This is a genomic window from Amycolatopsis tolypomycina (genome assembly GCF_900105945.1).
GTDB lineage: Bacteria > Actinomycetota > Actinomycetes > Mycobacteriales > Pseudonocardiaceae > Amycolatopsis > Amycolatopsis tolypomycina.
In genome coordinates, this window is record NZ_FNSO01000004.1 from 1,476,983 (window position 1) to 1,532,827 (window position 55,845).

Below are 55,845 nucleotides of genomic sequence, written 5' to 3' on the forward strand. Positions count from 1 at the left end.
GCGAGCGGGATCCTGTCGGTCGACCGGGTGCCGTCGGCCGCCGTCGCTTCGGCGTACGCCGACCTGCCCGCCGGCCGGTTCGTCGTCGGCCTCGGCGGAGCGCACGGCGCGCGCCCGCTGGCCGCGCTCGGCGACTACCTCGACGAGATCGAGGACGTCGTGCCGCCGTCCGCGCGGATCCTGTCGGCGCTCGGCCCGCGGATGCTCGAGCTGGCGCGCGATCGCGCGTCGGGCGCGTACCCGTACCTGGTGACCACGGACTACGTCGCGTCGGCGCGGGAGATCCTGGGTGCGGACCGGCAGCTGGCGGTGCTGCTCAACGTGGTGGCGGACACCGATCAGGCGAAGGTGCGGGAGACCGTCCGGGGTGGTGGCTCGCTGAAGTTCCTGGCCGGGATGCCGGGCTACGCGGCCAACTTCCGCCGGATGGGCTTCACGGACGCGGACATCGCGGACCTGTCCGACCGGCTCGTCGACGGCCTCACCGTGTGGGGTGACTTCGACGCCGTCGTCGCGCGGCTGCGTGAGTACCGGGCCGCGGGCGCCGACCAGGTGGTCGTCCCGCTCGACGGCTTGCCGCGGGAGTGGTGGCCGGAACTGGTGAAGGCTCTCTAGCCGCGGATCGCCCGCTGGTAGGCGGCGAGCGCCTCGGTGATCGCCTCGCCGCCGCGGAGGATGCCGCCGAGCGGGTTGTTCAGCTGGGCCAGGGGATCGGTCGTCCAGACCCGGCGGAATGCGTCGAGATCGCGCTGGTTGAAGGCATAGTAGAAGGATTCGAGCGCGGCCAGCGCGCCTTCCCGGCCGGGCTCGGCGGCTTCGTCGAGCCGGTTGTGCGCGTCCGGGCCGAACGTGACGTCGAGGTGTCGCGGCACGGGGGCTCCTAGAGTGTTCGATGGAGGTCGACCGGATGAGTGTACGAGAATCGTCGAACACCGCGCGGGCGCGCGGGCTGACGCACGCGGCCCCGGCGGCCGTTTCGCTGCAGGACGCCCTGGCCGCGGTCGCCGACCCGGTGCGCCGCGGCATCCTGCGCGAGCTCGCCGCCGTGCCCGAGTGGTCGAAGGCGTGCGGCACCTTCGACCTGCCGGTGGCGAAGGCGACGCTCAGCCACCACTTCGGGGTGCTGCGCGCGGCTGGCCTGATCGAACAACGCGACGAAGGCCCGCGACGGCTGAACCGCCTGCGGCGTCCCGAATTCGACTCCGTTTTCCCGGGACTTCTCGACCTGGTGCTCAGTCACCCCGGCCCGTGAACGCGAGCCCGGTGCCCAGGCCGATCATCACGAGACCGCCGGTGCCGCCGACGAGTTCCAGGCGCTTCGGCGAGCGGGCGAACCACGCGCGGGCCGTGCCGGCGACCAGCGCCCACGCGCTGTCGGTGGCCAGCGCGATCGCGGGCAGGCACAGCCCGAGGACCAGCATCTGGGCGGGCACCGAGCCCGCGGCGGGGTCGACGAACTGGGGCAGCAGGGCGGCCAGGAACACGATCGACTTCGGGTTCGCGAAGCCGACGACGAACCCGACGCGCAGCACGGACAGCACCCGGCCCGGCGTGGCGCGCACCTGCGCGGCCATCGCGTCGGTCAGCTTCCGGCGGTGGCGCACGGCCTGGATGCCCAGGTACACCAGGTAGAGCGCGCCGGCGACCTTGATCGCGGTGAACACCGCGGCGGACGTCGTGACCAGCGTGCCGAGGCCGAACGCGACCGCGACGACCTGCGCGTACACGCCCACGGAGTTGCCGACGACGGTGAGCAGCGCGTCGCGCCGCCCGACGGTGAGCGCGCGGCTGATCGTGAACAGCACGCTCGGCCCGGGGACCACGACCATGAGGAACGTCAGCGCGGCGAAGGCCGCGAAGTGTGCACCGGAGACCATTTCCCGAGACTATCGCCTGGTCACCCGGCACGACGAGGCGTTTTTGTCGGTGCCGGGTGGTAGGAAAAACGGGTGCCTCCGAAGATCAGTACCGAGCAGCGCCGGGCCCGCCTCGCGGTCCGGCACCACCTGGCCGCGCCCGCGGCCACGGTGACCGAAGCCGTCGCGGGGGTCGTCGCCCTGCACGCGACCGACCCGGCGACCGTCCACCTGTCCGCGTCCGCCCGGCTGGCCGGCCCGGCGGTCGCCGCGGTCGAGCAGGCCCTCTACGCCGAGCGGTCGCTTTTGCGCCTGCTGGGCATGCGGCGCACGGTGTTCGTGACGGACCTGGACACGGCGGCGCTGGTGCAGGCGGGCTGTTCGGCGGACATCGAGGTCAAGCAGCGCAAGCTCCTGGAGCAGCACCTGGGGCAGCAGGGCCACCCGGAGAACGTGCCGGAGCCGGCGGCGTGGCTGAAGGACGTCGAAGCGTCGGTCGAGGCGGCGCTGCGGGCCCGCGGCTCCGCGACGGCGCAGCAGCTGAGCGAAGACGAGCCTCGCCTGCGCCAGCAGCTCCTGATGGCGGCGGGCAAGCCGTACGAGGCCATCGGCAACGTGACCAGCCGCGTGCTGTTCCTGCTGGCGGCGGGCGGGCGGATCGCGCGCGGCCGTCCCCGCGGCAGCTGGCTGAGCAGCCAGTACGTGTGGCACCCCCTGGACGAGTGGGTGCCGGGCGGCCTGCCGGCGTGGGACGCGGAGGAGGCCCGGGTCGGACTGGCCCGGCGGTGGCTGCGTGCGTACGGCCCGGCACCGGTGAGCGACCTGCGGTGGTGGACGGGCTGGACGGCGGGTCAGACGAAGAAAGCCCTGGCGGCGTTGTCCCCGGTCGAGGTCGACCTCGACGGCGTGCCGGGGGTGGTGCCGGCGGACGACCTCGAACCGGTGCCGTCGCCACCACCGTGGGTGGCGTTCCTGCCGTCGCTGGATCCGACGCCGATGGGCTGGCAGGACCGCAACTGGTTCCTGGGGCCGCACCGGGCGGCCCTGTTCGACCGCAGCGGCAACATCGGCCCGACGGTGTGGGCGTCGGGGCGGGTGGTCGGCGGCTGGGCACAGCGGGCGTCGGGCGAGGTCGTGTTCAGGGTGCTGGAGGACGTCGGCGCGGAAGTGCGGGCGGCGATCGAAGCGGAGGCGGAGAAGTGCGCGAAGTGGTTCGGCGAGGTCCGGGCAGTGCCGCGGTTCCGCACGCCGCTGGAACGCGAGCTGACGGGATGACGGCGGTGCCGGGGTCGCTGGATCGGTCGAGTCATCGACCTCACGTGCCGCTCCGCGGACAGCTGCCACACCCCGCGGGAGACGGCTTCCGGGTGAATCGTTCAAGTGGCGATTTGCCGGTTCCGGCCGCTCGGGCCAGGGAGCGGCGCGCACCTCGCGCGATCAGCCGGAACCGGTCCCGGCGCCCGGAGTCGCGGCCCGCACCGGTCCGCCGTGGTCCACCCCCGGAACACCCCGCGTAGCGCACCGGCTTCTTAATCGATTCTTGACCCGTTCGCCAAGTGGTGGAAGTCTCGTCAGGGCAGTCAGGGACGCGCATGCCCGCACGCTAGGGTGGCCGCGAGCCCGCAAGTCACGGCCGGTGTTCCCGGCCGATCCTCAGAGGAGTGGCAGCAGTGACCGTTCGCGTAGGTGTCAACGGCTTCGGCCGCATCGGCCGCAACTTCTTCCGCGCCGTGCAGGCCAGCGGCCAGGACATCGAGGTCGTCGCCTTCAACGACCTCGGCGACGTCGCCACCATGGCCCACCTGCTGAAGTACGACTCCATCCTGGGCCGGTTCCCGGGTGAGGTCAGCGTCAGCGACGAGGGCATCGTCGTCGACGGCAAGACCATCAAGGCCCTCGCCGAGCGCGACCCGGCCAACCTGCCGTGGGGCGAGCTGAACGTCGACGTGGTCCTCGAGTCCACCGGCTTCTTCACCAACGCCGACGCCGCCAAGGCGCACATCGCCGGCGGTGCCAAGAAGGTCATCATCTCCGCGCCCGCCAAGGGCGAGGACCTGACCATCGTCCTCGGCGTCAACGACGACAAGTACGACGGCTCGCAGGTCATCATCTCGAACGCGTCCTGCACCACCAACTGCCTCGGCCCGCTGGCCAAGGTCCTCAACGACGCCTTCGGCATCGAGCAGGGCCTGATGACCACGGTCCACGCCTACACCCAGGACCAGAACCTGCAGGACGCCCCGCACAAGGACCTGCGCCGCGCCCGCGCCGCCGCCCTGAGCGTCGTCCCGACCTCGACCGGTGCCGCCAAGGCCATCGGCCTCGTGCTGCCGGAGCTGCAGGGCAAGCTGGACGGCTACGCGCTGCGCGTCCCGGTCCCGACCGGCTCGGCCACCGACCTCACCGTCACGCTGTCCAAGGCCGCCACGGTCGAGGAGATCAACGCCGCCTACAAGGCCGCCGCCGAGGGTCCGCTGGCCGGCATCCTGCGCTACTCCGACGACCCGATCGTCTCGGCCGACATCGTCACCGACCCGGCGTCCTGCATCTACGACGCGCCGCTGACCAAGGTCATCGGCAACCAGGTCAAGGTCGTCGGCTGGTACGACAACGAGTGGGGCTACTCCAACCGCCTCGCCGACCTGGTCAAGCTCGTCGGTTCGAAGCTGTCCTGAACCCCATGAGCGTCAAGAACCTCGACGACCTGCTGGGCGAGGGCGTTCAGGGCCGGTACGTACTCGTGCGTTCCGACCTGAACGTCCCGCTCGACGGGGATCGCATCACCGACGACGGCCGGGTCCGCGCGGCGCTGCCGACGATCAAGAAGCTCGCCGACGCGGGCGCGAAGGTCGTCGTCACCGCGCACCTCGGCCGCCCGAAGGGCGAGCCGGACCCGAAGTACACGCTCGCGCCGGTCGCGAAGCGGCTTTCGGAGCTGCTCGGCGCCGAGGTCGCGCTGGCCGGTGACCTGGTCGGCGAGTCCGCGAAGGCGCTGACGGCCGGCCTGGCCGACGGCGGCGTCGTCCTGCTGGAGAACGTGCGCTTCGACGCGCGCGAGACCAGCAAGGACGCCGCGGACCGCTCCGAGCTGGCCGCCGAGCTGGGCGCGCTCGTCCCGGGCGGCGCGTTCGTCTCCGACGGCTTCGGCGTCGTCCACCGCAAGCAAGCCTCGGTCTACGAGGTCGCGTCGGTGCTGCCGGCGTACGCGGGCGGCCTGGTGCTGGCCGAGCTCGACGTGCTGAAGAAGCTGACCGACGACGTCCAGCGGCCGTACGTGGTCGTCCTCGGTGGCGCGAAGGTGTCCGACAAGCTCGGCGTCATCGCGAACCTGCTGACCAAGGTCGACCGGCTGCTCATCGGCGGCGGCATGGCGTACACCTTCCTCAAGGCCCAGGGCCACGAGGTCGGCCAGTCGCTGCTGCAGGCCGACCAGCTCGACCAGGTGAAGGGCTTCCTCGCCGAGGCCGAGAAGCGCGGCGTCGAACTGGTGCTGCCGGTGGACGTGCTGGCCGCCACGGAGTTCTCGGCCGACGCCGAGCACGAGGCCGTCGACGCCACCGCGATCCCGGCCGACCGCCAGGGCCTCGACATCGGCCCGCGCAGCCGCGAGCTGTTCGCGAGCAAGCTGGCCGACGCCAAGACGGTGTTCTGGAACGGCCCGATGGGCGTGTTCGAGTTCGAGGCGTTCTCGGGCGGCACGCGTGCCGTCGCGGAGGCGCTCGTGAAGAGCGACGCGTTCACCGTGGTCGGCGGCGGCGACTCGGCCGCCGCGGTGCGGCAGCTGGGCCTGCCCGAAGACGGCTTCTCGCACATCTCCACCGGCGGCGGTGCCTCGCTGGAGTACCTCGAGGGCAAGGAACTGCCGGGCGTGACGGCCCTGGAGGAGAAGAACTAGTGGCACGCAAGCCGTTCATCGCCGGCAACTGGAAGATGAACCAGAACCACCTCGAGGCCATCGCGCTGGTGCAGAAGATCGCCTTCGCGCTGCCGGAGAAGTACTACGCGAAGGTCGACGTGGCGGTGCTGCCGCCGTTCACCGACATCCGCAGCGTGCAGACCCTGGTCGACGGCGACAAGCTGTCGCTCACCTACGGCGCGCAGGACGTCGCGCCGCAGGATTCGGGCGCGTACACCGGCGACATCTCGGGGCCGATGCTGGCCAAGCTGGGCTGCAAGTTCGTCACGGTCGGGCACTCGGAGCGGCGCGAATACCACGCCGAGTCCGACGAACTGGTCAACAAGAAGGTCAAGGCCGCGCTCAAGCACGGCATCACGCCGATCCTCTGCATCGGGGAGAAGCTCGAGGTCCGCGAGGCCGGCGAGCACATCCACCACACCACGACGCAGCTGATCGAGGGCCTGAAGGGCCTCAAGGCCGAGCAGGTCTCCGGCGTGGTGATCGCGTACGAGCCGGTCTGGGCGATCGGCACCGGCAAGGTCGCGTCGTCCGCGGACGCCGAAGAGGTCTGCAAGGCCATCCGCGCCACCCTCCAGGAGAAGTACGGCGACGAGGTCGCTTCGTCCGTCCGGGTGCTCTACGGGGGATCGGTCAAATCGGGCAACATCAGTGAACTGGTGGGCTGCGAGAACATCGACGGTGCCCTGGTCGGCGGAGCGAGCCTCGACGGTGAGGAGTTCACGAAACTCTGCGCACTCGCCGCGGGCGGGCCGCTGCCCTGATCGAGGCCACGACCGGGTAGCCTGTGTATTCGGTCCGTCACACAGCAGTGGACGAGTCCAGGGGTACGGTGGTGGTCGGAAACGACCATGCCGTACCCCTGCATTCTCCTAGAGCCCAGAGGATGACATGAAGCTGTTCCTGCAAATCCTGTTGATCGTCTCCAGCGTCCTGCTGGTGGTCGCCGTGCTGCTGCACCGCGGCCGGGGCGGTGGCCTGTCGTCGCTGTTCGGCGGCGGGATGCAGTCGAGCCTGGCCGGGTCGAGCGTGGCCGAGAAGAACCTCGACCGGATCACCCTGCTGCTGGGCGCGGTCTGGCTGATCAGCATCGTGGGCCTGGGTCTGCTGCTCAAGGTGTGAGGCGTCCGGCGTTCCGTCGTCGGCCGCGACCGGGTCGAGACGGCGGGGCGCAGCGATTCGGCGTGCCTATTGGGGGGCGCGCCGCCGATTCCTAGGTGTGAGGATTCATGGTTGGCGGTAACGCGATTCGGGGCACCCGGGTGGGTGCCGGTCCTACGGGCGAATCGGAACGGGGAGAGTCGGCGCCGCGCCGCCGCATCTCCTACTGGTGTGCCAACGGGCACGAGGCTCGGCCCTCGTTCGCGCTCGACGCGGAAATCCCCGACGAGTGGGACTGCCCCCGCTGCGGGCTCCCGGGCGGGCAGGACGAGAAGAACCCGCCGGCCGCCCCACGGACCGAGCCGTACAAGACCCACCTCGCGTACGTGAAGGAGCGGCGCAGCGACGCCGACGGCGAGGCCATCCTGGCGGAGGCGCTCGACCGCCTGCGCAAGCGCCGGGAAATCCTCTAAGAGGACCAGCCGAACGCCACCCCGAGCCCCCTCGGGGTGGCTTTTCGTGCGCTCACCCCGTGACGGAACAGCCGACACGCGTGATCAGGCAGCCGACACGACGCCCGAGCCGTGTCGACCCTTCAATCACGCGTGTCGACCGCTCAATCACGCGTGTCGACCCTTGGAGCACGGACGGACCGGAACTGTCGGTGCCCGCCGGTAAGCTGGATACCGGGGGCCGGAGGTCAGCGGTCCAGCGGATACCGCGCCCGCACCCGGAAGCCGCCGTCCTCCGTGCCCGACGTCTCGAAGCTTCCGCCCAGCAGCCGGGCCCGCTCGGCCAGGCCGGTCAGGCCGTGGCCGCCCGACGGCAACCCCTCCGTCGGACGGCTCGCCCGCTCGTTGCGCACCTCGATCTTGAGCGCACCGTGCTCACCCTGGATGCGGATCGTCGCCGTCGCGCCCGGGGCGTGTTTGTGGACGTTCGTCAGGCACTCCTGCACCGTCCGGTAGGCCGCCGCCGAGACCTGGTTGGGCAGGGCCTCCGGCAGGTGCTCCACCGTCAAGTGCACCGGGACGTCCGAGGTCCTGATCAGCCGGTCGAGCTCGTTGATGCCCGGCCGCGGGCCGTCGTCGTCCGAGCCGGCCCGCAGCACGCTGACCAGGGACCGCAGCTCCTCCAGGGTCCGCTTGGACAACATGCGGATGACCTGCGCGGTCTCCTGCGCCCGGTCGTCGGTGGTCTGGGCCTGCAGCGCGCCGGCCTGCATGGCGATCAGGGTGATCTGGTGCGAGACGACGTCGTGCATCTCGCGGGCCAGCCGGGCGCGTTCCTCGGCGCGGACGGCGTCGGCGTGGAAGCGGCGCTCGCGGTCGCGGCTCGTGGCCAGCTCGGCGAGCTTGTTCGAAACCTCGGTGCGCGCGCCGATGAGCAGGCCGATCGCGATCGGCATGCCGGCGACGAGGACGCCGTAGATGCCGTCGAGGATGTGCTCGCGCCAGCTGAGCTCGGCGAAGTCCTCCAGCGGCCACTGCACGAACCGGCACGTCCACACCAGCGCGGCGCCGACCCAGACCTGCCAGTGCAGCTGACGGCGGGTGGCGAGCATGCCGAGCGTGATCATCGACGCGAGCTGGGCCCAGCCGGCCAGGAAGCCGGGGACCGCGACGAGCACGGCGAGGAACGGGAACTTCCGGCGGAACACCACCGCGAGACAGGCCGCGCCGGAGAGCCAGATGGAGTACGGCTGGGCCTTCTCGGGAATGACCAGCCAGACGTCGAGCACGGCCAGGATGACGGCGGCCGCCTCGATGGCGAACGTGACCACAGCGGGCCGCGGCAATGAGCCGAACAGGCTCAACCCGCGCTTGCGGACCCGCTCGGCGGCCGACGGCCCCGAGCCGGCGATCGAGATGCCTGGAATCGAGAGTCCCTCTGTACTCATCGCTGGCGACCCCATTCGTCTTGTGGACTTGATGGTGAGAGGCGCTCGAGGCCCGATCGGGACGCGCGGAGCCAGACAAATGTGCGGATGCTAACGAGGTGACGTACGGAGACGGTTAGTTTCACCCGTGCGCGGCGCTTCGGCGTCCGGATTCCGCAACCGGCTGCGCCGTTCGGAGTAGGATCGGCGAGGAATGCTACCGACGGTGGAATTGTCGTGCCCCAGTGTGTGTCCAGGTGACCACATCGTGGGAATCATGTTACCCACGTGCGGTCGCCCGGCGGTAGGTCCGGAAACGAATGAAGGCCCCCTGCCGAAGCAGGGGGCCTCCACCGAACACACTCAAGCCGTCGGCGGCTGGTACACCTTCGTCAGCTTCCCCGCCGCAGCTCGGTCCAGCAGCCACAGCGTCCGGCGATGTCCGCGCGCCCCGGCCACCGGCAGCTGGACTTCCCCGGCTCCCGCCAAGGCCAGCGCCACCGCGTCCGCCTTTGCCGAGCCGGCCGTCATCAGCCACACGTCCCGGGCCCGGCGAATGGCCGGCAGTGTCAGCGACACCCGCGTCGGTGGTGGCTTCGGGCAGTTGCGCACCGCCACCACCGATCGCTCCGTCTCGTACACCGCCGGGGACTCCGGGAACACCGATGCCGTGTGGCCCTCGCCGCCGAGGCCCAGCAGCATGATGTCGAACGACGGTACGTCGCCGTGGTCCTCCGGGCCCGCCTGCGACGCCAGCTCCGAAGCGTAAGCCGCGGCCGCCGCGTCGACGTCGTCCCCGAACTCGCCGTCGGAGGGCGCCATCGCGTGGACGCGCTTCGGGTCCAGCGGGACGTGGTCCAGCAGCGCCTCGCGGGCCTGCTTCTCGTTCCGCTCGTCCGAATCCGCCGGGACGAACCGCTCGTCGCCCCAGTAGATGTCCAGGCGGGACCAGTCGATCGCGTCGCGGGCCGAGGACGCCCGCAGCTCCGACAGCACCGCGATGCCCGTGCCGCCGCCCGTCAGGACCAGTGACGCCGAGCCCTTGGCCGCCTGGACGTCCACCAGCCGCGTGACCAGCCTGGCGGCCGCCGCGGCCGCCAGGATGTCCTGGTTCGCGTAGACGACGACTTCCGTCTTGCTCATTTGCGCGCCTTCGACGAAACCGCCGCGGCGGCCGGCGACGTGACGTCCGCCTTGGGCGGCGCGCCCGTCTTGCCGTTCGTGCCCGACGTGATCTTGCCCAGGCCGTGCAGGGCCGCTTCGTAGACCTCGTCCGGGTCCAACCGGCGGAGCTCCTCGATCAGGCAGTCCTGCGTGCTGCGCCGCTGCAGGGCGATCCGGCGGGTCGGCTGACCGGGCTGGGTCAGCGTGCCGACGCGGCCGTCCGGGCGGTGCAGCTCCACCGGGCCGGACTTGCGGTCGAGCGTCACCGAGATGATCCCGGCCGCCCCGGAGCTCTTGACCCGCTTGACCGGCACCTTCAGGTACTCGGCCAGCCAGGCGGCCAGCAGCTCGGTCGACGGTGAGTCGGCCTCGCCGGTCACCGTCGCGGCGGTGATCTTCTCGTACGGCGGCAGGTCCAGCGCCGAGACCAGCTGGGCGCGCCAGTGCGTCAGGCGCGTCCAGGCCAGGTCGGTGTCGCCTGCCGTGTACGCCTTCGCGCGCGTGGTCAGCGCCTTGACCGGGGTCTTCTCCGCGGCCGAGTCGGTGATCCGGCGCTGGGCCAGCTCGCCGAGCGGGTCCTTGTCCGGGTCCTTCGGGCCCGCGCTCGGCCACCAGCAGACGATCGGCGCGTCCGGCAGCAGCAGCGGCACCACCGCGCTCTGCCCCTGCGCGGCCAGCGGGCCGTACAGGCGCAGCACGATGACCTCGCTCGCGCCGGCGTCGCCGCCGACCCGGATCTGGCCGTCGATGCGCGGGGCCGCCGTGCGGGCGCCCTTGGCCACCACGATCACCCGCGACGGGTGCTCGCGGCTGGCGCCGTTGGCCGCCTCGATGGCCTCTTCGAGCTTGGCGTCGTCGTCGGCCACGATCACCAGCGTCAGGACGCGCCCGAGCGCGACCTGACCGCCCTGTTCGCGGATCTCGACCAGCTTCTTGTTGAGTGCCGAAGTCGTGGTCGACGGCAGGTCGATGATCACGGGCGCCTCCATTTCCGGCCGGTGCGCTCCAGCATTTCGTCGGCGGACGGCGGGCCCCACGTGCCCGGCGCGTACTGCTCCGGCGCGCCTTCCTTCGCCCAGTGGTCGAGGATCGGGTCGAGGATCTTCCAGGAGAGCTCGACCTCTTCGTTGACCGGGAACAGCGACGGCTCGCCCAGCAGGACGTCCAGGATCAGCCGCTCGTAGGCCTCGGGGGAGGACTCGGTGAACGCGTGCCCGTACCCGAAGTCCATCGTGACGTCGCGGACCTCCATTGTGGTCCCCGGCACCTTCGAGCCGAACCGCAGCGTGATGCCCTCGTCCGGCTGGACCCGGATGACCAGGGCGTTCTGCCCCAGCTCCTCGGTCGACGTCGAGTCGAACGGCAGGTGCGGCGCCCGCTTGAACACGACGGCGATCTCGGTGACGCGGCGGCCGAGCCGCTTGCCGGTGCGCAGGTAGAACGGCACGCCCGCCCAGCGGCGGTTCTGCACCTCGAGGGTCACCGCGGCGTAGGTCTCGGTCTTCGAGTCCTTCGCGAAGCCCTCTTCCTGCAGCAGGCCGGGCACCTTCGTGCCGCCCTGCCAGCCGCCGGCGTACTGCCCGCGGGCCGTCGTCTCGCTCAGCGGGCCGACCGGCGTGACGCCGGACAGCACCTTGATCTTCTCCGCGCGCAGGGCTCGCGGCTCGAACGACAGCGGCTCCTCCATCGCGGTGAAGGCGAGCAACTGCAGCAGGTGGTTCTGGATGACGTCCCGGGCGGCGCCGATGCCGTCGTAGTACCCCGCGCGGCCGCCGAGGCCGATGTCCTCGGCCATGGTGATCTGCACGTGGTCGACGAAGTTGGCGTTCCAGATCGGCTCGAACAGCTGGTTGGCGAAGCGCAGCGCCAGGATGTTCTGCACCGTCTCCTTGCCGAGGTAGTGGTCGATGCGGAACACCGACTCCTCGGGGAAGACGTCGTTGACGATCGCGTTGAGCTCTTCGGCGCTCTTGAGGTCGTGCCCGAAGGGCTTCTCGATGACCACGCGCCGCCAGGTCTTCTCGTCGGCGTTCGCCAGCCCGGAGCGGGCCAGCTGCTTGGTCACCACCGGGAACGCGCCGGGCGGGATCGACAGGTAGAACGCGGTGTTGCCGCCGGTGCCGCGCTCCTCGTCGAGGTCGCGGACGGTCTTCGCGAGCCGGTCGAACGCGTCGTCGTCGTCGAAGGTGCCCTGCACGAACCGGATGCCTTCGGCGAGCCGGTTCCACACCGACTCCTTGAACGGCGTCCGCGCGTGCTCCTTCACCGAGTCGTGCACGAGCTCGCCGAAGTCCTGGTGCTCCCAGTCGCGCCGGGCGAACCCGACGAGCGAGAAGCCCGCGGGCAGCAGCCCGCGGTTGGCCAGGTCGTAGATGGCGGGCATCAGCTTCTTGCGGGCCAGGTCGCCGGTGACGCCGAAGATCACCAGGCTGGACGGCCCGGCGATCCGCGGGAGCCGCTTGTCCCGCGGGTCGCGCAGCGGGTTGACCCACGTCATGCGCCCACCTCCTGGACCGCGCGGACGACGGCCGCGAGGCCCGCGGCCCGGTCGGTCAGGTGCAGGCGCAGCACCGGGCGGCCGTGCTCGGCGAGCACCTGCCCGTCGCCGAGGGCTTGCGCGTGCTGCAGCTGCCCCAGCGTGTACGGCCGGTCCGGCACGTCGAGGTCCTGCTCGACGGCGCCGGTCAGCTGCAGGAAGACGCCGTTCTGGTGCCCGCCCTTGTGGTACTGGCCGGTGGAGTGCAGGAACCGCGGGCCCCAGCCGAACGTCGTCTGCTTCCCGGTGCGCTTGGCGATCTCGCCGCGCAGCACCGCCGTCGAGGCGTCGTCGAGCCGGTCGAGGTAGGCCTGCACCGCGATGTAGCCCGCGTCCGGCGCCGAAGCGAAGAACGCGCGCAGCACGTCGGTCAGGCTGCCGTCCGTGGAAACCCCGGCAGAGCCGAAGATCTCGACCGGGCCGTCCACATTGGACGCCGTCTCGCCGCCCTTCAGCTTCTCCGGGTCGTCCAGCAGGGCGCGGGCCGCCTTCTTCGCCGCCTCGACGTCCGGCTGGTCGAACGGGTTGATCCCGATCAGCCGACCGGCCAGCGCGGTGGCGAACTCCCAGAGCAGGAACTGCGCGCCGAGCGAGCCGGTGACGGCGATCTTCGCCGCGCCCTGCGGGCTGCCGACCGCGGTGGCCGTGGCGTCGTCCCCGGCGTCCACGAAACCGGCCGCCTCCGGACCCTCGACCGCGACCGGCAGCAGGCCGGTGCCCTGCTTGCCGGTGGACTCCGCGATCAGCTGCTCGGCCCAGTCCGGGAAGCCCTTGATGCCGGAGCCGGTGTCCGCGAGGACGACCTTCTCCGCGCCGGCTTCGTGCGCGGCGGCCCAGGCGGCGGCCAGCTTGACCGCCGGGTTGTCCGCCGAGTCCGCCGCGAGCTCTTCGGCCACCGAAGCGGCCTGGTCGAGCAGCCGGGCGACGTCCGCCCCGGCCAGCCCGGCCGGGACGAGCCCGAACGCGGTCAGCGCCGAGTAGCGGCCGCCGACGTGCGGGTCGGCGAGGAAGACCTTGCGGTATCCCTCCTTTTCGGACAGTTCCTGGAACGGCGAGCCCGGGTCGGTGACGACCACGATCCGCCGGGCCGCGTCGATCCCCGCGTCGGCGAACGCTTTCGCGAAGATCCGCCGGTGGCTGTCGGTCTCGACGGTGCCGCCCGACTTCGACGACACCACGATCACCGTGCGCTCGAGGTCACCGGCCAGCGCGTCGGCGACCTGGCCCGGGTCGGTGGTGTCGAGCACCGTCAAGGCGACGCCGTCGGTCGCGGTGATCACCTCGGGCGCGAGCGACGAGCCGCCCATGCCGGCCAGCACGACGCGGTCGACGCCCTCGGACCGCAGTTCGGTGCGCAGTGCCTCGATCTCGCCGATCAGCGGCCGCGACGACTTGTGCAGCGTCGTCCACGACAGCCGGATCGACGCCTCGGATTCGGCGTCCGGCCCCCAGAGCGTCGCGTCCTGCGCCGCCAGCTTCGAAGCAGCCTGGTCGGCGACCAGCTGTTCGGCCAGCGGCGCGGCACGCTCCGCCAGTGCGGCGTCCACGATCTCGACGCCGGTCTTTTCGCCTGTCGTCATGTCGTGCTTCAGCCCTTCGCCTGCTCGAGCTGCCCGTTCACGGTGTCCAGAAGCTCGGTCCACGACTTCTCGAACTTCTCGACGCCCTCGTTCTCCAGGACGAGGAACACGTCGGTGATGTCGATGCCCACCGCGGAGAGCTTGTCGAAGACTTCCTGCGCCTCGGCGCCGCGGCCGGTGACCTGGTCACCCTTGAGCTCGGAGCTCTCCGCGACCGCGTCGAGGGTCTTCTCCGGCATCGTGTTGACCGTGTCCTTCACGACCAGGTCGTCGACGTAGAGCGTGGGGGAGTAGTCCGGGTTCTTCACGCCGGTCGACGCCCACAGCGGGCGCTGCGCGTTGGCGCCGTCGGCCGCGAGGGCCTTCCAGCGGTCCGACGCGAACAGCTCCTCGAAGGCGGCGTAGGCGAGCCGCGCGTTGGCGACGGCGGCCTTGCCGCGCAGGGCCAGCGCCTCGTCGGTGCCGATGGCCTCCAGGCGCTTGTCGATCTCGGTGTCCACACGGGACACGAAGAACGACGCCACCGAGTGGATGCCGCGCAGGTCGTGGCCGTTGGCCTTCGCCTGCTCCAGGCCGGCGAAGAACGCCTTGATGACGTTCTCGTAGCGCTCGACGGAGAAGATCAGCGTGACGTTGACGCTGATGCCCTCGGCCAGGGTCTTCGTGATCGCCGGCAGGCCCTCTTCGGTGGCCGGGATCTTGATCAGCACGTTCGGCCGGTCGACGGTCTTCCACAGGTCCTTCGCCTCGGCCACCGTCCTGTCGGTGTCCTTGGCCAGGCGCGGGTCGACCTCGATGGAGACGCGGCCGTCGACGCCGTTCGTGGCGGTGTAGACGTCCCGGAACAGGTCCGCGGCGTTGCGCACGTCGGTCGTCGTCAGGTCGCGGATGGTGGCCTCGACGTCGGCGCCCTGGGCGGCGAGTTCGCGGGTGCGCTCGTCGTAGGCGTCACCCTTCGACATCGCGTTGGCGAAAATCGTCGGGTTGGTCGTCACGCCGACGACGTGCTTGTCGCGGATCAGGTCGGCCAGGTTGCCGGTGTTCAGGCGTTCACGCGAGAGGTCGTCCAGCCAGATCGATACGCCGGCCTCGGACAGTGCCGCGAGCTTGTCGTTGCTCATTACTGTCATCCCCTTCAGGAATTCTTGGTGTTGGCGATCGAGCGACGGGCGGCCTCGACGACTGCCTCCGCCGTGAACCCGAACTCACGGAACAGCGTGGCAGCGTCGGCCGACGCACCGAAGTGCTCGATCGAAACGTTCACCCCGGCGTCACCGGTGAAGCGGTGCCACGACTGGGCGATGCCCGCCTCGACGGACACGCGGGCCTTCACACCGGCCGGGATGACGGATTCGCGGTAGGCCGCGTCCTGCGCGTCGAACCACTCGACACACGGCATGGACACGACACGCGCCTTGACGCCGTCGGCGTCCAGGGTCTTCTTGGCCTCGACGGCGAGCTGGACCTCGGAACCGGTGGCGATCAGCACGACGTCCGGCGTCCCGTCGGAGTCGGCGAGGATGTACCCGCCCTTCTTGACGCCCTCGGCGCTGGTGCCCTCGAGCACCGGCACGTTCTGGCGGGTCAGCGCCAGGCCGGACGGGTGCTCGGTGTCCTCCAGGACGGCTTTCCAGGCGTACGCGGTCTCGTTGGCGTCCGCCGGGCGGACGACGTTGAGGCCCGGGATCGCGCGCAGCGCGGAGAGCTGCTCGATCGGCTGGTGCGTCGGGCCGTCCTCGCCGAGGCCGATCGAGTCGTGCGTCCACACGTAGGTGACCGGCGCCTTCATCAGCGCGGCCAGCCGGACCGGCGGGCGCATGTAGTCGGAGAAGATGAGGAACGTCGCGCCGTACGGGCGGGTGCCGCCGTGCAGCGCGATCCCGTTGAGGATCGAGCCCATGGCGTGCTCGCGGACGCCGAAGTGCAGCGTCCGGCCGTACGGGTTGGCCTGCCACATGTCCGTGGCGGCCTTCTCGGGACCGAACGAGTCGGCGCCCTTCATCGTCGTGTTGTTGCTCTCGGCCAGGTCGGCCGAGCCGCCCCACAGCTCCGGCAGCGGCTCGGCGAGGGCGTTGAGCACCTCACCGGAGGCCTTGCGGGTGGCGATGCCCTTGGCGTCCGGCTCCCACTTCGGCAGGTTGTCGGCGAAGCCCTCGGGCAGCGTGCGGGTGGAGAGCCGGTCCGCGAGCTTCTTGCGCTCGGGGTTGGCCTGGGCCCACGCCTCGAACTTCTCGGCCCACTCGGCGTGCGCGGCCCGGCCGCGCTCGGCCGCCTGGCGGGTGTGCTTGAGCACGTCGTCCTCGACCTGGAACGACTGCTCCGGGTCGAAGCCGAGGATCTCCTTGACCGCGGCGACCTCTTCGCCGCCCAGCGCGGCGCCGTGCGCCTTGCCGGTGCCCATCTTCTTCGGCGCCGGGTAGCCGATCACGGTCCGCAGCGCGATGAACGACGGCCGCTGCGTCTCGGCCTTGGCGGCCTTGATGGCCTCCTCGATCGCGACGACGTCCTCGCCGCCCCCGACCACCTGGGTGTGCCACCCGTAGGCCTCGTAGCGCGCGACGGTGTCCTCGGACAGCGCGATGTTGGTGTCGTCCTCGATCGAGATCTTGTTGTCGTCGTAGAAGACGATCAGGTTGCCCAGCTCCTGGCGGCCCGCGATGGACGAGGCCTCGGAGGTGACGCCCTCTTCGATGTCGCCGTCGGAGGCGATCACGTAGACGTAGTGGTCGAAGATGCTCTCGCCGGGCGCGGCGTCCGGGTCGAGCAGGCCGCGCTCGCGGCGGGCCGCCATCGCCATGCCCACGGCGTTCGCGAGGCCCTGGCCCAGCGGGCCGGTGGTGGTCTCGACGCCGTCGGTGTGGCGGTACTCGGGGTGACCCGGGGTCTTCGAGCCCCACTTGCGCAGCTGCTTGAGGTCCTCGAGCTCGAGGCCGTAGCCGGCGAGGAACAGCTGGATGTAGAGGGTGAGGCTCGAGTGACCGGCCGACAGGACGAACCGGTCACGGGCCGGCCAGTGCTGGTCGTTCGGGTCGTGGCGCATGGCGCGCTGGAACAGCGTGTAGGCCAGCGGCGCCAGGCTCATCGCGGTGCCGGGGTGGCCACTGCCACAGTGCTCCACCGCGTCGGCGGCCAGCACCCGGACGGTGTCCACGGCGCGGGTGTCGGTGTCGGTCCAGTCGGCGGGCGTGTTGCGCCGGAGGAGTGGGTTGTTCTCGCTGGTAGTGGCGGTTTCGGACACTGAACTCCAACTCCCGGTCATGATGGTTGCGGCTGGTCTTCCTCGTTCCGGTTACCCGTGCGCGCGGCTACTTATCTCAATCGATCCCGAAGGGACGATATTCCTGCTCGCGGCCATGCGCAGGGGCAATCGCGGCCCGTCGCGGCCAGCCTAGTGCTTGGGCCGGTCGAGGACCCGCGATCACCCACGGGATTCACCACGTCTAACATCGGTCGAGGGTTCAGTAGGGCCGGTTCCCGGCTACCCGGACTGGTCCCGCCCCGAACCTGACGCAGGGAGTGAAATGTCGTTGGTGAACGCTGCGCACGGACGCAGTGACGACACCAGCGCGGTGCACCCGACCGGTGAGCGACCGCACGGTGAGCGGCGGAGCGTTCGCCGGGTCGTCGGCGCCTACGCCGCGCTGGCCAAGCCCCGGGTGATCGAGCTCCTCCTGGTGACCACCATCCCGGCGATGTTCCTCGCCGGCCGTCAGATCCCCTCGCCGTGGCTGGTACTGGCCACGCTGGTCGGCGGGACGATGGCCGCGGGCAGCGCGAACGCGCTCAACTGCGTGATCGACGCGGACATCGACAAGGTGATGAACCGCACGAAGCGCCGCCCGCTGGTGAAGGACTCCGTGCCCCGCCGCGGCGCGCTGATCTTCGGCTTGGTGATGGGTGTCGCGTCGGCCGCGGTGCTCTACCTCACGGTCAACCTGCTGTCGGCGATCCTGGCGGTCGCGACGATCCTCTTCTACATCTTCGTCTACACGCTGGGCCTCAAGCGGCGCACGTCACAGAACGTGGTCTGGGGCGGCGCGGCGGGCTGCATGCCGGTGGTCATCGGCTGGGCGGCCGTCACGGGCACGGTCCAGTGGCCGGCGTTCGTGATGTTCGGCGTGATCTTCTTCTGGACCCCGCCCCACACCTGGGCGCTGGGCATGAAGTACCGCGACGACTACGAGCGCGCGGGCGTCCCGATGCTGCCGGTGGTCGCCACCGCCCAGCACGTCGCCCGCCAGATCGTCATCTACTCGTGGGTGATGGTGGCGTGGACGCTGCTGCTGCTCCCGGTGACGTCGTGGCTGTACGGCACGTTCGCCATCCTCGCGGGCGGCTGGTTCCTCTTCTACGCGCACAGCCTCCAGGCGGCCGTGCGGCGCGGCGAGGAGACCAAGCCGATGGCGCTGTTCCACCGGTCGAACACGTACCTGATGATCGTGTTCGTGGCACTGGCCGTCGACTCGGCCATCGGGCTGCCGACCCTCGGCCTGCCGTTCTGAGTCCGGCGGCGTTCTTCGCGGACGTCGTCGAGTGCGGCAGCGTGCTCGGCGCAGACCACACGTGGTCACCCGAGCAGGTGGCGGAGCTGTTCGGCGACGGCTACGCCGAGAACCGCGGGAAGAACAGCATGTGGCGTGACCACGGGCTGGTCGAGTTCTTCTGGCAACGGCGCAGCGGCCGGGAGCCGTGGGTGGGAACGCACTTCTCCGTGCAGGCGCACCGGCTCCGGCTCCGCGACCCCGAGACGGTCAACCGCGCGATCCGCGACCGCTACGGCGTCTTTCCCGGCCCAGTGACCTTCGACGAGGTCGGCGCGCTGCTCACCGCGCGGGCCGTCTCCCTGGTGGAGGTGCCGTTCACGGCGGACCCGGACGAGATGCGCACGTATTGGCAGCCGGCGGCGCGGACCATGGTCTACGTGGTTGCCGGGGCGTACTACGGGCAAGCCGGCGACCTCTACCGCGTCGCGAGCTCGAGCACCGGAATTCCCTGATGTCGCCGATGATCAGGAAGGCCGGGACCGCGGTCACCGCGGTCGTCGCCTTCGGCCTGCTGGCCTTCCTCGGCCACGGCCGGTTCGACCTCGACCAGAACCGGCTGCTCGGCACCGGCTGCGCCATCCCGGCCAAGATCACCGCCCGGCCCGGCCCGGCGCCCGACGGCGGCGCCGTCCGCGTCGCCGAGCAGGGCCCGGGGGCCGCGGTGCTGGAGAACACCAGCACCCTCGCCGCCTACCGGATCCCGGTGACGTCCGGCGCCCGGACCGTCGAAGTGCCGGTGCTCGTCCCCGGCCAGCGGATCGGGGTCCTCCTCGACCGCCCCGCGGTCGGCCCGGTGATCTGGATCGCACCGGAAGCCCTGGGCGGCTTCACGCCGGTGACCGCCACCGTCGTCCCTGGTGGCGTGCGGTACCGCAGCGAGAACTGCCGCGCGCTGACCAGCCGCGGTGCCGCCGTGCTCTTCCGCGACGCGGGCGGCCGCCTCACCGGCGGCGAGCAGCTGCCGCCGGCGGGCGTCTCGTGCGCGCCCGGCGAGCGGCTGCTGCCGGGCGGCGCTCCGGGTGCCGAGGTCTTTCCCTACTGCGACCTGCGGACGGAATGATCGCGCCGCGGGCGCCGTTAGACTTCGTTGGCTCTTTTCCTTGAGGCGAAAGCAGGATCTTTGTCTTCGGACGACTTCTCCGCCGAGCTCGCCCGCGAGCAGGCGTACGTCACCACCCTCTACACGAAGCTCGACGCCGAGCGCCTCGAAGCCCAGCGCCGCCTCGACGAGACGCTGCGGCAGACCGGCGGCACCCCGCAGGCCCGCACCGAGCGCGACGTCGCCACGACCCTCTACACCGACCGGCTCGCCCAGCTCGGCTCCGTCGAGCAGGGGCTGGCCTTCGGGCGGCTCGACTTCGTCCCCGAGAGCGCCGAGGAGACCACGTACATCGGCCGGCTCGGGCTCTTCGACGAGGACGACGACTACAAGCCGCTGCTGGTCGACTGGCGGGCGCCGGTCGCGCGGCCGTTCTACCTCGCCACCGCCGCGTCACCCGAAGGGGTGCGGCGACGACGGCACCTGCGGTCGCTGAGCCGCAAGGTCACCGGCTTCGACGACGAGATCCTCGACCTCACCGCCGCCGACCAGGGCCAGGACCTCGGGCTGGCCGGCGAAGCCGCGCTGCTGGCCGCGCTGGAGCAGCGCCGCACCGGCGAGATGAGCGACATCGTCGCGACCATCCAGGCCGAGCAGGACCGCATCATCCGCGCCCCGCTCGGCGGCGTCATGGTCGTGCAGGGCGGCCCGGGCACCGGCAAGACCGCCGTCGCGCTGCACCGCGCGGCCTACCTGCTCTACACGCACCGCCAGCAGCTCACCACCCGCGGCGTGCTCGTCGTCGGCCCGAACAGCACGTTCCTGCGCTACATCGGCCAGGTGCTGCCGTCCCTGGGCGAGACCGGCGTGCTGCTCGCCACCATCGGGCAGCTCTACCCCGGCCTGGACGCCGACGGCGTCGAACCGCGCGAAGCCGCCGAGGTCAAGGGACGCCTCGTCATGGCCGAGGTGCTCGCCAACGCCGTCCGCGACCGCCAGCGCGTGCCGGAGCCGGTCATGGAGATCGAGTACGAGCACGACGTGCTGCGGCTGGACCGCAAGACCTGCACCGACGCCCGGACGCGGGCCCGCCGCTCGCGCCGTCCGCACAACCCGGCGCGGCGCCTGTTCGTCTCCGACGTCCTCGACGCGCTGACCCGGCAGGCCGCCCGCAAGCTGGGGGACGACCTCCTGGACGGTCAGGATCTGCAGGACATCCGCGCCGAGCTGGCCGCGGACGAGCAGGTCACGGCCGCCCTCGACGCGCTGTGGCCGGTGCTGACGCCCGAAGGCGTGCTCGACGACCTGTTCGCCGACCGCGAACGCCTCGCCGCGGCCGCCGGGAAGCTGCTGTCCCCCGAGGATCGCCTGCTGCTGGAGAGCGGCCGGGACGCCCGCTGGACACCCGCGGACGTGCCGCTGCTCGACGAGCTGGCCGAGCTGATCGGCGTCGACGACACCGAGGCCCGCGTCGAGCGCAAACGCCGTGAGCGCGAGGACCGTGCGTACGCCGAGGGTGTGCTCGACATCCTCGAGCAGGACGAAGAGATCATCGACGAGGAGCTGCTGCGCGTCTCCGACGTCCTCGACGCCGAGCTGTTCGCCGAGCGCCAGCAGGCGCGCAGCGAGCTGACGGCGGCCCAGCGCGCCGCCCAGGACCGGACCTGGACGTTCGGGCACGTGATCGTCGACGAGGCCCAGGAGCTGTCGGCGATGGACTGGCGGCTGCTCATGCGGCGCACGCCGAACCGGTCGATGACGCTGGTCGGCGACGTCGCCCAGACCGGCGCGGCGGGCGGCGCGCGCTCGTGGGGCGAGGTGCTTTCGCCGTACGTCGAGGACCGCTGGCGGCTGGAGCAGCTGACGGTGAACTACCGCACGCCCGCCGAGATCATGGCGGTCGCGGCGCGGGTGCTCGCCGAGGTCTCGCCTGCGCTTTCGGCGCCCTCGTCGGTGCGGGAGACCGGGGTGCCGCCGTGGTCGGTGCGCCCGGCGTCCCTGGCCGCGGAGCTGCCCGGGCTGGTGACGCGCGAGCTGTCCGAAGTGGACGGCGGCACGGTGGCGGTCCTGGTGCCCGCCGGCCGGTTCGACGAGGTGTCCTCGTGGTTTTCGGAGCACGACGAGCGGCTGAGCGTGCTGACGGTCGAGCGGTCGAAGGGCCTGGAGTTCGACTCGGTGGTGCTGGTCGCGCCCGACGAGGTCGTCGCGGGCTCGCCGCGCGGGCTCAACGACCTGTACGTGGCGTTGACGCGGGCGACCCGGCGGCTCGGCGTGGTCACCACCGGTGACGACGTGCCGGCACTCTCCGTGCTTGGCTAGGGTGCCCGGCATGCAGAAAATCGGGAAGATCGTGGTCGTCGCCGCGGCGGCGCTGTCCCTGGCCGCGTGCGGCCAGGACGCCAAGACCCAGACGGCCGCCCCGGCGGGGCCCTCCGTCCCGTCGACCGGTGCCGCCCAGGCGACCCAGAGCAAGGGCCGCGAGTGCACCGCCGACGACGTCAAGACGACGGGGAAGTTCGGCGAGGCGCCGACGATCACCATCCCGGACGACTGCGACCCGCCGAAGAAGCTGATCACCGCGGACCTGTCCGAGGGCACCGGCAACGGCGCGAAGGCCGGCCAGAACCTGAAGATGAACTATTCGCTGGTGACCTGGTCGGACAAGAAGAAGCTGGACAGCTCCTTCGACCGCGGCGAGCCGTTCGACCTGCAGCTGGGCGCGGGCATGGTCATCCCGGGCTGGGACCAGGGCCTGGTCGGCATCAAGCAGGGCGGCCGCCGCCTGCTGATCATCCCGCCGGACCTCGGCTACGGCCAGGGCGGCCAGGGCATCAAGCCGAACGAGACGCTGGTCTTCGTCACCGACGCCGTCTCGGTCCCGAACGACAAGGGCTGAGTTCCGCTCGCGAAGGGCCGCTTCCGCCGAAGCGGCCCTTCGGCGTGTCAGGGGATGAGCAGGAGCTTGCCGGTGGTGCGGCGGCCCTGCAGGTCCTCGTGGGCCTGGCGGGCCTCGGCCAGCGGGTACTTGCCGCCGATGCGGATGTTCAGCTGGCCGGCCGTGATGGCGTCGAAGAGCTCCTTCGCGCGCCAGTCCAGCTCCTCGCGGGTGCGGACGTAGTGGCCGGACGTCGGGCGGGTCAGGTAGAGCGAGCCGCCGGCGTTGAGGCGTTGCGGGTCGAGCGGGGGCACCGGGCCGCTGGAGGCGCCGAAGAGCGCGAGCAGGCCGCGGACCTTGAGACTGGCCAGGCTGCCGTCGACGGTGTCCTTGCCGACGCCGTCGTACACGACGTCGACGCCTTCGCCGTTCGTCAGCTCCCGGGTGATCTTCGCGAAGTCGTCGCGGTCGTAGCGGATCACGTGGTCGGCGCCGGCTTCGCGGGCGAGCTTCTCCTTCTCTTCGGTCGACACGGTGCCGATGACGCGCGCGCCGCGCGCCTTCGCCAGCTGCACCAGCAGCAGCCCGACGCCGCCCGCGGCCGCGTGCACGAGCACGTCGTGGCCGGGCTTGACCTCGAACGTCGAGGCGACCAGGTAGTGCGCGGTGATGCCCTGCAGCATCGTGGCGGCGGCGGTCTCGAGCGAGACGCCTTCGGGAACCTTCACCGCGACCGAGGCCGGGACGAGCTTGCGGGCCGCGTAGCTGCCGATCGACCCCTGCCAGGCCACGCGGTCGCCGGGTTCGAACCCGGGCGCGGCTTCGATGACTGTGCCGGCACCTTCGAGGCCGGGCACGAACGGCAGCTCCATCGGGTAGATGCCCTGGCGCTGGTAGGTGTCGATGTAGTTGACCCCGGCCGCGGTGACGTCGACCAGGAGCTCGCCGGCCTGTGGGGCGGCGACGTCCACTTCGGCCGGTTCGAGCACTTCCGGGCCGCCGGTCTTCGTCACCTGTACTGCCGTGGGCATGGGTCCTCCTCGGGTCGGGTTCTCCCGGTGCAACTATGGCCGAGGCCACGCTGTTCCGCGTTCCGGCTCTCCTTTGGCTATGGTTCGGACGTGACTGCAGAAGAGACTGTCGTTCCCCCGACCGGCGCGCAGCTGGGCGCGGCCCGCAAGTTCGTGAAGGCCCACGGCAAGCCGTCCCGCGCAGTGGTGGAGAACATCGGCCGGGCGGGCGCGCGAGTGGTGCTGGTGGGCGCGGACGGCGCCCTCGGCGACGTGGTGGTGCCTTCGGTGGCCACGGGCGAGGCCCTGGTCGAGGCGGTCGAGGACCTGTCGCCGGCGACCTGGGACGCGGAGACGGTGCAGGCCACGAAGATCGGCCCGGAGCACCGCCGCAAGATGGCGGGCAAGTGAGCCCCACCGCGGTCCTGGTCAGCTGCACGGAACTCCCCACGGGCGACGGCGACGACGACGCCGTCGTGCCCGCGTTGACGTCGCTGGGCTTTTCGGTCTCGTGGGCACCCTGGGACTCCACGTTCGATTTTTCCTCGGCGGACGCCGTGATCCTGCGCGCGACCTGGGACTACGCTGAGCGCCGCGCGGAGTTCCTCGCGTGGTGCGAGTCGGTGCCGTCGCTGTTCAATTCCGCGGACGTGGTCCGGTGGAACACGGACAAGTCGTACCTGGTGGAGCTGCTGGACGCGGGCTTGGCGGTGGTGCCGACGTCCTTGGTCACGCCGGGTTCCTCTTCTTCGTTCCCGTCGTCGGACTTCGTGGTGAAGCCGTCGGTGGGGGCGGGCTCCCGCGGCGCGGCCCGGTTCGCCGAGGGTGCTTCTGCAGCCACGGCGCACGTGGCCGCGCTGCACGCGGAGGGGCACACGGCGCTGATCCAGCCGTACCAGTCCAGTGTGGATAGTTCGGGCGAGCTGGCCCTGGTGTACCTGGGCGGGATCTATTCCCACGCGTTCACGAAGGGCGCGATGCTGGGGTCCACAATGGATTCCTCGGGGCTGTACCTGTCGGAGGAGCTGGCGCCGGCTGTACCGCCCGAGGACGCGGTGGCCCTGGCGGAGGACGTGCTGGACGCGGCGTCGGCGTTGCTGGGAATCCTGCGCGCGGAGCTGTTGTACGCGCGGGTGGACCTGGTCCGCGGGGCGGACGGGAAGCCGTTGCTGCTGGAACTGGAGCTGACGGAGCCATCGCTGGGCTTCCGCCAGACGGACGCCGGCGCGGTGACGCGGTTCGCCTCGGCGGTGCGGCAGCAGCTGGCGTAGTCACCTGGCCACCTCGACCGCCACCAGGACCAGCGCGACGACCGCGCCGATCAGGGTCACGGCCAGGGAGCCGGTCACCAGGTAGAGCCCGCCGATCCCGGCCAGGCCGGCTTTGACCACTTCCCGAGTGCCGTGGCCGGGGGTGGGTTTTCTTGTCCTGCCCTTGGTCACTGTGCTACCCCTTTATTGCTGTACTAGTGCACCTCGGGTAATGGTGACCGGTGGCAGGCCCGACCGGAACTGATCTTTTCTTCTTGGGTCGGTTTTTTCGTTGTCGGGCAAATGTCGCCGCAGGTCCCGCCGTTGTCCGGGCTTGCCGGGAATTGTCGATCTTCTTCGGGTAGCGGAGGCGTCTTGACCATCCGGATGGACAGGGAATCGGTTGACGAGCCGGCTTCGCCCGCGGAAGTCGAAGACGCGCTGCGCTGGCTGGCGACTCGCAAGGACGGCGAGCCGCTTCGGTTCTTCCGGGAGGCGATCAAGGAACCGGCGAGTGAGCCGGCCACCGTGCTCCGCGCCCTGGTGGCGCCGACGGGATCGTTGATCGCCGAGCCGGCCGAGTCGCGCGTGTTCGCCCTGTGGGGGCTGATCGTCGACGAGATCGGCGCAGTCGGGAACTCCCGCCGCCGCTACACCCTGATGGCGGCGTTCCGGGTGCCGCCGGCACCAGGCGGAACCGTCTGGAAGGCAACGCTGGGCGACCGCTTCCGGCAGCTGGTGCTGGTGCCGGGTGTCTTCGGCGAGCCGCCTCCCACCACCGCGACTCCGATGCACCAAGCCTGGCGGCGGGCACTCGAAACGTTGGCCGCTCGCCTCGCGGAGAAACTGGTTTTGCTGGAGGGGCCGGATTGGCGGCCGTACATCGACCTCGGCCGGGCGGCGGGGGACGTCACGGACGAGCACGTCGCCTGGCGGGCTCGGCCGGCCTCGAAAGGGGCACAGCCGATGTTCGTGGAGCGCCTGCTCATCACGGCGGTCATGCGCCGCCGAACGGTGTGGCGCCGGCTCACCGAACGCCACGTCGTCGCCTGCGAGGATGGCGTCGACGGCTACGTCGTCCAGGCTCGGAACGGCTGGCACCACAACCCGGAAGGCCTCCTGGTCACGGCCCTTTGGGCGTGCCGCGTGGTCACTTCACCCGGGGTGCGTCCGGGTGTCCGGGGAGTGGTGCGTCTGCGCTTTCGCCAGCCCCATCGGAAGGGGCAGCCCTACGCTTTCGTCTCCGAGGCGCTCGACGAACGGCTCGAGGAGAAACACGAGTGGGTCAATGTCGACGTCGACCACCACGGCATCGCGCCTGGCGGCCTGACCATCCAGCTGACCTTCGACCAAAATTGCCTTCCCGAGGCATGTTGGTGGTACGCGGAACAGCTCGAATTCGAGCGGAGATGCCGGCCGCCGGACGGGGACCCGCACCTGCTCCCCGTTGAGGACGGGTTCGTCCGGCACACCTTTCTCGACGGGTGCCATCCGCGGGAGAGCTATGGCATTGCCTTCAAGTGGCCATCGTGACCGACGCGAAGTCACGCCGGTCACGGGACGTTCGCCTAGTCGACGGTCACCGAGTTGCCGGTGCTTCCACCGCCACCACCCGCGACGGTGTCGTCGGCCGGCTTGGGGACGATCGATGTCAGCGCGATCGCTGCGGCCGCTACGAGGATCAGAGCACTCGCCACGGCGATCCGCCGCCCGTTCTTGCCGCGCTTGCCGTTGCTGCTGTGCTTGCCCATGAGTCTCCTTCGGTGGTCGGAAGCTGGCTCACCGTAAGAGGAAGCAGTCGACACGATCGAGGCTGTCAGTTCTCTTTCGTGTCATCGCAGGCACCTTAAGCTGACGTGCTCGCCCGCTTCGCGGCCAGCCGCTCCATCCGCGGCCACCGAACGTCCTTGGCCCACCCCAGCTTCTCGAACGCCCAGATCACCCGAGCCGACACATCCACCTGCCCCCGCAGCACCCCGTGCCGCGCACAAGTCGGGTCAGCGTGGTGCGAGTTGTGCCACGACTCGCCCATCGACAGCAACGCCAGCGGCCAGAAGTTCGCCGCCTTGTCCCTGCTGGCAAAGGGCCGTTCCCCGATCAGGTGGCACACCGAGTTCACCGACCACGTCACATGGTGGAGGAACGCGATCCGCACCAGGCCCGCCCAGAAGAACGCCGTCACCACGCCCCACCACGACCATGACAGCAGCCCTCCCAGCACGGCCGGCAGGGCCAGGCTCAGCGTGATCCACAGCCAGAAGTAGCGGTTCACCCAGCGCACGTCCGCGTCCGCCACCAGGTCCGGGGCGAACCTGTCCGCGTTGGTCACCTCGCGGCCGAACATCCAGCCCATGTGCGCGTGCCAGAAGCCCCTCAGCAACGCCGACGGCGACGTGCCGAACAGCCACGGCGAGTGGGGGTCGCCCTCGCGGTCGGCGAATGCGTGGTGGCGGCGGTGGCTCGCCACCCAGAAGATCACCGAACCCTGGACCGCCATGCTGCCCGCGATGGCCAGCACCACCCGCAGGGGCCGCGACGCCTTGAACGCGCCGTGGGTGAAGTAGCGGTGGAAGCCGACCGTCACCCCCAGGGTCGCGAACACGTAGAACGCCGCCGCGAGGATCAGGTCGATCCAGGTCATGCCCCAGCCCCACACCAGGGGGACCGCGACGAGCAGCGCCACGAACGGCACCAGCAGGAAGGTCTTGAGCACGAGCATCTCCCCGGTGCCACGGCGATGGGAGATCAGCGGCTTGGGCGCGGTGCGCGACGTCATGGCGCGAACGATAACCCACGAGCCGGACGCCCACGCCAACCCGGAGTTACGGTCAAGCGGCGGTGAGCTCTCGCGGCGCCGCTTCCAGCGAGGTCACCGGGCCGCGGTCGCGGCTGCCCGTCCACAGCGCCGCCGTGGCGATGATGACCGCCATCGCGCCCAGGACGTGGAACGACACCATCGCCTCCGGCACGCCCAGCGCGTACTGCAGCGAACCGAGTGCCCCCTGCGCGACGGCGACCACCCAGACCGCCGTGTAGCGCTGCCAGAGGCTCTTCGGGGCGCCGACGCGCAGCAGCTGGAGGCCGAACACCGCGAGCAGCAGCAGGTACAGCACCAGCAGCCCGCCGTGGACCTGGGCGAGAGCCTCGACCGGGGCGTCGAGGCGGTGGGTGTTGATGTCGCCGCTGTGCGGGCCGGCGCCGGTCACCGTGGTGCCCGCCGCCAGCACCAGCCACAGCACGGTGGCGAGCAGGATCAGGATCGTGCGCCCGGCCGGCGGCACCAGCAGGCGCGGCGCCTCGTCGCCTTCGCGGAACGCGCGCAGCAGCAGGACGGCGAGCCACACCAGCGGCGTCGTCGCGAGGAAGTGGATCGCGACGGTCCACCACTCCAGCTTCGCCAGCACGGTGATGCCGCCGACGACGGCCTGCAGCAGGACGCCGCCGGGCATCGTCCAGGCCAGCTTGACCAGGCGCTTGCGGTCCGGGTGGTCGATCTGCACGCGCCACGCGGTGACGACCGCGACGGCGGCGACGAGGATGACGACGCCGGTGAGCAGCCGGTTGCCGAACTCGATCCACTGGTTGAGCGCGTCGATCCCGGAGTCGTGCTTCGGCACCAGGCTGCCGGCCACGCACTGGGGCCAGGTCGGGCAGCCGAGCCCGGACCCGGTGACGCGCACGATGGACCCGGTGACGCCGATCAGCGCCTGCGCGAGGACCGCGGCGATCCCGACGGCCCGCTGCACGGCGGCGGACGGATACGGCAGACGGGCGACGAGGCTGGTGAACGGCACGGCATCGATGGTAGAGCGCGCGGAAAACGCGCTTTCGGCAGGCCCGGACGCCCAGAACAACGGCGTGGCCGCAAGGGACCAAGGTCACGCACGTCCCGGCCCGAACGCACCCAATGTGGCGTTCGGTGCGTCCAACGCACCGAACGCCACATTGGGTGCGCTGGACGCAACCAACGCCACATTGGGGCGCTGGGGACCCCTGCTCAGGTGAGCTTTGTCGTCCGCGAAGCCACCGCGCCCGCGACTACCGCCCACACCGCGAGCACCACCATCGGCCCCGGCGCGAACGAACCGTCCACCAACGCCGCGCGCATCCCCTCCGCCAGCGCGCCCGACGGCAGCAGCTCCACCACGTGCGCCAGCCCGGACGGCAGCGACGACGGCGCCAGCAGGATGCCGCCCGCCAGCAGCAGCACGAACCACACGATGTTCGCCAGTGCCAGCACCGCCTCGGCCCGCAGCGCGCCACCCAGCAGCACGCCGAGCGCACCGAACGCCAAGGTCCCCACAATCAGCAGCAGCACCGCGGAAAACAGACCGGAAGCCGACGGCGACCAGCCGAGGAAAGCCGCCACCACGCCGATGATCACCGACTGCAGGGCCACCACCACCAGAGCCGCCGCGAGGCGGCCCGCCACCAGCAGCCAGCGGGGCAACGCCGTGGCCGAAAGGCGCTTCAGCACCCCGTAGCGCCGGTCGAAGCCCAGGGCGATCGCCTGGCCGGTGAACGCCGACGACATCACCGCCAGTGCCAGGATCCGCGGCGTGATCCAGTCCACTCGCGACACCGGGCCCAGCGACGACGCCGGCAGGATGTCCAGCAGGGACAGGCCGATCAGCAGCGCCAGCGGGATCAACAGCGTCAGCAGCACCTGCTCGCCGTGGCGCAACGTCAGGCTGACCTCGATGCGCGCGTGCGTGCGCAGCATCCGGACCAGCGATCCCCGTCCGGGCGCGGGGGTGAACATCCCAGGAGCAAAAGTCACGCCCGCAGCTCCCGTCCGGTCAGCTCGAGGAAGACCTCTTCCAGCGTCCGCTTGCCCACCTGCAGTTCCTCCGGCAGCACACCCTGCTGCGCACACCACGCCGTGACCGTCGACACCACCTGCGGGTCGACCGAACCGACCACCGTGTACGTCCCCGGCGCCGACTCGCGCACCGCGTAGCCCTCCGGCAGCGCCGCCGTCAGCAACGCCGTGTCGAGGCGGGTGCGGGCCTTGAACCGCAGCCCGGCGTTGCCCGTCTCGTCCATCGTCAGCGACTGTGGTGCCCCGGAGACGACGACCTTGCCGTGGTCCACGATCACCACCGTGTCGGCCAGCGCTTCGGCCTCCTCCATCAGGTGCGTGGTCAGCAGCACCGAGACGCCGTCGGCGCGCAGGGCGCCCAGCAGGTCCCACACCAGGCGCCGGGCCTGCGGGTCCATGCCCGCGGTCGGCTCGTCGAGGAACACCAGTTCCGGCCGCCCGACCAGGGCGCACGCCAGGGACAGCCGCTGCTGCTGACCGCCGGAGAGGCGCTTGAACGGCGTCCGCCGCACGCTCGAAAGGCCCAGCACGTCCAGCAGCCACGCCGGGTCGAGCGGGGTCGCCGCGCAGGACGCCACCAGCCGCAGCATCTCGTCGGCGCGGACGCCCGGGTACGCGCCGCCGCCCTGGGGCATGATGCCGATGCGGGGGCGCAGGGCCGCCGACTCGCGGACCGGGTCGAGGCCGAGCACGCGGACCGAGCCCGCGTCAGGCTTCGAGAACCCTTCGCAGATCTCGACGGTGGTGGTCTTGCCGGCCCCGTTCGGGCCGAGCAGGGCGAGCAGGCTGCCGCGCTCCATCCGCAGGTCGAGGCCGTCGACCGCGCGGATGGAGCCGAAGTTTTTGACCAGCCCGCTGATCTCGACGGCCACGACACTCACATCGGGTCACGATACGGCGTCGGCGTGCGCGCGCCCCCGCGGGGACGGCCTGGACAGCAGGACCGGGGCGAGCCGCCGCACGATCAGCATCCCGGTCCCGCAGACGACGATCGCCGTGACGTAGGCGAACGGCAGCACGTACGGGCGGCCGTCGAAGGTGCTGCCGGTGGGCGGCAGCAGGAACGGCATGGCCGCGCTGATCACCGTGGCGGCGACGCGGAACCTCGACGTCCCCGCCGCGGCGGCCAGCGGGATGACCGCCCACAGCAGGTACCACGGCTGCAGGTTGATCTGCAGGATCATCGCCGCGCCGAGGGAGACGCCGAGCCCGATGATCGGCCGGTAGCGCCACTTGAAGCTGTCCCACAGGAACTTGAACGTGATCGCCACGGCGACCAGGTAGCCGAGCGCGCCGAGGATCGGCACCAGCGCGTTCGTGTGGTTGCCCAGCCCGAGCGCGATGCCGAGGACGCCGGAGAGGTTGGCCAGCTCGGCGGTGGGGGAGATCCAGGACCGGACCAGGCCGGGTGTGTTGAACGTCGCCCCGACCCAGCCGAAGCCGAGCCCGGTGCCGAAGCAGACGACGACCAGGACCACGCCGAACCACAGCGCCATCGGCGCGCCCGCGGCGAAGAGGTCCTTGAGCCTGCCGTGCCAGCGCCGCGCCACCATCACCGCGAAGAACGGCAACGCGAACACCGCGGGCAGCTTCACCGCCACGCCGAGGGTGATGATCGCGACCCCGAGCCCGATGTAGAGCAGTTCGCCGCGCGCGAGGGGTGGTGGGGTGTCGCCCTTCACCCGGATCGGCAGCCGCCGGATGCCGACCTCCAGCCCGGCGAGCATCAGGCCGATGCCCAGCGCGTCGTTGTGGGCGCCGGCGACGAAGTGGAAGATCAGCAGCGGGTTCAGCGCCCCGAGCCACAACGCGGTCGCCGGCTGCACGCCGAAGCGGCGCGCCAGCCGGGGCAGCGCCCAGACGATGAGGATCACGCCGACCAGGGCGATCGCCCGCTGCAGGAGCACGCCCATGGCGATGCTGTTGCCGGAGATCGGCGCCAGCCAGCCGCCGAGGCGCAGCACCACCGGCCCGTACGGCGCCGGCGTCTCGCGCCACATGTTCGACACGCCCGCGGTGAACGGGTCGGCGACGCCGAGTGCCTGCGCCGGGCCGAGGACGTACGGGTCCATCCCGCGGTGCACGATCTCGCTCTGTGCGAGGTAGCTGTAGACGTCGCGGGAGAACAGCGGCGGGATGACCAGCAGCGGCAGCACCCACAGCGCGATGGTGCGCGCGAGCTGGCCCCGCGACGCGAGCCGGGCGCGGTCGGGCAGGGCGAACTTGCCGAGCATCAGCCAGCTCAGCACCAGGATGCCCATGCCGGAGATGGCGATGGCCAGCGACACCGTCGGGATCCGGGTGAACAGCCGCAGCACCGGGATCTCCTGCACCGGGTTGATCACCGGGGCGGCGCCGGCGCCGAGGGAGCCGAGCGCGAGGAAGAGCGACCCGACCGTGCCGAAGCGGCGGACGACGTTCAGCCCGCGCAGCTCCCCGTCCTCCAGGGGGAGGGGTTCGCGGGGGTGGACGGGGGAGAGCGTCACGGGGTGGGCACTCCCGGTTTCGAGCCGTGCCACTTGCTGCTCCTGTTCACCCACTGCCACGCGTGCAGGGTATCGGTCGCCCGGTGAGTGAGTCGGGTCACTGCCGGACACCCCGCCTTTGCGGGTCATCCGGAAATAAGACACACTTGTGTTGTGAAAAAGACGGAGGCGGGTGACCAGGCGGGCGGCGACATGCCGCGTGCCCCGCATCCGCACGTTCCGTCGCAGGTCAGCGCCGAGGGCAAGACCCGGCACGAGGTCGCGAGGCTGCTGCTCGAACAGGGTCCCATGACCGCCGTCGTGGTCGCCGAGCAGCTCGGGATCAGCCCCACCGCCGTCCGCCGGCACCTCGACGCGCTTCTCGCGGATGGCGAAGCCGAGACCCGGGACGCGCCGCGCCGCGGCCCCCGCGGCCGAGGCCGTCCGGCCAAGCTCTTCCTGCTGACCGAGCCGGGCCGCGCCCGCTTCGGGCACGCCTACGACGACCTGGCCGTCTCCGCCATCCGCTTCCTCGCCGAGCACGCCGGGGAGGACGCCGTTCGCGCCTTCGCCGAGCAGCGCATCGAGAAGCTCGTCGGCCCGCACCGCGCCGCGATCACCGAACCGGGTGAGCCGGCGGCGCGCGCGGAGGCCCTCGCGACCGCGCTGAGCAGGGAAGGCTACGCTGCGTCGACCCGCCAGGTCGGCGCCCCGGCTCCTGGTCAGAACGTGGGCGCGCAGCTTTGCCAGCACCACTGTCCGGTCGCCCACGTCGCCGCGGAGTTCCCGCAGCTGTGCGAGGCCGAGACGGAGGCGTTCGCGCAGCTGCTGGGCACCCACGTCCAGCGGCTGGCGACCATCGCACGCGGGGACTCCGCGTGCACCACCCACGTTCCCGTCACGACGGGGAACAACCCGGCCCATCCCGAGCCGGGAAGAACGGCGTCCCCCGAGGGGCGCACAGCACGGATCCCGAATGGAGGGAAACCCGCATGACTGCCGCTGCCGAGCAGCGCACTCCCACCACCGCGCCACTGAGCCAGGAAGAGACCATCGAGTCCCTTGGCAAGTACGCGTTCGGCTGGGCGGACTCCGACGAGGCGGGCGCCAGCGCCCGTCGCGGGCTGAACGAAGATGTCGTCACCGACATCTCCGGGAAGAAGTCCGAGCCGGAGTGGATGCGCGAAGCGCGACTGAAGGCGCTCAAGCTCTTCGAGAAGAAGCCCATGCCCAACTGGGGGGCCGACCTCTCCGGGATCGACTTCGACAACATCAAGTACTTCGTGCGGTCCACGGAGAAGCAGGCCACCTCCTGGGAGGAACTGCCCGAGGACATCAAGAACACGTACGACAAGCTCGGCATCCCCGAGGCGGAGAAGCAGCGCCTCGTCGCCGGTGTCGCCGCGCAGTACGAGTCCGAGGTCGTCTACCACCAGATCCGCGAGGACCTGGAGGAGCAGGGCGTGATCTTCCTGGACACCGACTCGGGCCTGCGCGAGCACCCCGAGCTGTTCCAGGAGTACTTCGGCTCGGTCATCCCGGCCGGTGACAACAAGTTCTCCGCGCTGAACACGGCGGTGTGGTCCGGCGGCTCGTTCATCTACGTGCCGAAGGGCGTGCACGTCGAGATCCCGCTGCAGGCCTACTTCCGGATCAACACCGAGAACATGGGCCAGTTCGAGCGCACCCTGATCATCGTCGACGAAGGTGCGTACGTGCACTACGTCGAGGGCTGCACGGCGCCGATCTACCAGTCCGACTCGCTGCACTCGGCGGTCGTGGAGATCATCGTCAAGAAGGGCGCCCGCTGCCGCTACACGACCATCCAGAACTGGTCGAACAACGTCTACAACCTGGTCACCAAGCGCGCCAAGTGCGAAGAGGGCGCGACCATGGAATGGATCGACGGCAACATCGGTTCCAAGGTGACGATGAAGTACCCGTCGGTGTTCCTCATGGGCGAGCACGCCAAGGGCGAGGTCCTGTCGGTCGCGTTCGCGGGCGAGGGCCAGCACCAGGACGCGGGCGCCAAGATGGAGCACCTCGCGCCGTACACGTCCTCGACCATCGTGTCGAAGTCGGTGGCGCGCGGCGGCGGCCGGACGTCCTACCGCGGCCTGGTCAAGGTCGCCAAGCGGGCGCACCACTCGCGCTCCAGCGTGGTCTGCGACGCCCTGCTGGTGGACACGATCTCGCGCTCGGACACGTACCCGTACGTGGACATCCGCAACGACGAGGTGTCCATGGGCCACGAGGCCACGGTGTCCAAGGTCAGCGAAGACCAGCTGTTCTACCTGATGTCGCGCGGTCTCGACGAGGCCGAGGCGATGGCGATGATCGTGCGCGGCTTCGTCGAGCCGATCGCCCGTGAGCTGCCGATGGAGTACGCGCTCGAGCTGAACCGCCTGATCGAGCTCCAGATGGAAGGGTCCGTCGGCTAGTCATGTCGGTTACCGAGAACAACGTTTCCGAAGCCCTTCGCGAGGGCGCGGTCATCCCGGCCGCGTCCCGCGCGGAGCGCTTCACCTCCTACGACGTCGAGGCCTTCGAGGTCCCGGGCGGCCGTGAGGAGAACTGGCGCTTCACGCCGATGAAGCGCCTCCGCGGCCTGCACGACGGCAGCGCCGTCGCCACCGGCGAGATCACCATCGACGTCGAGGCCGCCGACGAGCTGAAGGTCGAGACCGTCGGCCGCGAAGACGCCCGCCTCGGCGAGGCCGGCGTCCCGAGCGACCGGATCGCCGCGCAGGCGTACTCGGCGTTCACCAAGGCCACCGTCGTCACGGTGCCGAAGGAGACGAAGGCGTCGAAGCCGTCGGTGCTGCGCATCCACGGCCCGGGCGAAGGTCAGGTCGCCTACGGGCACCTGCAGGTCCGCGCCGAGGCGTTCGCCGAAGCCGTCATCGTGCTCGACCACGTCGGCTCCGGCACCTACGCCGACAACGTCGAGTTCGTCATCGGTGACTCGGCGAAGGTCACCGTGGTCAGCGTCCAGGACTGGGCCGACGACGCGGTGCACGTCTCCGAGCAGCACCTCAAGCTCGGCCGCGACGCCACGCTCAAGCACATCGTCATCACCCTGGGCGGTGACCTGGTCCGCGTCTCGCCGACGGCGACGTTCGCGGACAAGGGCGGCGACGTCGAGATGCTCGGCCTGTACTTCGCCGACGCCGGCCAGCACCAGGAGCACCGGCTCTTCGTCGACCACGCGGTCCCGAACTGCAAGTCGAACGTGATGTACAAGGGCGCCCTGCAGGGCGAAGGCGCGCACACGGTGTGGATCGGCGACGTCCTGATCCGCGCGGCCGCCGAGGCCACCGACACCTACGAGCTCAACCGCAACCTGGTCCTCACTCCGGGTGCGCGCGCGGACTCGGTGCCGAACCTCGAGATCGAGACCGGCGAGATCGAAGGCGCCGGCCACGCGAGCGCGACGGGAAGGTTCGACGACGAGCAGTTGTTCTACCTGCAGTCGCGCGGGATCGCCGAAGAAGCCGCGCGGCGCCTGGTCGTGCGCGGGTTCTTCCACGAGATCCTCGTCAAGATCGACGTCCCCGAGGTGCGCGAGCGCCTCGAAGCCGCGATCGAAGCCGAACTCGAAGCCGTTGGCGCCTGACCGCCCTCTCTGACTTAGGAAACGAAGAAATGGCTACCCTGGAAATCAAGGACCTCCACGCCTCGGTCACGACCGAAGAGGGCGCCAAGGAGATCCTCAAGGGCGTCAACCTGACCATCAAGTCGGGCGAGACGCACGCGATCATGGGCCCCAACGGCTCCGGCAAGTCCACCCTGTCCTACGCCATCGCCGGCCACCCCAAGTACGAGGTCACCTCCGGCGAGGTGCTGCTCGACGGCGAGAACGTGCTCGAGATGAGCGTCGACGAGCGCGCCCGGGCCGGCCTCTTCCTGGCCATGCAGTACCCGGTCGAGGTGCCGGGCGTGTCGATGTCCAACTTCCTCCGCACCGCGGCCACCGCGGTCCGTGGCGAGGCCCCCAAGCTGCGCCACTGGGTCAAGGAGGTCAAGGAGGAGATGGGCAAGCTCGAGATCTCGCAGGAGTTCGCCGAGCGCTCGGTCAACGAGGGCTTCTCCGGCGGCGAGAAGAAGCGCCACGAGATCCTGCAGCTGGCGCTGCTCAAGCCAAAATTCGCCATCCTCGACGAGACCGACTCCGGCCTCGACGTCGACGCGCTGCGGATCGTTTCGCAGGGTGTCAACGAGTACAAGGCCAACAGCGAGGTCGGCGTCATGCTGATCACGCACTACACCCGGATCCTGCGGCACATCACGCCGGACTTCGTGCACGTCTTCGCCGGCGGCAAGATCGTCGAGTCGGGCGGCAAGGAGCTGGCGGACGAGCTGGAGGAGAACGGCTACGTCAAGTACGTGGGCAAGCCCGAGCCCGCGGCGCTCTGACACGTTCCATTACACCGAGAAGAGAGGAGTCGGCCCGATGACCACCACCTCGGCCGGTTCTCTGCCACTGGACGTGGCGGCCCTGAAGGCCGACTTCCCCATCCTGTCGCGCACGGTTCGCGACGGGAAACCCTTGGTGTACCTGGACTCCGGGGCGACGTCGCAACGCCCGACGGCGGTGCTCGACGCCGAACGCGACTACGTCGTGACGTCGAACGCCGCCGTGCACCGCGGCGCGCACCAGCTGTCCGAAGAGGCGACCGACGCCTACGAGTCCGCCCGGGCGAAGATCGCCGAGTTCGTCGGCGCCGACCCCGAGGAGCTGGTGTTCACCAAGAACGCCACCGAGGGCATCAACCTGGTCGCCTACTCATTCGGCAACGCCGCGACCGCCGGTCCCGAGGCCGCGCGGTTCGTGGTCGGCCCGGGTGACGAGATCGTCGTCACCGAGATGGAGCACCACGCGAACCTCGTGCCGTGGCAGCAGCTGTGCCGGCGCACCGGGGCGACGCTGAAGTGGTTCAAGGTGACGCCCGAAGGCCGTCTCGACCTGTCCGATGTGGACGAGCTGATCACCGAGCGCACGAAGGTGGTCGCGTTCGCGCACCAGTCGAACGTGCTCGGCACGGTCAACCCGGTCTCGGTGCTGGTCGAGAAGGCTCGCGCGGTCGGCGCGTTCACGGTGTTGGACGCCTGTCAGTCGGTGCCCCACTTCGCCGTCGACTTCCACGCGCTCGGCGTCGACTTCGCGGTGTTTTCCGGCCACAAGATGCTCGGCCCGTCCGGCATCGGCGTCCTCTACGGCCGCACCGAACTCCTCGAAGCCATGCCGCCGTTCCTGACCGGCGGGTCGATGATCGAGATGGTCCGCATGGAGGGCTCGACCTTCGCGCCGCCGCCGCAGCGGTTCGAGGCGGGCGTCCCGATGACGTCGCAGGCCATCGGTCTGGGCGCGGCCGTCGACTACCTCTCGGCCATCGGCATGGACCGCGTCGCGGCGCACGAGCACCAGCTCGCCGCGGCCGCGATCGAGGGCATCGGCGCGATCCCGGGTGTCCGGATCATCGGGCCGACCGACCTGAAGGACCGCGGGGCCACGGTGTCGTTCGTGATCGACGGCGTGCACCCGCACGACGCCGGCCAGGTGCTCGACAGCCTCGGCATCGCCGTGCGCGTCGGCCACCACTGCGCGTGGCCGCTGCACCGGGCCTGCCACGCGCAGGCGACCGTGCGCGCGTCGTTCTACCTGTACAACGACCTGTCCGAAGTGGACGCGCTCGTCGCGGGCATCCGCGAGGCGCAGAAGTTCTTCGGGGTGGGCCAGTGAACCTGGAGAGCATGTACCAGGAGATCATCCTGGACCACTACAAGCACCCGCACGGGCGCGGCCTGCGCGACCCGTTCGACGCCGAGTCGTTCCAGGTCAACCCGACCTGCGGCGACGAGGTGACGTTGCGGGTGAAGATCGACGACGGAAAGGTCGCCGACGTCTCCTACGACGGCCAGGGCTGCTCGATCAGCCAGGCTTCGACGTCGGTCTTGACGGATCTCGTCGTCGGCCACACGCTTGAGGAGGCGTTCACCACCATGGACGCCTTCGTGGAACTGATGCAGGGCAAGGGAAAGGTCGAGCCGGACGAGGACGTGCTGGAGGACGGGGTCGCCTTCGCGGGCGTCGCCAAGTACCCGGCCCGCGTGAAGTGCGCCCTCCTCGGCTGGATGGCTTTCAAGGACGCCGTCGCCCGGACCACCAGTGGAGTTGAGAAAGCATGACCGAAGAGACCGCCACTCGTGAGGGGCGCACCGCCGCCGACCTCGACGCCGAGACCACGGCCAAGCAGGACCTCGACCTCGCCAAGCTCGAGGACGTCGAGGAAGCCATGCGCGACGTCGTCGACCCGGAGCTCGGCATCAACGTCGTCGACCTCGGCCTGGTCTACGACATCCGCGTCGAGCCGGACAACACGGCGACCATCGACATGACGCTGACGTCCGCGGCCTGCCCGCTGACCGACGTCATCGAGGACCAGACGTCGGCGGCGCTGACCTCCGGCGGGCTGGTCAAGGACTTCCGGATCAACTGGGTCTGGATGCCGCCGTGGGGCCCGGAGAAGATCACCGAGGACGGCCGCGAGCAGCTGCGCGCCCTCGGCTTCACCGTCTGAGATCTTTTCGTCGAGCGGGTCACCCTCCGGGGTGGCCCGTTTGGTGTATAACGACCTATACCGCGAGCCAGGCGAGCACGGTGGCCCCGGCGTGAACGGCACGGCCGTTAGTATCCCGAAGTGGTTCTGCGGTCGATCCTCCTGTTCCTGGCCGCGGCGGTCTGCGAAATCGGCGGCGCCTGGCTGGTCTGGCAGGGCATCCGCGAACACCGCGGTCTGCTGTGGATCGGCGGCGGCGTGGTCGCGCTGGGCGTGTACGGCTTCGTCGCGACCCTCCAGCCGGACGCCCACTTCGGCCGCATCCTCGCCGCGTACGGCGGGGTGTTCGTCGCGGGGTCGCTGGCCTGGGGCATGGTCGCCGACGGGTACCGGCCGGACCGCTACGACGTGCTCGGTGCGCTGCTCTGCCTGGCGGGGGTCGCGGTGATCATGTACGCGCCGCGCGGCGGGTAACGCCGCAGGTGGCAGCGCGATAGATCTTCGTGACCGAAATGTCTTTCCCGCCCGCGCCGCCGGAACCGTCCCCGCGCCGCCGCCGTGGTGGACCCCTGGTGCTGGTGATGGTGGCCCTCATGCTGGTGGGGGTGGGCGTCGGTGCGTACGGCCTCGGCCGGATGCTCCTGGGGTACCAGCCCTATGTGCAGGCGGGCGAGAACATGAGCCCCACGCTGGCCCCGAACGATCGGCTCGTGGTGCGCGAGGCCGACGGCGAAGAGGTGCACCGCGGGGACGTGGTGCTCATCGAAGGCGGGGCGTACGCCGCCGACGGGCAGCCCGGTGTCAGCGTGGTCCGGGTGGTCGGCGTGGCCGGCGACACCGTCGCCTGCTGCACCGACGAGCACCTCTCGGTCAACGGCAAGCCCCTCACCGAGCCCTACATCACCCCCGGCTACGAAGGCCTCTTCGAGTTCTCGGCCAAGGTGCCCGAGGGGACGATCTTCGTCGAAGGCGACAACCGCGGCAATTCCGACGACTCGCGGTTCCGCGGCCCGGTGCGGCTGTCCGGTGTCACCGGGTTCGTGGTCGCGACCGGCACCGTGGTCACCCCGGACCCGCTGCCCGCGGTGACGGCGTTCACCGACGCGGGCCTGCCGGGTGCGCCGCTGACCGACTCGGCCCTGCCCACCCTGCGGTGGTTCGTCGCCGGCGGTTTCGTGCTGTTCGTCGCCGGGTTCATCGGGCTGATCGTGACGCTCGTCCGGAACGCCGGAAAACGACGAAAAGCAGCCGCAGTCCCACCAGCGCACTGATCACCAGCAGGTTGTAGCCGAACACCTGGTGCAGGGTCAGGTCCGCGGCGATGCGCGGGCCGCCCGAGCCGGTCAGCAGCAACACCGCCATCAGCCCGGTGGCCGCGCCGACGAAGGCCAGCAGGGCTTCGTGGACCAGGCCGGTGACGACGTCGCGGTCGCGTTCGTCGGAGAACAGCCGGACGTTCACCGACAGCCTGCCCTCCTCCAGCGCCGCGCCGATCCGGTCGACGCGGCGGGGGAGGCGGCGCAGCACCGGCAGCAGCGCCGTCAGTTCGCCGGCCGCGGCGCGCCCGAGCGGGCCCGGCCGCAGCCCCGCGCCGACCTGCTCGACGGCGAACGCGCGGGCCTCGGCGACGACGTCGAAGCCGGGATCCAGCGCGGCCAGCGTGCCTTCGGCCGTGGCCAGCGCGCGGAACACCGCGGCCACCGGCGGCGGCACGCTGAGCCGGAAGTCCGCGACCACCCGGAACAGGCCGGTGAACAGGTCGAGGTCCGGCGTGCGGCCGGGGCCGAAGTGCCGGGCGACCAGGGCGCCGAGTGCGCGTTCGAGGCGCTGTTCGTCGATCTCGCCGGTGCGGTCGACGACCTCCAGGAGCCCGTCGCGCAGGGCCGCCGGGTCGCCGCGGTCGAGGGCGAGCAGCAGGTTCTGGAGGCCGCCGCGCAGGCCCGCGTCGAGGCGGCCGACCGATCCGAAGTCGAGCAGGCCGAGGCGGCCGTCGGGCAGCAGCATGAGGTTGCCGGGGTGGGGGTCGGCGTGGAAGACGCCGCCGGTCATCACCTGGTCGAGCAGGCAGCGCAGGAGCGAGCGCGCCAGCCGCCTGCGTTCGGCGGCCGGCACCGAATCCTTCGCCGCGGCCAGCGGCTTTCCGGTGAGCCGCGACATCACCAGCACGCGCTCGGTCGAGAGTCCCTTGTGGACTTTCGGGAGCGCGACGTCCGGGGAGCCCGTCGCGGCGACGGCGGTGATGTTGCGGGCTTCGATGGTGAAGTCGAGTTCCTCGGCCAGCGCGTCGGCGAACCCGTCGGCCAGGTCGGCGACGCCGAGCGACCGCGCCCAGTCCGCGCGCTCCGCCAGGGCCGCGGCCACGCGCCGGACGATGGCGATGTCGCGCTCGGCCTGTTCCCGCACGCCCGGCCGCTGGACCTTGACCACGACGTCTTCGCCGCTGTGCAGCTTGGCGCGGTAGACCTGCGCGACCGACGCGGCCGCGAGCGGTTCGGGGTCGAACTCGGCGAAGACGTCGTCGGGCGAGCCCCCGAGCTCGGCGGCCAGCACGGCCCACACGGCGTCGGCGCGGGCGGGCGCGACCCGGTCCTGCAGCCGGCCGAGCTCGTCGACGAAGGCCGGGGGCAGCAGGTCCGCGCGGGTGGAGAGCAGCTGGCCGAGCTTCACGAACGTCACGCCGCCTTCTTCGAGCGCCTGGCGCAGCGACCGGGCGAGCTTGGCGTGGCGCGTGCGGCCCGGCTCGCGGCGGCCGGTCAGGTAGCGGCCGAGGCCGTGCTTGACCGCGATCCGGCTGATCTGCGCGTACCGGCGGGTCCGGGCCAGCCGGCCCCGCAGCCGGCCGAGCCCGAGGCCGTTCGGCAGCGCCAGTTCCGCGACGAACAGGAAGATCAGCGTCGCCAGGAAAGCACTGCCCGCCAACGGGATCAGCAAGCCGACGGCCACACCGCCGTTGTGCAGCAGCGAAACGGGGAACGCCTGCCCGATGCCACCGGCGACGAGCCACCCGAACGCGGCGGCGCACAGCGCGCGCACGGCACCGATCCGAACACCGAGCACCCGCCGGGCCGCGGCGACGAGCGGCCACAGCACGAGCACGTAGAGGGGGAGGGTCAGCAGGCCCAGCAGGATGTCCATCGGTTCCCTTTCGCCGTCGCCGAGCAGATCACGACGGCTCCGGCGCGCGGCTCACGCGACGGCGGGAGGCGGCTCCCTCCCGCGAGGGAACGACGTGCGGCCGTGGCGTGCTGAGTCGCGTGGCGGCGTCGGCCGTTCCACCGCAAGAGGGAGGCGCGCCCGGGCCGTCACCTGCGAAGATCGGCCCGTGCGCATCCTGACGAGCAAGGCGACCTACCGCCGCTGGGTCTACCTCGTCCTCGGTGGCGCCATCAGCGTGCCCTACCTGCTGTTCTCCGCGGTCGCCGTGCCGTCGCTGCTGCCGTTCGTCACGACGCTGGAACGCGCCACCCTCGTCGGTGGCCTGCTCACCCTCGCCGTGCTGGCCGGGACCGCGTTCCTGCCCGCCGTCCACGTCCTCGAGTCCACCGCCGTCCGCGAGCTGCTCGACGACCCGGTGCCGGACGCGCCCGCCAAGCCCCACACCCGCGCCGGGCGACGGCGCGCCGCGGTGATGTTCGTGCTGCACGTCGGCGCCGGGTTCGTCGTCAGCTTCTTCAGCCTCGCCGCGCCCGTCGGGATCGGGCTGTCGATCAGCGCCGTCTTCACCGGGCAGCTGGTCCAGACCGGCGAGGGTGACGCTGTCACCGTGCCGGTGGGCTGGGCGTCGGTGTGGCTGCCGGTGGTCTTCCTGATCGGCCTGGTCGTGCTGGTCTACGCCGTCAGCGTCGTCGGCGGGCTGCTGCGCCGGGCCGCGATCGCGCTGCTGGGGACGACGGCCGCCGACCGGATCGCCCGGCTCGAGCGGCGGACCGAGCAGCTCGCCGAACGCAACCGCCTGGCCAGGGAGCTGCACGACTCGGTCGGGCACGCGCTGAGCGTCGTCACCCTCCAGGCGGGCGCCGCCCGGCGGACGCTGCGCACCGACCCGGACTTCACCGAGCAGGCGCTCGGCGCGATCGAGGAGTCGGCCCGCACGGCGCTCGACGACCTCGACCACGTCCTCGGGCTGCTGCGCGAGGAGACGGCCGGCCGGGCACCGCAGCCGACACTGGCCGCGCTGCCGTCCCTCATCGAAACGACCCGGCTCGCGGGCACGGAGGTGACCGCCGACATCGGCGGCGACCTGGCCGCCGTGCCGCCGGTGGTGTCGCGCGAGGTGTACCGGATCTTGCAGGAATGCCTGACCAACGCGGTGCGCCACGCCGGTAGGGTCCCGGTGTCGGTGGTCGTCGACGTCGCGGCGCACGAGCTGCGCGCCCGGGTCACCAACCCGCGGGCCGGCGGCCAACGCAGGGCCGGTGGCGGGCGCGGGGTGCGCGGAATGGCCGAGCGAGTGGCGGTACTGGGCGGCGAGCTGTCGGTGGGGTCGGTGGACGAGCGGTGGGAGGTCGTGGTGCGGGTGCCGTGGGGAGGCGCGCGGTGAGCGTCGGCGTGTTGCTGGTGGACGACGAGCCGCTGATCCGGGCCGGGCTCCGCGCGATCGTCGACAGCGAGGACGGCCTGCGCGTGCTCGGCGAGGCCGCCGACGGCGCGGAGGTGCCCGGGCTGGTCGCCCGGCTGCGGCCCGACGTCGTGCTGATGGACGTGCGGATGCCCGCCGTCGACGGGATCCGGGCCACCACCCACCTGATGTCCACTGTGGACGAGCCGCCGAAGGTGATCGTGGTGACCACCTTCGAGAACGACGACTACGTCTACGACGCGCTGGTCGCCGGCGCCAGCGGCTTCCTGCTCAAGCGGGCCCGGCCGGAGGAGATCGTCGCGGCGATCCGGACGGTGGTGGCCGGCGAATCCCTGCTGTTCCCGGCGGCGATCCGCCGCCTGGCCGCCCGCCATGCCCCCACCCCGGAGGGCGACGGGCTGGCCGCCGCCGGGCTCACCGAACGCGAGCGCGAAGTCCTGCGGCTGATGGCCGGTGGACTGTCCAATGTGGAGATCGCAGGCGAGCTGTACGTGGGCGTCCAGACGGTGAAGACCCACGTGGGCAACGTGCTCGCCAAACTCGGCGCGCGGGACCGCACCCAGGCGGTGATCCGCGCCTACGACTCGGGCTTCGTGACCCCGGCGGGCTGATTCGGGCAGCATGGCCCGCATGGTCGCCGCGCTGGAAGCCGGCAGCCGTCGCTACTGCTGACGCGGCCCGTATCCCGGCGGCGGAGGCTGCTGGAACCCTTGCGGCGGAGGGAACCCCGGCTGCTGGAATCCCGGCTGCTGCTGGAACCCCGGCTGCTGCGGGAAGTTCTGGTGCGCCGGATATCCCTGCGCCGGAAATCCCTGCTGCGGGTATCCCGGCGGCGGCGCAAAGCCGAGCTGCTGCCCGGGCCCGGTCTGGGCCACCGGGCCGGACCCTTGGCCGGCCCGGCGCCGGATCGCGACGATCAGCCGCCAACCGCACGCACCCGCGATCACGGTGCCGATCCCGAACGTGACCCACCGGCCGCCGCCCTTGAAGGCGGCTGCGTCGTCGAGCGCTTTCTGCCGCTTTTCTTCGTAGGTCTCGCTGGATTTCTGGCCGTACTGGGTCTTTTCGCAGGTCTGCCCCGGCCGCATCTCTTCGCCGCCGCACAGCACCTTGCCGGGCTCGCCGGAGCCGAACAGGCCGAGCGCCATCAACCCCAGCCCGAACAGCAGGCCGACCGACCACCAAACCACGCTTTTCACGGATCCCCCTCTGGTCCATACGGAGTAGCGGGGGATATCAGACCACAAATCGGTCTGTGACGCACGTGCTTCCGATGTAACAGGCCGGGGAGGGCTCAGTCCAGGCAGAACTCGTTGCCCTCGATGTCCTGCATGTTCTGGCACGACTCGTTCTCCTCGTCCGCGAGCAGCAGCTGCCCGCGGACCGCGCCGAGCGCCACCAGCCGCGTGCACTCGGCCTCGAGCGCCGCCAGCCGCTCCTCCCCGACGAGCCCCGTGCCGACGCGGACGTCGAGGTGCACGCGGTTCTTGACCACCTTGCCCTCCGGCACGCGCTGGAAGTACAGCCGCGGGCCCACGCCCGTGGGATCTGTGCAGGCGACGCCCGAGCTGTGCAGCTCGTACCCCAGCACCTCGCACCAGAACCGGGCGACCCGCTCGGGATCCGCGCAGTCGAACGTGACCTGGACCTGCCTGACCGACGTCATGCGGCCCACCCTAGGCGCGCGGGCAAGGAAATTTCAGCCGAGGTCGTCGAGCAGGGCCTGGATCGCCGCCGCCATCGCCGCCGGGTCGCCGTCGCCCGGGTGCAGCACCAGATCCGGTGACGTCGGACGCTCGTAGGGCGCGTCGATGCCCGTGAAACCCGTGATCTCCCCGGCGCGCGCCTTCGCGTACATGCCCTTCGGGTCGCGGGCTTCGCACACCTCCAGCGGCGTGTCGACGAAGACCTCCAGGAACGGCAGCCCGTCGTGGATCGACCGGGCTCGCGCTCGGTCCGCCGCGTACGGGCTGATCAGCGACGCGATCGCCACCACGCCCGCGTCGGCGAACAGGCGCGCCACCTCCGCCACGCGCCGGACGTTCTCCGCGCGGTCCTCGGGGCCGAACCCCAGACCGGCGTTGAGCCCGTGCCGCAGGTTGTCGCCGTCGAGCAGGTACGCCGGACGGCCGGCCGCGACCAGCCGGCGCTCCAGCTCGACCGCCACCGACGACTTGCCCGACGCCGACAGTCCGGTGAGCCACACCGTCGCGCCGCGGGTCGGGCGGTCCTCGCGCCGCACCGCCGCCGTGTGCCAGACGACCGGGGACGCCACCGCGCCGGTGATCATGCCCGCCGCGACCGTGTCGCCGGTGTGCTCGTCCACCAGCAGGAAGCCGCCGGTCGCCCGGTTGCGGCGGTACGGGTCGAACAGCAGCGGCGCGCGCGTGCGCAGCCGGATGCGGCCGATGTCGTTCAAGGCCAGCGCTTCCGCCGTCTCGTCGCGGTGCAGGGTGGTGACGTCGAGGCGGTACTCCAGCCGCTCCACCGTGCCCCGCGTTTCGGTGGTCGTGTGCCGGACGACGTACGAAGCGCCCGGGGCCAGCGAGGCACGCTCGGAGAACCAGCAGACCAGGGCGTCGACCTCGCGGGCCGACTCGGCGCGGTTGCCGGGGCGGCACAGCATCGCGCCGCGGCCGAGGTCGAGGTCGTCGGCCAGCTCCACCGCCACCGCCTGGCCGGTGAAGGCCTCTGCCAACGGCGTCCCGCCCGGGCCCCACACCGCGCGCACCTTCGACGTGAACCCCGACGGCAGCGCCACGACGTCGTCGCCCGGCTTGAACACGCCGCCGGCGATGGTGCCCGCGTAGCCGCGGAAGTCGGACTTGCGGATGACGTACTGCACCGGGAACCGCGCGTCGATGAGGTTGCGGTCGGAGGCGACGTGCACCTCCTCCAGCTGGTGCAGCAGCGAAGTGCCTTCGTACCACGGCATGCTCGCGCTGCGGTGGACGACGTTGTCGCCGTGCAGTGCCGAAACCGGCACGAACGTCAGGTCGGCGACGTCGAGCTTCATCGCGAACCGGCGGAAGTCCTCGCGGATCTCGTCGAACCGCTCCTGCGACCAGTCCACCAGGTCCATCTTGTTGACGCACACGACGAGGTGCCCGATGCCGAGCAGCGACGCCAGGAACGCGTGCCGCCGCGACTGCTCCAGCACGCCCTTGCGCGCGTCGACGAGGATCAGCGCCAGGTCGGCCGTCGACGCGCCGGTCACCATGTTCCGCGTGTACTGCAGGTGCCCCGGGGTGTCCGCGATGATGAACTTGCGCCGGGGCGTCGCGAAGTACCGGTGGGCGACGTCGATCGTGATGCCCTGCTCGCGCTCGGCCCGCAGCCCGTCGGTGAGCAGGGCCAGGTCCGGGTAGTCCTCGCCGCGGTCGCGGCTGGCGCGCTCGACGGCGGCGAGCTGGTCGGTGAAGATCGCCTTCGAGTCGAACAGCAGCCGTCCGATCAACGTCGACTTGCCGTCGTCGACGCTCCCGGCGGTGGCGATCCGCAGCAGCTGCATCAGAAGTAGCCCTCTCGCTTGCGGTCTTCCATGCCGGCTTCGGAGATCCGGTCGTCGGCGCGGGTGGCGCCGCGCTCGGTGACGCGGGTGGCGGCCACCTCGGCGACCACTTCGGACGGTGTCGACGCCGACGACTCGACGCAGCCGGTGCACGTGGCGTCCCCGACGGTCCGGAAGCGCACGGTCGCCTCGTACGGCGTCTCGCCGTCCACAAGGGACAGAAAGCGGGTGGCCGCCAGCAGCATGCCGTCGCGCTGGACCACCGGGCGCCGGTGCGCGTAGTACAGCGGCGGCAGCGCGATCCGCTCGTCGCGGATGTACTGCCAGATGTCCAGCTCGGTCCAGTTCGACAGCGGGAAGACGCGGATGTGCTCGCCGCGGCGGTGCCGTCCGTTGTAGAGGTTCCACAGCTCCGGGCGCTGCGCCCGCGGGTTCCACTGGCCGTGCTCGTCGCGGAAGCTGAACACGCGCTCCTTCGCGCGGGCCTTCTCCTCGTCGCGCCGGGCGCCGCCGAACACGGCGTCGAAGCCGCCTTCGCGGATCGCCCGCAGCAGCGTCACCGTCTGCAGCCGGTTGCGGCTGGCGCCCGGCCCAGTGTCCTCGACGACGCGGCCGGCGTCGATGTCGTCCTGCACGCGGGCCACCTCCAGGCGCAGGCCGAGGGCGGCGACGGTCTCGTCGCGGAACCGGAGCACTTCGTCGAAGTTGTGGCCGGTGTCGACGTGCAGCACCGGAAACGGCAGCGGCGCGGGCCAGAAGGCCTTCGCGGCGGCGTGCAGCATCACCACCGAGTCCTTGCCCCCGGAGAAGAGCAGGACGGGGCGCTCGAAGGTCGCCGCGACTTCGCGGAAGACGTGCACGGCCTCCGCTTCGAGCGCGGCCAGGTGCGAGAGCTCGTACGAGGTCACGGACACGCGAAAAAAGTAGAACATGTTCTTGTCTTTGGTCAAGCCGTGCGGGACGCTGGTGACATGGACCTGGTCGTACTCGAAGAGATCAAGCGGCTGAAGTACCGGTACCTGCGCGGGGTGGACCTGAAGCTGTGGGACGAGGTGGCCGACACCTTCACCGTCGACGCCACGGCCGACTACGGGACCCGCGCGGTCGGGAGTGAGGGGAAGCAGTTCGAGGGGCGCGACGCCATCGTCGAGTTCCTCACCCAGAGCCTCGGCAACGGCATCATCACGGTGCACCACGCGGCTCAGCCGGAGATCGACGTCGACGGCGACACCGCGACCGGGCGGTGGTCCTTCACCGACAAGGTCATCGTGCCCGACCACAAGGTGATCATCGAAGGCGCCGCGTTCTACGAGGACACCTACCGCCGCGGCAACGACGGTGTCTGGCGGATCTCGCACATCGGGTACGTCCGGACCTACGAATCGATGATGTCCTGGGAGGCCATCCCGGGCTTCCGGCTGCTCGCGAACCGCTGGGCAGTCCCGGCATGATCGAGAACGAGTTCTCGTTGACCCGGCCGTTCGCCGACGCCATCGTCGAGGCCGAGAAGCTGATCGCCGAAGCCCCGCCGGCGCAGACCGAGCAGGGCCTCCTCGAGGGCTACGACTACCTCGCCGGCAGCATCCGGGCGTCGCTGCAGATGGCCTGGGCCTACCAGCGCGACTTCCCGTACTTCACCGCGTCCACCGGGCCCTACACGAAGATGGGCCTGGACAACCCGGACACGCTGTACTTCAACGCGAACATCCGGGCCGACCGCGAGTACCTGGTCACCGGCGTCCGCGGCACCACCGCCGACCTCAGCTTCCAGGTCCTCAACGGCGACTACTCGCCGGTGGAGGTGCCCGACAGCCTCGCCGCGTTCGACGACCGGAAGCTCGAAATCGGCCCGGACGGCCGGTTCGAGCTGCGCTTCGGCCCGGCCCGCGACAACCCGCCGCCGAACTACTTCGTCCTCGGCGAGGGCTCGTCGATGCTGGTGGTCCGCGAGGTCTACAGCGACTGGGCGACCGAACGCCGTGGCGAAATCCGCATTCAGTGCGTCGACACCGCGGGCCAGGCGCCGCCGGTGCCGGACCGGTCCGCGCTGGCCAAGCGCTACGGCGTCACCGGCAAGATCCTGCTGAGCAGGCTCAAGACGTTCCTGGCCTTCCCGAAGTGGTTCTACTACGACCTGCCGGTGAACACGCTGACCGAGCCGCGCTCGACGCCGGGCGGGCTCACCACGCAGTTCTCCTCGGCCGGGCACTACGAGCTCGGCCCCGAGGAGGCGATGATCGTCACCGTGCCGCGCTGCGCGGACGCGCCGTACCAGGGCATCCAGCTCGGCAGCCTCTGGTACGTCTCGCTCGACTACGTCAACCACCAGACGAGCCTCACCGCCGACCAGGCCCGCGTCGACCCGGACGGCAAGCTCCGGTTCGTGGTCGCCGAGCGCGACCCCGGCCTCGCGAACTGGCTGGAGCTCACCGGCCACGAGCGTGGGTACCTGCAGATCCGCTGGCAGCGGCTGGCCCGCGACCTCGGCCCGGACGACGGCCCGGTCGTCGAGGTGGTCAAGACCGACGAGCTGCCCGACCGGCTGCCGTACCACGCCGAGGCGCGGGTGACGCCGGAGCAGTGGGCGGCGCGGATCGCGGCCCGGCAGGACGCCGTCGCCGCCCGGATGCTGGGATGAGCGTGGAGAACGTGTTGCAGGGCAAGGTGGTCGTCGTCTCGGGCATCGGTCCCGGGCTCGGCCGGTCGATCGCCGTGCGGAGTGCGGAAGCCGGGGCGGACGTCGTGCTCGCCGCGCGCACCGAGTCGCGGCTGAGCGAAGTCGCGAAGGAGGTGACGAACCTCGGCCGCCGGGCGATCGCGGTCCGCACCGACATCGACGACGCGGACTCCGCCGCGAACCTGGTGAACGAGGCGGTCGAGGCCTTCGGCCGGGTGGACGCGGTGGTGCACAACGCCTTCGCCGTCCCGCCGCTGACCGATCTGGCCACTGTGGACTTCGACGCCGTCCGCGCGGGCTTCGAGACCGCGGCGATCTCCGTGCTCCGGCTGACCCGGCTGTTCCTGCCCGCGCTCAAGGAGAGCAAGGGCTCGCTGGTGATGATCAACTCGGCCGTGCTGCGGCATTCGCGGCGCACGTTCGGCGCCTACAAGGTGGCGAAGTCGGCGCTGCTGTCGCTGTCCCAGAGCCTGGCCAGCGAGCTGGGGCCGGACGGCGTGCGCGTCAACACCGTGGCGCCGGGGTACATCTGGGGCCCGAACCTCAAGTGGTACTTCGCCTACCTGGCCAAGGAACGCGGTGTCACGCCGGAGGACGTCTACGCCGAGACGGCGTCCACAATAGACCTGCGCAAACTGCCCGAGCCCGACGAGATCGCCGACGCGGTCGTGTTCCTCGCCTCGCCGATGGCGCGCGCGATCACCGGGCAATGCCTCGACGTCAACGGCGGCGAGTACCACCACTAGGAGGATCCATGCGCCCCGGCCGGGAAGACGTCGGCACCTTCGACGACCTGCACGCCTCGGCGTCGAAGCTCACTGGGCTCGGCGACTTCGGCGCGGACGAGTACGCCGAGGGCCTGCGCGTGCTGCTGGAGTCGTACGAGGCGGACGAGGAACTGACGCCGTACGGCAACAAGGTGCACCGGGCGATGCTGCGCGGCGCGCTGGTGGCGCGGCTGCTGAGCGAGGCGTCGTGGAAGCAGAACCCGGCGTACGCGGACGTCCGGATCGAGCGGCCGATCTTCGTCACCGGCCTGCCCCGCACCGGCACGACGGCCCTGCACCGGCTGCTCGCCGAGGATCCCGCGCACCAGGGGCTCGAGGTGTGGCTCGCGGAGGTCCCGCAGCCGCGGCCGCCGCGTTCGACGTGGGCGGAGAACCCGATCTTCCAGGGCATCCAGGCCGGCTACGAACGCCACCACGTCGAGCACCCGGAGTTCATGGGTGTGCACCACATGTCCGCCGACCAGGTGGAGGAGTGCTGGCAGCTGCTGCGCCAGTCGATGCGGTCGGTGTCGTTCGAGTGCCTGGCGCACCTGCCGCGGTACTCGCGCTGGCTGGCCAAGCAGGACTGGACGGACGCCTACGCCCGGCACAGGCGCAACCTGCAGCTGATCGGGCTACCGGACGCGGGCAAGCGCTGGGTGCTCAAGAACCCGAGTCACCTCTTCGCGCTGGACGCGCTGATGGCGACCTACCCGGACGCGCTGGTGATCCAGACCCACCGGGCGCCGAGCACGATCATGGCGTCGATGTGCAGCCTGGCCGAGAAGGCCGCGGACGGCTGGTCTTCGAAGTTCCGGGGTGAGGTCATCGGGCAGGGGCAGCTGGAGCTGTGGGCGCGCGGCGCGGACGAGTTCGGCTGGGCCCGGGCGCGGCACAACCCGGCGCAGTTCTGCGACGTCCGCTACGAGGACTTCGTCGCGGACCCGATCGGCACGGTGTCCACTGTGTACGACCACTTCGGACTGGAGTTCACGCCGGAGGCGCGCACGGCCATGACGGCGGTGCACGAAGCGAGCCGCACGGGCGACCGGAAACCGGTGCACCGCTACAGCCTGGCGGACTTCGGCCTGACGCCCGAGGAGGTCGACGAACGCTTCGCGAGCTACCTGGCGGCGCACGAACTCAGCCGGTGATGAGCTTCACGACCTCGTCCATCGTCGGCCCGGCGGCCATTTCGGCGGCCAGCTCCCGCGCCCGGGTGCGGTGGCGCGGTTCGGCCAGGACCCGGTGCACGTCTCGCCGCAGCGTCCGTGGCGAGACCGAGGCCCGGCCGTGGCCGATCCCCGCACCCGACCAGCTGACCCGGGCCGCGACGTCGCGCTTGTCCTCGCTGGCCCCGACCACGACCAGCGGCACGCCGTGGCGGAGGGCGTGGTTGACGCCGCCGTACCCGCCGTTGCTCACCATGGCGGCGCAGCGGGGGAGCAGCTCGTCGTAGGGCAGGAAATCCGCCACCCGGACGTTCTCCGGCAGCGGGCCGGGCCGCAGCTTCCCGCCGCACGTCGTCGCGACGACCAGGACGTCCTTGCCGGCCAGCGCGTCGATCGTGGGCTCGACGAGCCGGCCGAGGTCGTCGTTCGCGATCGTCCCCTGGGTCACGTGCACCACCGGGCGGCCGCCGTCGAGGTCGGCCCACCACGGCGGCAGCGGGTGCTCGCTCGTCGCGCTGACCGTCGTCGGCCCGATGAAGTGCAGCGGCGCTCCGGCACGCGGGTACTCGAAGCCCGGGCAGGTCATCTGGAGGACGCCGTCGCTGCGCAACGGCCAGTCCGTGAACAGCATGCCGGGGTCGCCGCCGAGGAGGTCTCTCGCCTGCTTCTGCGCCGGTCCGGTGAGCACCGGCGCGAGTGCCTTGAGGAGGGCGCCGCGCACCGGGTGTCCCGGCGGGCCGGTCGGGACCGGCGGCAGGAACGGCAGGAAGCCGAGGACCAGCAGGCGGGGCCGCCGGTCGCGGCGGACCAGGGCCAGCCCGGCCATCATCAGCGGATCGCACAGCACGACGTCGGCCTCCTGCGCGTCGATGACGCTCAGCTGGGCCGGCATCGCGCGGACGAAGTGGGTGAGGTCGAACCGGGCCAGCTTCAGCCCGCGCAGCCCGGCGCGGCCCGGGATGGTGCCGTCCAGGTCGGTTTCGTCGAAGTCGGCCTCTTCGGGTAGGAGGGCGACGGTGGCCCCCAGCTTCTCGAACGCCTCCCGGTAGCGCGCGCCGGTGACGACGGCGACCTCGTGACCCGCGGCGACCAGCGCCTCGACGACCGGTTTGGTCGGCCCGACGTGACCGCGGGCGGGCTGCACGCAGACGAGTACGCGAGTCATGGCGGCCCCTTTGATCGATACGCTGTACCATCGAATTGATGACGATACCCGAAGGTGCGCGGCGCCGGTACGCATCGCCGGTACGCGAGGAACGCGCGCGGCGCACCCGTGCCCACGTGGTGGCGACGGCGGGGAAGCTGTTCGCCGCGCGGGGCTACGCGGGCACGAGCATGCGGCAGATCGCGGCGGAGGCGGGCGTGAGCCTGGAGACGGTGACGCAGACGGGCCGCAAGCCCCAGCTGCTGCTGGCGGCGTTCCGCGACGGCTTCGCGGGCGACCCGGACGCGCTGAACCTGGACGCCGTGGCGGGCCCGGCAGGCCCGGCGGACCTGCCGCCGGTGGTGTCCCGGGTGGCGGCGGGGCTGCGCGGATCGCTGCCGATCTGGCGCGCCTTCACGACGGCGGCCGCGGCGGACGCGGAGGTGGCGGCGGTCCGCGCGGAGCTGGCGGTGGTGCGCCGCGCGGACATCGCCGCACGCCTGGTGGCGTCGGGCATGGCCGACGGCGGCGAGATCGGGAGGCTGGCGGACGCGATCGGGCTGCTCATGTCGCACGAGGCGTACGACCACCTGACGGCGGTGTGCGGCTGGACGCACGAGGAGTACGTGGCATGGGCCGCGAAGGCGGTCCCGGCCCAGCTGACGCTCGACTGGCGCTGATCGCTGTTGTCCGGCCGCCAGCGCCCCAATGTGGCGTTGGTTGCGTTGGACGCACCGAACGCCACATTGGGTGCGTTGGATGCACCGAACGCCACATTGGGTGCGTTGGATGCACCGAACGCCACATTGGGTGCGTTGGATGCACCGAACGCCACATTGGGGCGCTAACCCGCGGCCGCCTGCAAGCCCCGGGATCCGATGCCGCGCAGCACTTCCACGCGGTCCGAGCCCGGGCGGCTCAGCACCCAGCTCGACCCCGGCACCGCCTTCGCGCGCTTCTTCAACGGCGCCAGCAGCCGCGAAACCTCCTGGTACGAACCGATCGCGTCGCTCGCGCACACCAACGTCGCCAGCGACACCGTCACCGGCAGGCCCTCCGCCGTCCACGTCCGGTCCAGCAGCGCCGCCGCCACCGTCGCGATCTCGTCGACGTCGCAGACCACCAGGAAGTCGTCGCCGCCCACGTGGCTCACCCGCATCCGGCGCAGGCCGGCCGCCAGCTCCGTCAATGCCCCGCCCAGCTCGCGGATCAGGTGGTCGCCCGCCGCGAAGCCCGCCGTGTCGTTGACCGTCTTGAAGCCGTCGATGTCCAGCCACGCCGCCACGAACGGCTCGCCGATCGTGATGCGGCGGGCGACGTCGCGGGCGACCGTGTCGCTGCCCGGCAGCCGCGTCAGCGGGTTCAGTGCCGCCGCCGCTTCGACCTTCGCCTCCGCCACGCCGCGGACCACCTCGGTCACCAGCACCACGCCGAGGCAGCGGCCGAGCTCGTCGACCACGACCACGTCGTCGCCGGTGCGACCCCAGTCGGCGTCGGTGACCAGCTCGAGGAACTCCATCGCGCCCGCGCGGGCCTCGATCGTGTGCGGGGTGTCGGCGAGCCGGGCCGCGGGGCGCTTCGCGTGCAGCGCGTGCCCGTACGGGCCGGTGACGGCCACCAGGAACCGGGTCCGGTCGACCGACCAGCGCGGCCGGTTCAGCTCGTCCACCCCGACCACGCCGCTCGGCGCGTCGGCCGCCGCCAGCACCGCGCGGACCTCGTCGCAGGTCGCCGACTCCGGCAGCGTCGTCGCCGGGCGGAGGAAGTCGCCGACGCACGGCGCCGGTGCCCCGGCCGTGGGGCGGCCGCGGGTGAGCAGGGCCGGCGCGGGACCGGCCGCGGTCGGCGGGGCGAGGAGGTGCCCCTGGGCGATCCGGACGCCGAGGCCGCGGACGGCGTCGAGCTGCGCGTCGGTCTCCACGCCGGTCGCGACGAGCCGGGTGCCGGTGCGGTTCGTGTAGTGCAGCAGCGCCTCGACCACGGCGACGGCGGCCGGTTCGTCCGGCAGCCCGCGCAGCACGGTCCGGTCGAGCTTCACCAGGTCGATCGGCGCCTCGACGAGCAGGCCCAGCGGCAGGTCGCCGCGCCCGAGGCCGTCGAGCGCGAGCCGGAAGCCGAGCTCGGTGAGCGCCCGCATCCCGCCGAGCGCCCGGCCGGCGGGCAGCGGCGCGAACGGCGGGCCGATCTCGAGGACGACGTCGCGGGTGCGGCGGCCCGCGTCGCCGAGCGCGGCGAGGAGGTCGTCGTACAGCGACGGCGGCGCGGCCAGGGTGCGGGCGGAGAGGTTCAGGTGCAGGGGCAGCGACGTCGGGTTTTCGGCGTCCTGCCGGACGGCGGCGACCGCGAGCCCGAGGTCGGCTTCGGCGAGCCTGCCGTCGCGGCGCGCCTGCGCGAGCAGCTCGGGGACCGCTCCGCGGCCGGGCCTGGCCAGCGCTTCGTGCGCCACGACGCCTCCGGTGTGGAGGCTGTACAGCGGCTGGAAGGCGAAGCGGACCGCGCGTGGCGACTTCACGGCCTCGATCGTCGCGGGTCGCGCGGCGCAGCGGAACCGATGTCGGCTGATGTTCACCGGGGCTTACCCACATCGGACCAACTGTTTCAGCCTTGACTTATATAAGTGGCCGCTTGTAGCTTGACGGGGTGCACGCGTTCGACGTCCTCGGCGACCCGGTCCGCCGCCGGATCCTCGAGCTGCTGGCCGACGGCGAACAGGCCGCCGGCGCGGTGACCGAGGTGATCCGGGCCGAGTTCGGCATCTCGCAGCCGGCGGTGTCGCAGCACCTGAAGGTGTTGCGGGACAATGGGTTCGCAGTCGTCCGCCAAGACGGGACGAGACGGCTGTACGCGGTCGGCCACGCGCCGCTGCGGGACGTCGACGGCTGGCTCGACCGGTTCCGCCGGTCCTGGACGCCGCCGCTGGACGCGCTGGCCACCGAAATCGCCCGCGGCAAGCGCGAGCGCCGTCTCGACCAAGGAGAATCCCCGTGATCGACGTCAGCCACCAGATCAGCGCCGTCCGCCGGACGGTCGGCCGGCGCGTGCTCGAAGCGGGCGACGCGCGCGTCATGACGATCAGCCAGGTCTACGACACCGACGTCGACGACATGTGGGACGCGGTGACGAACCCCGAGCGCATCCCGCGCTGGTTCCTGCCGGTGTCCGGCGAGCTGCGCGTCGGCGGGAAGTACCAGCTGGAGGGCAACGCGGGCGGCACGGTCGAGCGCTGCGACCCGCCGAAGAGCTTCGCGGCGACGTGGGAGATGCACGGCGGGGTGAGCTGGATCGAGGTCCGCCTGACGCCGGAGGGCGACGGCACCCGGTTCGAGCTGGAGCACGTCGCGCACGTCGACGACCACTGGGACCAGTTCGGCCCGGGCGCGGTCGGCATCGGCTGGGAC

58 protein-coding genes (2 of these 58 only partly in view) are annotated in these 55,845 nt (G+C 71.2%); 34 read left to right on the top strand and 24 right to left on the bottom strand.

What is annotated here, in order from left to right:
- Positions 1-615 carry the 3' portion of a TIGR03620 family F420-dependent LLM class oxidoreductase gene (locus tag BLW76_RS17545; RefSeq protein ID WP_091308519.1) on the top strand. 171 nt of this gene lie to the left of the window's left edge, so the window shows 615 of its 786 coding nt (coding positions 172-786); the start codon falls outside the window, past its left edge; the stop codon is at positions 613-615.
- Here BLW76_RS17545 and BLW76_RS17550 read toward each other — a convergent pair.
- A complete protein-coding gene (locus tag BLW76_RS17550; RefSeq protein ID WP_244170198.1) occupies positions 612-872 on the bottom strand; it encodes a Cif family virulence factor in 261 nt (86 codons plus the stop codon). The two genes, BLW76_RS17545 and BLW76_RS17550, sit on opposite strands and share 4 nt — an antisense overlap.
- Positions 873-907: 35 nt before the next feature.
- Here BLW76_RS17550 and BLW76_RS17555 point away from each other — a divergent pair, with 35 nt between their 5' ends.
- Positions 908-1,252, top strand: a complete 345-nt coding sequence (locus BLW76_RS17555; RefSeq protein WP_091319519.1) for an ArsR/SmtB family transcription factor — start codon at positions 908-910, stop codon at positions 1,250-1,252.
- On the opposite strand, the gene BLW76_RS17560 is transcribed toward BLW76_RS17555, so the two are convergent.
- On the bottom strand, positions 1,233-1,877 hold the full coding sequence (locus BLW76_RS17560) for a LysE family translocator (RefSeq protein ID WP_091308521.1): 645 nt from the start codon (positions 1,875-1,877) through the stop codon (positions 1,233-1,235). The two genes, BLW76_RS17555 and BLW76_RS17560, sit on opposite strands and share 20 nt — an antisense overlap.
- Before the next feature lie 72 nt (positions 1,878-1,949).
- Between BLW76_RS17560 and BLW76_RS17565 the strand changes: the two genes are divergently transcribed.
- The 6 genes from BLW76_RS17565 (at position 1,950) to BLW76_RS17590 (ending at position 7,346) form a co-directional block, all read left to right on the top strand.
- On the top strand, positions 1,950-3,131 hold the full coding sequence (locus BLW76_RS17565) for a winged helix DNA-binding domain-containing protein (protein WP_091308524.1): 1,182 nt from the start codon (positions 1,950-1,952) through the stop codon (positions 3,129-3,131).
- A gap of 395 nt (positions 3,132-3,526) precedes the next feature.
- The gene (gap, locus tag BLW76_RS17570; RefSeq protein ID WP_091308527.1) at positions 3,527-4,531 is read left to right on the top strand and encodes a type I glyceraldehyde-3-phosphate dehydrogenase; all 1,005 of its coding nucleotides are present in this window, start codon (positions 3,527-3,529) and stop codon (positions 4,529-4,531) included.
- A gap of 5 nt (positions 4,532-4,536) precedes the next feature.
- Positions 4,537-5,751, top strand: coding sequence for a phosphoglycerate kinase (locus BLW76_RS17575; protein WP_091308529.1), 1,215 nt, complete (start codon positions 4,537-4,539; stop codon positions 5,749-5,751).
- Entirely contained in the window at positions 5,751-6,536 is a 786-nt protein-coding gene (tpiA, locus tag BLW76_RS17580; protein WP_091308532.1) for a triose-phosphate isomerase, read from the top strand. Before BLW76_RS17575 ends, tpiA begins: the two co-directional genes overlap by 1 nt.
- A 127-nt stretch (positions 6,537-6,663) precedes the next feature.
- Positions 6,664-6,894, top strand: coding sequence for a preprotein translocase subunit SecG (secG, locus tag BLW76_RS17585; RefSeq protein ID WP_003071471.1), 231 nt, complete (start codon positions 6,664-6,666; stop codon positions 6,892-6,894).
- 107 nt (positions 6,895-7,001) lie between these two features.
- Entirely contained in the window at positions 7,002-7,346 is a 345-nt protein-coding gene (locus BLW76_RS17590) for an RNA polymerase-binding protein RbpA (protein WP_043788280.1), read from the top strand.
- Between the two features lie 227 nt (positions 7,347-7,573).
- Here BLW76_RS17590 and BLW76_RS17595 read toward each other — a convergent pair whose 3' ends face one another.
- From BLW76_RS17595 to tkt, 7 genes are all read right to left on the bottom strand, one after another.
- Positions 7,574-8,773 carry a sensor histidine kinase gene (locus BLW76_RS17595; RefSeq protein WP_208613318.1) on the bottom strand — a complete coding sequence of 400 codons (1,200 nt, stop codon included), beginning with the start codon at positions 8,771-8,773 and terminating at the stop codon, positions 7,574-7,576.
- A gap of 342 nt (positions 8,774-9,115) precedes the next feature.
- Positions 9,116-9,895, bottom strand: a complete 780-nt coding sequence (gene pgl, locus BLW76_RS17600; RefSeq protein ID WP_091308535.1) for a 6-phosphogluconolactonase — start codon at positions 9,893-9,895, stop codon at positions 9,116-9,118.
- Positions 9,892-10,893 carry a glucose-6-phosphate dehydrogenase assembly protein OpcA gene (gene opcA / locus BLW76_RS17605; RefSeq protein WP_091319524.1) on the bottom strand — a complete coding sequence of 334 codons (1,002 nt, stop codon included), beginning with the start codon at positions 10,891-10,893 and terminating at the stop codon, positions 9,892-9,894. The genes pgl and opcA overlap by 4 nt, the downstream gene beginning before the upstream one ends.
- Complete coding sequence (zwf, locus tag BLW76_RS17610) at positions 10,890-12,413, bottom strand: glucose-6-phosphate dehydrogenase (protein ID WP_091308537.1); 1,524 nt, start codon at positions 12,411-12,413, stop codon at positions 10,890-10,892. The genes opcA and zwf overlap by 4 nt, the downstream gene beginning before the upstream one ends.
- Positions 12,410-14,032: a glucose-6-phosphate isomerase gene (locus tag BLW76_RS17615; protein WP_091308539.1), complete on the bottom strand. Its 1,623-nt coding sequence runs from the start codon at positions 14,030-14,032 to the stop codon at positions 12,410-12,412. The genes zwf and BLW76_RS17615 overlap by 4 nt, the downstream gene beginning before the upstream one ends.
- Positions 14,033-14,040: 8 nt before the next feature.
- On the bottom strand, positions 14,041-15,153 hold the full coding sequence (gene tal, locus BLW76_RS17620; protein WP_091308541.1) for a transaldolase: 1,113 nt from the start codon (positions 15,151-15,153) through the stop codon (positions 14,041-14,043).
- A 14-nt stretch (positions 15,154-15,167) separates the two neighbouring features.
- Positions 15,168-17,270, bottom strand: a complete 2,103-nt coding sequence (gene tkt / locus BLW76_RS17625; RefSeq protein WP_091308544.1) for a transketolase — start codon at positions 17,268-17,270, stop codon at positions 15,168-15,170.
- Between the two features lie 283 nt (positions 17,271-17,553).
- Here tkt and BLW76_RS17630 point away from each other — a divergent pair, with 283 nt between their 5' ends.
- From BLW76_RS17630 to BLW76_RS17650, 5 genes are read left to right on the top strand one after another with little or no spacing between them, the layout of a single operon-like run.
- Positions 17,554-18,534, top strand: coding sequence for a heme o synthase (locus BLW76_RS17630; protein ID WP_091308547.1), 981 nt, complete (start codon positions 17,554-17,556; stop codon positions 18,532-18,534).
- A 41-nt stretch (positions 18,535-18,575) separates the two neighbouring features.
- The gene (locus tag BLW76_RS17635) at positions 18,576-19,028 is read left to right on the top strand and encodes a hypothetical protein (protein WP_091308550.1); all 453 of its coding nucleotides are present in this window, start codon (positions 18,576-18,578) and stop codon (positions 19,026-19,028) included.
- 8 nt (positions 19,029-19,036) lie between these two features.
- Entirely contained in the window at positions 19,037-19,636 is a 600-nt protein-coding gene (locus BLW76_RS17640) for a hypothetical protein (protein WP_244170199.1), read from the top strand.
- Positions 19,637-19,696: 60 nt separating this feature from the next.
- Positions 19,697-21,934: a HelD family protein gene (locus tag BLW76_RS17645; RefSeq protein WP_208613319.1), complete on the top strand. Its 2,238-nt coding sequence runs from the start codon at positions 19,697-19,699 to the stop codon at positions 21,932-21,934.
- Between the two features lie 10 nt (positions 21,935-21,944).
- Positions 21,945-22,511: an FKBP-type peptidyl-prolyl cis-trans isomerase gene (locus tag BLW76_RS17650; RefSeq protein ID WP_091308558.1), complete on the top strand. Its 567-nt coding sequence runs from the start codon at positions 21,945-21,947 to the stop codon at positions 22,509-22,511.
- 47 nt (positions 22,512-22,558) lie between these two features.
- On the opposite strand, the gene BLW76_RS17655 is transcribed toward BLW76_RS17650, so the two are convergent.
- A complete protein-coding gene (locus BLW76_RS17655; protein WP_091308561.1) occupies positions 22,559-23,521 on the bottom strand; it encodes a quinone oxidoreductase family protein in 963 nt (320 codons plus the stop codon).
- 90 nt (positions 23,522-23,611) lie between these two features.
- Between BLW76_RS17655 and BLW76_RS17660 the strand changes: the two genes are divergently transcribed.
- On the top strand, positions 23,612-23,911 hold the full coding sequence (locus BLW76_RS17660; protein ID WP_091308563.1) for a hypothetical protein: 300 nt from the start codon (positions 23,612-23,614) through the stop codon (positions 23,909-23,911).
- Entirely contained in the window at positions 23,908-24,771 is an 864-nt protein-coding gene (locus BLW76_RS17665) for an ATP-grasp domain-containing protein (protein WP_091308565.1), read from the top strand. Before BLW76_RS17660 ends, BLW76_RS17665 begins: the two co-directional genes overlap by 4 nt.
- Here the strand turns inward: BLW76_RS17665 and BLW76_RS49155 are convergent, their stop codons facing one another.
- Positions 24,772-24,942 (bottom strand): hypothetical protein, encoded by a 171-nt coding sequence (locus tag BLW76_RS49155; RefSeq protein ID WP_208613320.1) that lies wholly within the window; start codon positions 24,940-24,942, stop codon positions 24,772-24,774. It lies immediately after the preceding gene.
- Between the two features lie 183 nt (positions 24,943-25,125).
- Between BLW76_RS49155 and BLW76_RS17670 the strand changes: the two genes are divergently transcribed.
- The gene (locus BLW76_RS17670; RefSeq protein ID WP_244170200.1) at positions 25,126-26,283 is read left to right on the top strand and encodes a hypothetical protein; all 1,158 of its coding nucleotides are present in this window, start codon (positions 25,126-25,128) and stop codon (positions 26,281-26,283) included.
- 35 nt (positions 26,284-26,318) lie between these two features.
- On the opposite strand, the gene BLW76_RS17675 is transcribed toward BLW76_RS17670, so the two are convergent.
- The 6 genes from BLW76_RS17675 to mptB all read right to left on the bottom strand — a co-directional run bounded on the left by BLW76_RS17675 (position 26,319) and on the right by mptB (position 32,091).
- Positions 26,319-26,501 (bottom strand): hypothetical protein, encoded by a 183-nt coding sequence (locus BLW76_RS17675; RefSeq protein ID WP_091308567.1) that lies wholly within the window; start codon positions 26,499-26,501, stop codon positions 26,319-26,321.
- A 95-nt stretch (positions 26,502-26,596) separates the two neighbouring features.
- Positions 26,597-27,526, bottom strand: coding sequence for an acyl-CoA desaturase (locus BLW76_RS17680; protein ID WP_091308569.1), 930 nt, complete (start codon positions 27,524-27,526; stop codon positions 26,597-26,599).
- Between the two features lie 52 nt (positions 27,527-27,578).
- Positions 27,579-28,544 (bottom strand): COX15/CtaA family protein, encoded by a 966-nt coding sequence (locus BLW76_RS17685; RefSeq protein WP_091308571.1) that lies wholly within the window; start codon positions 28,542-28,544, stop codon positions 27,579-27,581.
- A 203-nt stretch (positions 28,545-28,747) separates the two neighbouring features.
- Entirely contained in the window at positions 28,748-29,473 is a 726-nt protein-coding gene (locus tag BLW76_RS17690; RefSeq protein WP_091319531.1) for an ABC transporter permease, read from the bottom strand.
- Positions 29,474-29,526: 53 nt separating this feature from the next.
- Positions 29,527-30,453 carry an ABC transporter ATP-binding protein gene (locus BLW76_RS17695; protein ID WP_091308574.1) on the bottom strand — a complete coding sequence of 309 codons (927 nt, stop codon included), beginning with the start codon at positions 30,451-30,453 and terminating at the stop codon, positions 29,527-29,529.
- A gap of 6 nt (positions 30,454-30,459) precedes the next feature.
- Entirely contained in the window at positions 30,460-32,091 is a 1,632-nt protein-coding gene (gene mptB / locus BLW76_RS17700) for a polyprenol phosphomannose-dependent alpha 1,6 mannosyltransferase MptB (RefSeq protein ID WP_091308575.1), read from the bottom strand.
- A 159-nt stretch (positions 32,092-32,250) separates the two neighbouring features.
- Here mptB and BLW76_RS17705 point away from each other — a divergent pair, with 159 nt between their 5' ends.
- The 9 genes from BLW76_RS17705 to lepB all read left to right on the top strand — a co-directional run bounded on the left by BLW76_RS17705 (position 32,251) and on the right by lepB (position 39,868).
- Positions 32,251-33,033 carry a helix-turn-helix transcriptional regulator gene (locus BLW76_RS17705; protein ID WP_091319534.1) on the top strand — a complete coding sequence of 261 codons (783 nt, stop codon included), beginning with the start codon at positions 32,251-32,253 and terminating at the stop codon, positions 33,031-33,033.
- Positions 33,030-34,478, top strand: a complete 1,449-nt coding sequence (gene sufB, locus BLW76_RS17710; RefSeq protein ID WP_091308578.1) for a Fe-S cluster assembly protein SufB — start codon at positions 33,030-33,032, stop codon at positions 34,476-34,478. The genes BLW76_RS17705 and sufB overlap by 4 nt, the downstream gene beginning before the upstream one ends.
- 2 nt (positions 34,479-34,480) lie before the next feature.
- Positions 34,481-35,653: a Fe-S cluster assembly protein SufD gene (gene sufD / locus BLW76_RS17715; protein ID WP_091308580.1), complete on the top strand. Its 1,173-nt coding sequence runs from the start codon at positions 34,481-34,483 to the stop codon at positions 35,651-35,653.
- A 29-nt stretch (positions 35,654-35,682) separates the two neighbouring features.
- Positions 35,683-36,453 carry a Fe-S cluster assembly ATPase SufC gene (sufC, locus tag BLW76_RS17720; RefSeq protein ID WP_091308583.1) on the top strand — a complete coding sequence of 257 codons (771 nt, stop codon included), beginning with the start codon at positions 35,683-35,685 and terminating at the stop codon, positions 36,451-36,453.
- A 37-nt stretch (positions 36,454-36,490) separates the two neighbouring features.
- Entirely contained in the window at positions 36,491-37,780 is a 1,290-nt protein-coding gene (locus BLW76_RS17725; RefSeq protein WP_091308586.1) for a cysteine desulfurase, read from the top strand.
- Positions 37,777-38,226, top strand: coding sequence for a Fe-S cluster assembly sulfur transfer protein SufU (gene sufU, locus BLW76_RS17730; RefSeq protein ID WP_091308589.1), 450 nt, complete (start codon positions 37,777-37,779; stop codon positions 38,224-38,226). Before BLW76_RS17725 ends, sufU begins: the two co-directional genes overlap by 4 nt.
- A complete protein-coding gene (locus BLW76_RS17735; protein ID WP_091308591.1) occupies positions 38,223-38,618 on the top strand; it encodes a metal-sulfur cluster assembly factor in 396 nt (131 codons plus the stop codon). The genes sufU and BLW76_RS17735 overlap by 4 nt, the downstream gene beginning before the upstream one ends.
- Positions 38,619-38,738: 120 nt before the next feature.
- The gene (locus BLW76_RS17740; protein WP_091308594.1) at positions 38,739-39,071 is read left to right on the top strand and encodes a YnfA family protein; all 333 of its coding nucleotides are present in this window, start codon (positions 38,739-38,741) and stop codon (positions 39,069-39,071) included.
- A gap of 38 nt (positions 39,072-39,109) precedes the next feature.
- Positions 39,110-39,868 carry a signal peptidase I gene (gene lepB / locus BLW76_RS17745; RefSeq protein ID WP_244170201.1) on the top strand — a complete coding sequence of 253 codons (759 nt, stop codon included), beginning with the start codon at positions 39,110-39,112 and terminating at the stop codon, positions 39,866-39,868.
- On the opposite strand, the gene BLW76_RS17750 is transcribed toward lepB, so the two are convergent.
- Complete coding sequence (locus BLW76_RS17750) at positions 39,792-41,732, bottom strand: ABC1 kinase family protein (protein ID WP_091308596.1); 1,941 nt, start codon at positions 41,730-41,732, stop codon at positions 39,792-39,794. The genes lepB and BLW76_RS17750 overlap by 77 nt on opposite strands.
- A gap of 187 nt (positions 41,733-41,919) precedes the next feature.
- On the opposite strand from BLW76_RS17750, the gene BLW76_RS17755 reads away from it, so the two are divergent.
- Both BLW76_RS17755 and BLW76_RS17760 read left to right on the top strand, forming a co-directional pair.
- On the top strand, positions 41,920-43,137 hold the full coding sequence (locus tag BLW76_RS17755; RefSeq protein ID WP_091308599.1) for a sensor histidine kinase: 1,218 nt from the start codon (positions 41,920-41,922) through the stop codon (positions 43,135-43,137).
- Positions 43,134-43,787: a response regulator gene (locus tag BLW76_RS17760; protein ID WP_091308602.1), complete on the top strand. Its 654-nt coding sequence runs from the start codon at positions 43,134-43,136 to the stop codon at positions 43,785-43,787. The genes BLW76_RS17755 and BLW76_RS17760 overlap by 4 nt, the downstream gene beginning before the upstream one ends.
- A gap of 51 nt (positions 43,788-43,838) precedes the next feature.
- On the opposite strand, the gene BLW76_RS49160 is transcribed toward BLW76_RS17760, so the two are convergent.
- The 4 genes from BLW76_RS49160 to cysD all read right to left on the bottom strand — a co-directional run bounded on the left by BLW76_RS49160 (position 43,839) and on the right by cysD (position 47,619).
- Entirely contained in the window at positions 43,839-44,375 is a 537-nt protein-coding gene (locus tag BLW76_RS49160) for a hypothetical protein (RefSeq protein WP_208613321.1), read from the bottom strand.
- A 95-nt stretch (positions 44,376-44,470) separates the two neighbouring features.
- A complete protein-coding gene (locus BLW76_RS17770; protein ID WP_091308606.1) occupies positions 44,471-44,842 on the bottom strand; it encodes a VOC family protein in 372 nt (123 codons plus the stop codon).
- A gap of 33 nt (positions 44,843-44,875) precedes the next feature.
- Positions 44,876-46,687 (bottom strand): adenylyl-sulfate kinase, encoded by a 1,812-nt coding sequence (cysC, locus tag BLW76_RS17775; RefSeq protein ID WP_091308607.1) that lies wholly within the window; start codon positions 46,685-46,687, stop codon positions 44,876-44,878.
- Positions 46,687-47,619 carry a sulfate adenylyltransferase subunit CysD gene (gene cysD, locus BLW76_RS17780; RefSeq protein WP_167384640.1) on the bottom strand — a complete coding sequence of 311 codons (933 nt, stop codon included), beginning with the start codon at positions 47,617-47,619 and terminating at the stop codon, positions 46,687-46,689. The genes cysC and cysD overlap by 1 nt, the downstream gene beginning before the upstream one ends.
- Positions 47,620-47,658: 39 nt before the next feature.
- On the opposite strand from cysD, the gene BLW76_RS17785 reads away from it, so the two are divergent.
- From BLW76_RS17785 to BLW76_RS17800, 4 genes are read left to right on the top strand one after another with little or no spacing between them, the layout of a single operon-like run.
- On the top strand, positions 47,659-48,138 hold the full coding sequence (locus BLW76_RS17785; protein ID WP_091308612.1) for a nuclear transport factor 2 family protein: 480 nt from the start codon (positions 47,659-47,661) through the stop codon (positions 48,136-48,138).
- Positions 48,135-49,325 (top strand): hypothetical protein, encoded by a 1,191-nt coding sequence (locus BLW76_RS17790; RefSeq protein WP_091308613.1) that lies wholly within the window; start codon positions 48,135-48,137, stop codon positions 49,323-49,325. Before BLW76_RS17785 ends, BLW76_RS17790 begins: the two co-directional genes overlap by 4 nt.
- Positions 49,322-50,110, top strand: coding sequence for an SDR family oxidoreductase (locus BLW76_RS17795; RefSeq protein WP_091308616.1), 789 nt, complete (start codon positions 49,322-49,324; stop codon positions 50,108-50,110). The genes BLW76_RS17790 and BLW76_RS17795 overlap by 4 nt, the downstream gene beginning before the upstream one ends.
- Positions 50,111-50,118: 8 nt before the next feature.
- Positions 50,119-51,285 (top strand): sulfotransferase family protein, encoded by a 1,167-nt coding sequence (locus tag BLW76_RS17800; RefSeq protein WP_091308619.1) that lies wholly within the window; start codon positions 50,119-50,121, stop codon positions 51,283-51,285.
- On the opposite strand, the gene BLW76_RS17805 is transcribed toward BLW76_RS17800, so the two are convergent.
- Positions 51,275-52,468, bottom strand: a complete 1,194-nt coding sequence (locus BLW76_RS17805) for a glycosyltransferase (RefSeq protein ID WP_091308622.1) — start codon at positions 52,466-52,468, stop codon at positions 51,275-51,277. The two genes, BLW76_RS17800 and BLW76_RS17805, sit on opposite strands and share 11 nt — an antisense overlap.
- Positions 52,469-52,506: 38 nt before the next feature.
- Between BLW76_RS17805 and BLW76_RS17810 the strand changes: the two genes are divergently transcribed.
- A complete protein-coding gene (locus tag BLW76_RS17810) occupies positions 52,507-53,127 on the top strand; it encodes a TetR/AcrR family transcriptional regulator (RefSeq protein ID WP_091308626.1) in 621 nt (206 codons plus the stop codon).
- 164 nt (positions 53,128-53,291) lie between these two features.
- Here BLW76_RS17810 and BLW76_RS17815 read toward each other — a convergent pair whose 3' ends face one another.
- Complete coding sequence (locus tag BLW76_RS17815) at positions 53,292-54,959, bottom strand: GGDEF domain-containing protein (protein ID WP_091308629.1); 1,668 nt, start codon at positions 54,957-54,959, stop codon at positions 53,292-53,294.
- A 128-nt stretch (positions 54,960-55,087) separates the two neighbouring features.
- Between BLW76_RS17815 and BLW76_RS17820 the strand changes: the two genes are divergently transcribed.
- Positions 55,088-55,435 (top strand): ArsR/SmtB family transcription factor, encoded by a 348-nt coding sequence (locus BLW76_RS17820; RefSeq protein ID WP_091308632.1) that lies wholly within the window; start codon positions 55,088-55,090, stop codon positions 55,433-55,435.
- Positions 55,432-55,845, top strand: partial view of an SRPBCC family protein gene (locus BLW76_RS17825; RefSeq protein ID WP_091308635.1) — the 5' portion only. The gene runs 225 nt beyond the window's last position; the window shows 414 of its 639 coding nt (coding positions 1-414); it begins with the start codon at positions 55,432-55,434; its stop codon lies off the right edge, out of view. The genes BLW76_RS17820 and BLW76_RS17825 overlap by 4 nt, the downstream gene beginning before the upstream one ends.

Coding starts and splice junctions, on each gene's coding strand:
- BLW76_RS17650 (WP_091308558.1), top strand. CDS start 21,945: ATGCAGAAAATCGGGAAGATCGTGGTCGTCGCCGCGGCGGCGCTGTCC.
- BLW76_RS17705 (WP_091319534.1), top strand. CDS start 32,251: ATGCCGCGTGCCCCGCATCCGCACGTTCCGTCGCAGGTCAGCGCCGAG.
- BLW76_RS17795 (WP_091308616.1), top strand. CDS start 49,322: ATGAGCGTGGAGAACGTGTTGCAGGGCAAGGTGGTCGTCGTCTCGGGC.
- BLW76_RS17790 (WP_091308613.1), top strand. CDS start 48,135: ATGATCGAGAACGAGTTCTCGTTGACCCGGCCGTTCGCCGACGCCATC.
- tal (WP_091308541.1), bottom strand. CDS start 15,153: ATGAGCAACGACAAGCTCGCGGCACTGTCCGAGGCCGGCGTATCGATC.
- BLW76_RS17750 (WP_091308596.1), bottom strand. CDS start 41,732: ATGGACATCCTGCTGGGCCTGCTGACCCTCCCCCTCTACGTGCTCGTG.
- lepB (WP_244170201.1), top strand. CDS start 39,110: ATGTCTTTCCCGCCCGCGCCGCCGGAACCGTCCCCGCGCCGCCGCCGT.
- BLW76_RS17615 (WP_091308539.1), bottom strand. CDS start 14,032: ATGACGACAGGCGAAAAGACCGGCGTCGAGATCGTGGACGCCGCACTG.
- BLW76_RS17590 (WP_043788280.1), top strand. CDS start 7,002: ATGGTTGGCGGTAACGCGATTCGGGGCACCCGGGTGGGTGCCGGTCCT.
- BLW76_RS17675 (WP_091308567.1), bottom strand. CDS start 26,501: ATGGGCAAGCACAGCAGCAACGGCAAGCGCGGCAAGAACGGGCGGCGG.
- BLW76_RS17640 (WP_244170199.1), top strand. CDS start 19,037: ATGATCAGGAAGGCCGGGACCGCGGTCACCGCGGTCGTCGCCTTCGGC.
- sufC (WP_091308583.1), top strand. CDS start 35,683: ATGGCTACCCTGGAAATCAAGGACCTCCACGCCTCGGTCACGACCGAA.
- BLW76_RS17805 (WP_091308622.1), bottom strand. CDS start 52,468: ATGACTCGCGTACTCGTCTGCGTGCAGCCCGCCCGCGGTCACGTCGGG.
- BLW76_RS17630 (WP_091308547.1), top strand. CDS start 17,554: ATGTCGTTGGTGAACGCTGCGCACGGACGCAGTGACGACACCAGCGCG.
- cysD (WP_167384640.1), bottom strand. CDS start 47,619: ATGTTCTACTTTTTTCGCGTGTCCGTGACCTCGTACGAGCTCTCGCAC.
- secG (WP_003071471.1), top strand. CDS start 6,664: ATGAAGCTGTTCCTGCAAATCCTGTTGATCGTCTCCAGCGTCCTGCTG.
- pgl (WP_091308535.1), bottom strand. CDS start 9,895: ATGAGCAAGACGGAAGTCGTCGTCTACGCGAACCAGGACATCCTGGCG.
- BLW76_RS17655 (WP_091308561.1), bottom strand. CDS start 23,521: ATGCCCACGGCAGTACAGGTGACGAAGACCGGCGGCCCGGAAGTGCTC.
- BLW76_RS17690 (WP_091319531.1), bottom strand. CDS start 29,473: ATGCTGCGCACGCACGCGCGCATCGAGGTCAGCCTGACGTTGCGCCAC.
- BLW76_RS17785 (WP_091308612.1), top strand. CDS start 47,659: ATGGACCTGGTCGTACTCGAAGAGATCAAGCGGCTGAAGTACCGGTAC.
- BLW76_RS17555 (WP_091319519.1), top strand. CDS start 908: ATGAGTGTACGAGAATCGTCGAACACCGCGCGGGCGCGCGGGCTGACG.
- BLW76_RS17725 (WP_091308586.1), top strand. CDS start 36,491: ATGACCACCACCTCGGCCGGTTCTCTGCCACTGGACGTGGCGGCCCTG.
- cysC (WP_091308607.1), bottom strand. CDS start 46,687: ATGCAGCTGCTGCGGATCGCCACCGCCGGGAGCGTCGACGACGGCAAG.
- zwf (WP_091308537.1), bottom strand. CDS start 12,413: ATGACGTGGGTCAACCCGCTGCGCGACCCGCGGGACAAGCGGCTCCCG.
- BLW76_RS17770 (WP_091308606.1), bottom strand. CDS start 44,842: ATGACGTCGGTCAGGCAGGTCCAGGTCACGTTCGACTGCGCGGATCCC.
- sufD (WP_091308580.1), top strand. CDS start 34,481: ATGTCGGTTACCGAGAACAACGTTTCCGAAGCCCTTCGCGAGGGCGCG.
- BLW76_RS17595 (WP_208613318.1), bottom strand. CDS start 8,773: ATGAGTACAGAGGGACTCTCGATTCCAGGCATCTCGATCGCCGGCTCG.
- sufB (WP_091308578.1), top strand. CDS start 33,030: ATGACTGCCGCTGCCGAGCAGCGCACTCCCACCACCGCGCCACTGAGC.
- BLW76_RS17800 (WP_091308619.1), top strand. CDS start 50,119: ATGCGCCCCGGCCGGGAAGACGTCGGCACCTTCGACGACCTGCACGCC.
- BLW76_RS17810 (WP_091308626.1), top strand. CDS start 52,507: ATGACGATACCCGAAGGTGCGCGGCGCCGGTACGCATCGCCGGTACGC.
- BLW76_RS17735 (WP_091308591.1), top strand. CDS start 38,223: ATGACCGAAGAGACCGCCACTCGTGAGGGGCGCACCGCCGCCGACCTC.
- BLW76_RS17680 (WP_091308569.1), bottom strand. CDS start 27,526: ATGACGTCGCGCACCGCGCCCAAGCCGCTGATCTCCCATCGCCGTGGC.
- BLW76_RS17560 (WP_091308521.1), bottom strand. CDS start 1,877: ATGGTCTCCGGTGCACACTTCGCGGCCTTCGCCGCGCTGACGTTCCTC.
- BLW76_RS17575 (WP_091308529.1), top strand. CDS start 4,537: ATGAGCGTCAAGAACCTCGACGACCTGCTGGGCGAGGGCGTTCAGGGC.